The organism is Streptomyces sp. GESEQ-35 (genome assembly GCF_017948485.1).
Lineage (GTDB): Bacteria > Actinomycetota > Actinomycetes > Streptomycetales > Streptomycetaceae > Streptomyces.
In genome coordinates this window covers 285,431-341,922 of record NZ_JAFFSX010000004.1, presented here as the reverse complement: position 1 = coordinate 341,922, position 56,492 = coordinate 285,431, and the positions used below count along the sequence as shown (strand labels likewise).

The window sequence follows — 56,492 nt, the reverse complement described above, 5'->3', positions numbered from 1 at the left end:
CACGGTCGTACGAGTAGGTGGTGAGGATCTGGAACTCGGCCTCGGGATGGCCGTTGCGCATCACGAAGACCTGCGGGAAGACGCCCATGTCCCAGATCACCGACAGGGTGGTCAGCATCACGATGATCGGCTTGAGGATGGGGAGCGTGACATAGCGGAACACGCCCCAGGCGCCCGCGCCGTCCAGCCGGGCCGCTTCCTCCAGCTCCTGCGGGACCTGGGTCAGACCGGCGCTCAGCGTGATGACCACGAAGGGCACGGCCCCCCAGACCACCAGCAGCATGATGACCGCCAGGCCCTCCGGTCCGCTCGCGAACCAGTTGTGGCCGATCATCTCGACGCCGGGCAGCTTGCTGAGCAGCGCGTTGAGGATGCCGTAGTCCGCGTCGAACAGCCACTTGAAGACCGTGGTCGCCACGATGATGGGCATGCCCCAGCTCGCCACCAGCGCGATGTTGACCAGCGTCTTCACCCAGCCGGAGACGCGCTGGAGCAGCAGCGCGATCAGCATGCCGATGACCATCGTGAAGATCACGCAGCCTGCGGCGAAGAAGATCGTCCGTACGACGACCGTCCAGAACTCCCCGTCGCTCAGCACCTTGGTGAAGTTGTCCAGCCCGACCCACTCCGCCGGCATGAAGCCCCACAGCTGGGACTGGCCGAACTGCTGGAAGGAGAGGGTGACCAGACGGACCAGGGGGTAGCCGAGGACGAGCGCGAGGATGAGGAGACAGGGGGCGAGCAGCAGCCAGGGCAGGCCTCGTCCGCCGGTCCTCCGGCTTCTTGGCGGCTTCTTCGCGACCGGCGGTGGTGGGGCCGGCTGCCGCGGCGGCGGCACCTTGGCAGGGGTGGTCGTGTCTGCGGCACTCATCGCGCGCTCCTCAGCGGTCCCTCAGGTCGTACGAAAGCGAAGGCCCGTACCCACACGTGCGTACGGAAAGCAGGGCCCCGCCTGCAACGGGGCCCCGCTTCAGGTCACTTGGTGTTGATGACCTTGTCGATCGCGGCGTCCGCTTCCTTCGCGGCGGCCTCGACCGACTTCTTGCCGGTGCCGATCGACTGGAGCATGGTCTGGAGGACCTGGGCCTTCTCGACCTGGCCCCAGCCCGGCGCCATCGGGACGAACCAGTTGGACTCGGCCGCGGTGGCCGGGACGACCGTCGCCGGGTCGTCCTTCAGGGTGGCGAGGTCCGTCTTGTTGTTGGGCAGGTTGCCCTTCCCCATCAGACCCTTCTGACCGGAGGCGCCGGTGAGCGCGTTGATCCACTCGGCGGCGACGGCCTGCGCGTCGGACTTCACCGGGACGGCGAGGTCGGAGCCGCCCAGGAAGACGGGGATGTTCTTGCCGGACGGGCCGGGCATCACGAAGTTCTCGAGGTTGCCCTTGAGGTCACCGGTCTTGTCGTTCTTCGGGTCCTCGGCGGTCGCGCCCTCCCAGGCCGCGCCGAAGATCATGGCGGACTTGGCCTGGCCGTAGACGATGTAGCGGTCGGACTCGTCCTTGGTCTTGTCGCCGTGCATGTACTTGTCGACGACGTTCTTGAACTCGGTGAGGCCCTTGAGGGATTCGGGCGAGGAGAGGCTGCCCTTCCACTGGCCGCCGGACTCCTCGGCGATGGCGCCACCGGCGTCGTAGACGAAGGACATGGCCGCGTACCAGTCGCGGGTGGGCTGGTACCAGGCGCTGAACTTGTCGCCCTTCTCCTCCTGGATCTTGTCCAGGGCGGCGGTCAGCTCCTCGTACGTCTTCGGGGCCGACTTCACGCCGACCGATTCCGCAACGTCCGTACGCCAGTTGGCGACGCGGCCGCCGGCGTAGTACGGGACGCCGTACGTCTTGTCCTCGTACGTCACCGAGGCCTTGAGGCCGTCCAGCCAGGCGTCCGAGTTCTCGAACTTCGCCGGGTCGACGGGGGCGAAGGCACCCTTGACCATGTAGCTCAGCATCTCGGTGTTGCCCATCTCGACCACGTCGGGGGCCTTGTCGGTGGCGAGGACGGCGTCGAGCTTGGCGTTCTTGTCGGGCCAGCCGTAGTACTCGTGGTTGATCTTGATGCCGGGGTGCTTCTTCTTGATCGCGTCGTCGGCGGCCTTCACCAGTTCGGGCCAGTTGTTCTGGGCGTCGACGGTGAGCCAGACGGTCAGCTCCTTGGCGTCCGCGCCGGTGTTGTCCGAGCCCCCGCTGTCACTGTCACCGCACGCCGCGATGGAGACCATCATGCCCGCGATACCGATCGCGGCTATCAGCTTGCGCTTCACGCCACCCTCCTCAGGGATGCCCCCCCGTACCGCCATTGGGGCCGGGACTGGACCAATGGTGTAGACCAGTACCGGGAGCTTGGACCAGACCAACACGTGTGTCAAGGGTGCTCGAAACGGCTCCGACCAGCCGTTATGCGACCTACATATGCAGGAACCTTTAAGTAAGAAACCAGCGAAATCAGTGGGCCCGGAGTACTCTCGTCCGCTAGACCACTCGCCTCTGTGGACTAGACCAAAAGATGCGGCGGCGGTATACAGAGGGGATCACGATGTGAGCCGCATCCGGACCCGGGAAGGCAGGGCATGAGCACCGACGTCAGCAGTGCGGAGAACGAGAGTGGGGCCACCGTCCGTACCGCACGCGTGCCCAAGTACTACCGCCTGAAAAAGCACCTGCTTGACATGACGGAGACGCAGGCGCCGGGTACTCCGGTCCCGCCCGAGCGAACCCTCGCCGCGGAGTTCGACACCTCGCGCACGACCGTGCGCCAGGCGCTCCAGGAACTGGTCGTCGAGGGACGCCTGGAGCGGATCCAGGGCAAGGGCACGTTCGTCGCCAAGCCCAAGGTCTCGCAGGCCCTCCAACTGACCTCGTACACCGAGGACATGCGCGCCCAGGGCCTCGAACCCACCTCCCAGCTCCTCGACATCGGCTACATCACCGCCGACGACCGCCTCGCCGAGCTCCTCGACATCACGGCCGGCGGCCGGGTGCTCCGCATCGAGCGCCTGCGCATGGCGAACGGCGAGCCGATGGCGATCGAGACGACGCACCTGAGCGCGAAGCGCTTCCCCGCGCTCCGCCGCAGCCTCGTGAAGTACACGTCCCTCTACACCGCCCTCGCCGAGGTCTACGACGTCCATCTCGCCGAGGCCGAGGAGACCATCGAGACCTCGCTCGCCACCCCGCGCGAGGCCGGCCTGCTCGGCACCGACGTCGGCCTGCCGATGCTGATGCTGTCCCGCCACTCCCTGGACCGGGAGGGACAGCCGGTGGAGTGGGTGCGCTCGGTGTACCGGGGAGACCGCTACAAGTTCGTGGCTCGCCTCAAGCGGCCCGCGGAGTAAATCGATCCCCTTGTAAAACAGAGCCCGTTCGTAGAGCGAACACCTGCGCACGGTGTAGCGCAGATCACATTCCTGTTCTACGGTCCTCCCGACATCGCTTGGACGGGAGGACGACCCGGTGCGCACCGCGAACGTTCGAACCATCGTCATCTGGAGCCTCGTCGCGCTGGTCGCGGCCGTCGGCTGGGCGGTGCTCGCGCTGGCCAGGGGCGAGGACGTCTCCGCCGCCTGGATGGTCGCGGCGGCCCTCGGCTCGTACGCGATCGGCTACCGCTTCTACTCCAAGTTCATCGCGTACAAGGTCCTCAAGGTCGACAAGACCCGGGCCACTCCGGCGGAGCGGCTCAACAACGGCATCGACTTCCACCCCACCGACCGCCGGGTCCTGCTCGGCCACCACTTCGCCGCGATCGCCGGCGCCGGACCACTGGTCGGGCCGGTGCTGGCCGCGCAGATGGGGTATCTGCCGGGCACGATCTGGATCATCGTGGGCGTCATCTTCGCCGGCGCGGTCCAGGACATGGTGGTGCTGTTCTTCTCCACCCGGAGGGACGGCAGGTCCCTGGGGCAGATGGCACGTGAGGAGATCGGTCCGTTCGGTGGCGCGGCGGCGCTGCTGGCCGCCTTCGCCATCATGATCATCCTGCTCGGGGTGCTGGCGCTGGTCATCGTCAACGCCCTCGCGCAGTCCCCCTGGGGCACCTTCTCCATCGCGATGACGATCCCCATCGCGCTGCTGATGGGCTTCTATCTGCGGGTGCTGCGCCCGGGCCGGGTCGCCGAGGTCTCCCTCATCGGCGTCGCCCTGCTGCTGTTCGCGCTGATCGCCGGCCGCTGGGTCGCCGAGTCGTCCTGGGCCGACACCTTCACCCTCGCCCCCTCCACGCTGGTCATCTGGCTGGTGGCGTACGGCTTCATCGCCTCGATCCTGCCGGTGTGGATGCTGCTCGCGCCGCGCGACTACCTGTCCACCTTCATGAAGATCGGCACCATCCTGCTGCTGGCGCTCGGCGTCGTGATCGCGTTGCCGACGCTGAAGATGCCCGCGGTCACCGACTTCGCCTCGCGCGGCGACGGGCCGGTGTTCGCGGGTTCGCTCTTCCCGTTCGTCTTCATCACCATCGCCTGCGGCGCCCTGTCCGGCTTCCACTCGCTCATCTCGTCCGGCACGACGCCGAAGATGATCCAGAAGGAGACGCAGATCCGGATGATCGGCTACGGCTCCATGCTGATGGAGTCGTCGGTCGCGATCATGGCGTTGGTGGCGGCGAGCATCATCGACCCGGGGCTGTACTTCGCGATGAACGCGCCGGCCGGCGTGATCGGCACGACCGTGGAGAACGCCTCGCAGGTGGTGGGCAGTTGGGGCTACCAGATCTCCCCCGCCGATCTCGCCCAGGCGGCTCGGGACGTGGAGGAGTCGACCCTGCTGTCCCGGACCGGCGGCGCACCCACCCTCGCCGTCGGGGTCTCGCAGATCTTCTCCGAGGTGACCGGCGGGAGCCTCAAGGCCTTCTGGTACCACTTCGCGATCATGTTCGAGGCACTGTTCATCCTGACCGCGCTGGACGCCGGCACGCGCGTCGGCCGCTTCATGCTCCAGGACACCCTGGGCAACGTCTACCGGCCCTTCAAGAACGTGAGCTGGAAGCCCGGCCTGGTCATCACCAGCGGCATCGTGTGCGGGCTGTGGGGCTACTTCCTGTGGGTCGGCGTGCACGAGCCGCTCGGCGGAATCAACCAGCTCTTCCCGATCTTCGGCATCTCCAACCAGTTGCTGGCCGCGGTCGCGTTGGCCGTCTGCACGACGCTGCTGGTGAAGTCCGGGCGCCTCAAGTGGGCCTGGGTCACCGCGGTTCCGCTGGCCTGGGACGCGACGGTCACGCTGACCGCCAGCTGGCAGAAGGTGTTCTCGTCCGACCCGAAGGTGGGCTTCTTCAAGCAACGCCAGGTGTTCCAGGACGCCATCGACCGGGGCGAGGTACTGGCGCCCGCCAAGTCGATGGACGACATGCGCACCGTGGTCACCAACTCCACGGTGGACGGCGTCCTCACGGCCGTCCTCGCGCTGCTCATCATCATCGTGATCGTCGATGCGACCCGTGTCTGCGTCCGGCATGTCCGCCGCCCGGCGCTGTCCACGCTGAGCGAGACGCCGTACGTCGAGTCGAAGATCGTCGCCCCGGCCGGGCTGATCCCGACCCGGGAGGAGAAGGAAGAGGTGGCGCGCGATGCGGTCGGCAGTGGCACGAGCTCTTAGGGGCGTGCGCTGGTACGTGCGGGAATTGACCGACGAATCGGCATACGAACGCTATGTCGCGCATGTACGGAAAGGCCATCCCCAGGCCGAAGTTCCGTCCCGACGTGACTTCGAGCGGATGCGTACGGACCGGCAGGAGGAGGACCCGCGGCAGGGTTTCCGCTGCTGCTGAGGGCGGACACCCGGCCGCTCGGGCAGACACAGAACCGCCACATACCGATATGCGGACGAGGGCTTCCGCTTTCCTGACACCGTCGCCTAGATTGCCTGCGCGTTAAACAGGTGATCAGTGAGGGGACGGAGCCGCGGTATGTCAGAAGTGCCTGAAGCGAGACCACCGGTGGTGACACCGGTCCGGGTGATCATCGGTCTCTGCCTCTTCGCCCCGTTTGTGGCGATGCTCTGGGTCGGTTCGTACGCCAAGACGGACCCGACCTTCATCGGCATCCCGTTCTTCTACTGGTACCAGATGGCGTGGGTGCTGATCTCCACGGCGCTGACGATGATCGCGTACAAGCTGTGGCAGCGCGACCAGCGTGCCCGCCAGGGGGGTGCCGCCAAGTGAAGGACGGCGTGAACGGCGTCGCACTCGCCGTCTTCATCATCTTCTTCCTGGCCGTCACGGTCATGGGCTTCCTGGCCGCGCGCTGGCGCCGGTCCGACGAGCAGAGCCTGGACGAATGGGGTCTGGGCGGACGGTCGTTCGGCACCTGGGTCACCTGGTTCCTGCTCGGCGGCGACCTCTACACCGCGTACACCTTCGTCGCCGTACCGGCGGCGATCTACGCTGCGGGCGCGGCCGGCTTCTTCGCGGTGCCCTACACGATCCTGATCTACCCGCTGATCTTCACGTTCCTGCCCCGCCTGTGGTCGGTCTCGCACAAGCACGGGTACGTGACGACCTCCGACTTCGTGCGCGGCCGGTTCGGCTCGAAGGGCCTGTCCCTCGCCGTGGCCGTCACCGGCATCCTCGCGACGATGCCGTACATCGCGCTCCAACTGGTCGGCATCCAGGCCGTCCTGGACGTGATGGGCGTCGGTGGCGGTGAGGACACCAACTGGTTCGTCAAGGATCTGCCGCTGCTGATCGCGTTCGGTGTGCTGGCCGCATACACCTATTCGTCGGGGCTGCGCGCACCCGCGCTGATCGCGTTCGTGAAGGACACGCTGATCTACATCGTCATCGCGGTGGCGATCATCTACATCCCGATCAAGCTGGGCGGGTTCGACGACATCTTCGCCAAGGCGGGCGAGGCGTTCAGCCAGACCAACCCGGCGACGGGTGCGCCGCGCGGGGCGCTGGCTCCGGGCGAGGCGGGGCAGTGGACGTACGCCACGCTGGCGTTGGGCTCCGCCCTCGCGCTCTTCATGTACCCGCACTCGATCACGGCGACGCTGTCCTCCAAGAGCCGTGAGGTGATCCGCCGCAACACGACCATCCTGCCGCTGTACTCACTGATGCTCGGTCTGCTGGCGCTGCTGGGCTTCATGGCGATCGCGGCCGGAGTCAAGGTCAGCAACGGGCAGTTGGCGATCCCGCAGCTCTTCGAGGACATGTTCCCGTCCTGGTTCGCGGGCGTGGCCTTCGCGGCGATCGGCATCGGCGCCCTGGTGCCGGCGGCCATCATGTCCATCGCGGCCGCGAATCTCTTCACCCGCAACATCTACAGGGACTTCATCAAGCCGGACGCCACGCCGGAGCAGGAGACCAAGGTCTCCAAGCTGGTGTCCCTGCTGGTGAAGGTGGGTGCGCTGGTCTTCGTCCTGACCATGGACAAGACCGTCGCGATCAACTTCCAGCTGCTGGGCGGCATCTGGATCCTCCAGACGTTCCCGGCCCTGGTCGGCGGCCTCTTCACCCGCTGGTTCCACCGCTGGGCCCTGCTGGCGGGCTGGGCGGTCGGCATGCTCTACGGCACCATCGCCGCCTACGGGGTCGCCTCCCCGACCCAGAAGCACTTCGGCGGCTCCTCGAAGGAGATCCCCGGCATCGGCGAGATCGGCTACATCGGCCTCACCGCGTTCGTGCTGAACGTGCTGGTGACAGTGGTGCTGACCTTCGTACTCAAGGCGGTCAAGGCACCGGAGGGCATCGACGAGACGTCCCCTGCGGACTACACGGCGGACGCGGGAGACCCGGGAGTCAAGACGGAGCTGCCCCCGGCAACAGCTGGCGCAGTGCATTGATGCTGGTGACTGTCCCCACCTAAGGGGCGCGGGGAACTGCGCGACCAGCCACGACGAACCCGCAGCGGGCCGCCGACAGCAAGAAAATCGGCGGCCCGTTGTCGTACCCAACCCGCACACTCGTCCCATGGACATCCTCATCCGGCGAGTACAACCCACCGAATACGAAACTCTCGGCGACATCACCGCCCAGGCCTACCTCCAGGACGGCCTCCTGACCTTCGGCGAGAGCGACTGGTACCTGGGCGAACTGAAGGACGTGGCCAAACGGGCCGCCGCCGCCGAGGTGCTGGTGGCCACGGACCAAGACCAACTCCTCGGCGGAGTCACCTTCGTACCCTCCCCCGGCCCCATGGCCGATCTCGCCCGCCCCGGAGAGGCGGAGATCCGCATGCTCGCCGTCGCCCGGGCGGCCCGCGGCAGAGGCGCCGGAGAGGCCCTCGTGCGAGCCTGCGTCGACCGGGCACGCAGCGCGGAGCGCACCGGCATAGTCCTGTCGACCCAGGACTTGATGCACGCGGCCCACCGCATCTACGAACGTCTCGGCTTCACCCGGGCCCCGGAACGCGACTGGCACCCGATCCCGGAGCACCCCGAGTTCACTCTGCTCACCTATCAGTTGACGCTCTGAAGCCGACACGACACAACATATGGTGGTGCTGTTCTCACCCGGCACAAGATGTATGCTCGTGCTCGCTGTCGCCACAGGGGAATCCGGTGCGAATCCGGAACTGTCCCGCAACGGTGTACTTGTGCATGTCTGTTCCCAGAAGCGGCGTGCACATGGTCAGTCCGAGGACCTGCCGACGGCGCACCCGACCACCCGGTCCGGGTGCGAGACGTCCGGGCCTCGTGGAATGGGCCGGTGGACGCGACGCCGTGTGCGCTCGTGAGCTGCCCCCTGCCCTCCGCAAGGCCCCGTGCCGAGCGAGGGAGAGCCCCAAGTGACCATCGCGCCAGCCGAACCGGCCTCAGCGATCCAGGACCCCGACGGCCCGGGAACCGCATTGCTGCGGACCCTGACCGAGCTGACCGCCGACCTCCCCGACGTCGACCCCGGCCGGGTCGCCGCCGCCACGCTGCGCGGCCGGTCCGCGCGGGCGGACGAGTCGGAGCTGCGCGAGCTGGCCACCGAGGCGGCGGCCGGCCTCATCTCCGAGGACCCCGTCCATTCGCGGCTGGCCGCCCGGCTGCTGACGATCAGCATCGCCGCCGAGGCCGCCTCGCAGGGCGTCATGTCGTTCTCCGAGTCGGTCGCCGTCGGCCACCGCGAGGGTCTGATCGCCGATCGCACCGCCGAGTTCGTACGGCTGCACACGGCCCGCCTCGACGACCTGATCGACCGGAACGCCGACGACCGCTTCGGCTACTTCGGCCTGCGCACGCTGCACAGCCGCTACCTCCTGAGGCACCCCATCACCCGCAAGGTGATCGAGACGCCGCAGCACTTCATGCTCCGCGTCGCCGCCGGTCTCGCCGAGGACGACACGACGAGGTCGGTCGACGAAGTCGCCGCGCTCTACCGGCTCATGAGCCGCCTCGACTACCTCCCGTCCTCCCCCACGCTCTTCAACTCCGGCACCCGGCACCCCCAGATGTCGTCCTGCTACCTCCTCGACTCCCCCAAGGACGAGCTGGACTCCATCTACGACCGCTACCACCAGGTGGCCCGGCTCTCGAAGCACGCCGGCGGCATCGGCATCGCGTACTCCCGCATCCGCTCCCGCGGTTCACTGATCCGCGGCACGAACGGGCACTCCAACGGCATCGTCCCGTTCCTGAAGACCCTCGACGCCTCGGTGGCCGCCGTGAACCAGGGCGGCCGGCGCAAGGGTGCGGCCGCGGTCTACCTGGAGACCTGGCACTCCGACATCGAGGAGTTCCTGGAGCTGCGCGACAACACCGGTGAGGACGCCCGCCGTACGCACAACCTGAACCTCGCGCACTGGATCCCGGACGAGTTCATGCGCCGGGTGAACGCGGACGGTGTGTGGTCCCTCTTCTCCCCCGCGGATGTGCCCGAACTGACGGACCTGTGGGGCGAGGAGTTCGACGCGGCGTATCGCGAGGCCGAAGCGCAGGGCCTCGCGCGCAGGACCATCCCGGCCCGTGACCTGTACGGCCGCATGATGCGCACCCTCGCGCAGACCGGCAACGGCTGGATGACCTTCAAGGACGCCGCCAACCGCACCGCCAACCAGACGGCCGAGCCCGGCCAGGTCGTCCACTCCTCCAACCTCTGCACGGAGATCCTGGAGGTCACGGACGACGGCGAGACGGCCGTGTGCAACCTGGGTTCGGTCAATCTGGGTTCCTTTGTCGACACGACGACCGGCGACATCGACTGGGAGCGCCTGGACGAAACCGTCCGCACCGCCGTCACCTTCCTCGACCGCGTCGTCGACATCAACTTCTACCCGACCGAGCAGGCGGGCCGGTCCAACGCGAAGTGGCGCCCCGTCGGGTTGGGCGCGATGGGCCTCCAGGACGTCTTCTTCAAACTTCGCCTGCCCTTCGACTCGCCCGAGGCCAAAGCCCTCTCCACCCGGATCGCCGAGCGCATCATGCTCGCCTCGTACGAGGCCTCCGCCGACCTCGCCGAGCGCAACGGGCCCCTCCCCGCCTGGCAGAAGACCCGTACCGCCAAGGGTGTTCTGCACCCCGACCACTACGACGTCGAGCTGACCTGGCCGGAGCGCTGGGAGGCCCTGCGCGAACGCATCGCCGCCGTCGGCATGCGCAACTCGCTGCTCCTGGCCATCGCCCCCACCGCCACCATCGCGTCCATCGCCGGCGTGTACGAGTGCATCGAGCCGCAGGTGTCCAACCTCTTCAAGCGGGAGACCCTGTCCGGCGAGTTCCTCCAGGTCAACTCGTACCTGGTGAACGACCTGAAGGCGCTGGGCGTCTGGGACGCGCGCAGCCGTGAGGCGCTGCGTGAGTCGGGTGGCTCGGTGCAGGAGTTCGCCTGGATCCCGGCGGACGTTCGGGCGCTGTACCGCACGGCGTGGGAGATCCCGCAGCGCGGCCTTATCGACATGGCGGCCGCCCGTACCCCGTACCTGGACCAGTCCCAGTCGCTGAACCTCTTCCTGGAGACGCCGACCATCGGAAAGCTCTCCTCGATGTACGCGTACGCCTGGAAGCAGGGCCTGAAGACGACGTACTACCTGCGCTCGCGCCCGGCGACCCGCATCGCCCGCGCGGCCCAGGCCCAAACCACTGTCCCTGCACAGACGACCGCCGAAGACGCCGTCGCCTGCTCCCTGGAAAACCCCGAGTCCTGCGAGGCCTGCCAGTAATGCCCAGCAACAACCAGAACCTGCTCGACCCCGGCTTCGAGCTGACTCTCCGCCCGATGCGCTACCCGGACTTCTACGAGCGCTACCGGGACGCCATCAAGAACACCTGGACCGTGGAGGAGGTCGACCTCCACTCGGACGTCGCCGACCTCGCCAAGCTCACGCCCGCCGAGCAGCACCTGATCGGCCGGCTGGTCGCGTTCTTCGCGACGGGCGACTCGATCGTGGCGAACAACCTCGTGCTGACGCTCTACAAGCACATCAACTCCCCCGAGGCGCGGCTGTACTTGTCCCGCCAGCTCTTCGAGGAGGCCGTCCACGTCCAGTTCTATCTGACGCTGCTGGACACCTACCTCCCCGACCCGGAGGACAGGGCCGCCGCCTTCGACGCCGTGGAGAACATCCCCTCCATCCGCGAGAAGGCCGAGTTCTGCTTCAAGTGGATCAACGAGGTCGAGAAGCTGGACCGCCTGGAGACACAGGCCGACCGCCGCCGCTTCCTGCTCAACCTCATCTGCTTCGCCGCGTGCATCGAGGGCCTGTTCTTCTACGGCGCCTTCGCCTACGTCTACTGGCTCCGCAGCCGGGGTCTGCTGCACGGCCTGGCGACCGGCACCAACTGGGTGTTCCGCGACGAGACGATGCACATGAGCTTCGCGTTCGACGTGGTCGACACCGTCCGCAAGGAGGAGCCGGAGCTCTTCGACGACCGGCTTCAGCAGCAGGTCACCGACATGCTGAGGGAGGCCGTCGAGGCCGAGCTTCAGTTCGCGCGCGACCTCTGTGGTGACGGCCTCCCCGGGATGAACACGGAATCGATGCGGCAGTACCTGGAGTGTGTTGCCGACCAGCGGCTGAGCCGCCTCGGTTTCGCGCCGGTGTACGGCTCCGAGAACCCCTTCTCCTTCATGGAGTTGCAGGGGGTTCAGGAACTCACCAACTTCTTCGAGCGGCGTCCTTCGGCGTACCAGGTGGCGGTGGAGGGCTCCGTCGACCTGGACGAGGACTTCTGAGTCCGAGTCTGAGTCCGAGGCTGGGTCTTCCGTTCCGCCTCCCTCAGCTGACGGTCGATCCGGCGGTCGTGGATCGCACCCACGATCGCCGGACCCCCGAGGAGGGAGAAGAGGATCACGATGGCCATGTACTCGAGGAATGTGTTCATGCGGTAAGTCTCGTACTGGCATGACACTCCTGACAGTGGCAGGACTGTCGCACACCCTCGAATTACTGCCAGATCTGAGGCACACTGGCAGCATGCTGAAGAACGTGGCCGTCGCCCTGCTCGACGGCGTTCATCCCTTCGAACTCGGTGTGGTCTGTGAGGTGTTCGGCCTCGACCGCAGCGACGAGGGGCTGCCGGTGTACGACTTCGCGGTCGTCTCGGCGGAGGGCCCCGAGCTGCGCACCCATGTCCCCGGGTTCACGGTCTCCACGCCGTACGGCCTGGAGCGGCTCGACGAGGCCGACCTGATCGCGGTACCGGCGGGGCGCGACTACACCGCGCGCGAATATCCGCCCGCCCTGCTCGACGCCCTGGTCAGGGCCACGGACCGGGGCGCCCGGGTGCTCAGCGTCTGCTCCGGCGTCTTTGTCCTCGGTGCCGCCGGACTGCTCGACGGGCGGCGGTGCGCGGTGCACTGGCGGCAGGCGGACGAGCTGGCCCGGCGCTTCCCGCGCGCGATCATCGAGCCCGATGTGCTGTACGTGGACGAGGGCCCGGTGATCACCTCGGCGGGCACGGCATCCGGCATCGACGCTTGTCTGCACATCGTGCGCAAGGACGAGGGGCCGGAGGTCGCCAACGCCATCGCCCGCCGCATGGTCGTACCGCCGCACCGGGACGGCGGGCAGGCCCAGTACATCGAGCGGCCGCTGCCCCGGTCGCAGTGCGACACCGTCGGCGAGGTGCTGGTGTGGATGGAGGAGCACCTCGACGAGGAGGTCACCGTCGAACAGCTCGCCATCCGCGCCCATATGTCCCCGCGCACCTTCGCCCGCCGCTTCCAGCAGGAGACCGGCACGACTCCCTACCGCTGGATCCTGCGCCAACGCGTGCTGCTGGCCCAGCGGTTGCTGGAGGCGACGGACGAGACGGTGGACGCGATCGCGGCCCGAACGGGGTTCGGAACCGCGGCCGCGCTGCGCCATCAGTTCGTACGGTCGATCGGGACGACCCCGAACGCCTATCGGCGCACATTCCGGGGCCCCGAAGCGGCCTGACGCATCACCTCGGTACGGGCCTCAGCAGCAGTTTGTGCGGGCGCAGTGTGATGCCCACCCGGGTCCCGTCCTGGGATCCGGACACCTGCTCGAAGCGGTACTTGGTCGCCAGCGCCGCCGTGACCAGCGTCAGCTGGGCCATCGAGAAGTGGTCGCTGGGACACTTGCGGTTGCCCACACTGAAGGGGCTCATGGCGTATTTCGGCACGTCCTTGACCCGATCGGGCAGCCAGCGGTCGGGGTCGAACTCCAGGTTGTGCGCATAGGACTGCGCATCGCGCTGGATCGCGTACGGGCTGTACACGATGTCGGCCCCGGCCGGAATGCGGTAGCCACCGAGTTCCGTGTCGGTCACCGCCCGTCGCGTCAATATCCATACGGCAGGGCGCAAACGCATGGCTTCGACGACGACATTGTTGGTGTGCCTGAGCTTGCGGACGTCATCGAATGCGACGGGCCGGCCGCCGGTCACGGATTCGACCTCCGCCTTCACCTTGTCCGCGTGTTCGGGTTGTTCCGCGAGCATGTGCAGCAGCCACATGATCGTGGACGCCACCGTTTCGCTTCCGGGGGTGAGTATCGCGACGACCTGGTCGTGGATCTCCTGTTCCCCGATGGGGTCGCCATTGTCGTCCTTCGCCTCCAGCAAGGCCGTCAGCAAATCGTCCGGCTTTTGACCGGATGCCCGGCGTTCGGCGACGATCTCGTCGACGAGGAGATGCAAATCGGCCAGCGCCCGGTTGAATTTGCGGTTGGGCGGGAGAGGCAGCCGGTAGAGCGGCCCGAGCGGGACGACCATCCTCCGGTACATACCACGGAAGACGGTCGCGAGCGCGACACACAGCCGCTCCGCCCGCTCGTCCATGTAGTCGCCGCGCAGCAGACAGCGGGCGGCGATCCGCACGGCTATCCGGAACGACTCGGAGGTGCAGTCGACGGTCTCCCCCGGCTGCCAGCGTTCGGTCAGCGCATGCGCCTCCTCCTCCATGATCGGCCCGTACGCCGGGATGGCGTCGAGCCGGAACGCGGGCTGGATGGTGCGCCGCTGACGCCGGTGCCGGGGGCCGTTCGCGGTGGCCACACCCTCCTTGCCGAGCAGCCCTTCGAGCGACTCCCACAGCGGGCCGTCGATCTTGAAGTCGGTGCTCAGTGCCAGCGCTCCGGTGAGGGCCGGGGTGGTGACGGCGTACACCGTCTTCGGGCCGAGCCTCAGCCGGACGACGTCGCCGTGCTCGCGCAGCCGGGCCATGAAGGCCAGCGGGTCACGGACCAGCCTGAAGCCGTGGCCCAGGCCCGGGACCCCGCCGCCCGCGAGGGGCGGCTCACGCAGCTCCGAGGCCTCGAGTTCCGGGGCTTCGGGCTTCACAGACTCGACGGTCATTTCTCACCTGCCGCTTCGTTGTTGACGTACGGGGGCGTGGACCGGTCGTCCCAGGAGTCGACCATGTACCGGCCGGACTCGTGGTGGAACCAATAGACGGTGCTGAACCAGTTCCGCATATTGCAGACACAGGCCCGCACGGTGGCGCTCAGTTCCTTTCCCCGCACCGTTCCGTCGTCGAGTTCGTCGGCGAAGTGCAGGGCCTTCTTTTCGGCGACCAGGAATTCGGATATGCATTCCTCGACGCGTCGCCGTACCTCCCCGATCGCCGCTTCCAGCGTCAGCCCCTCATGCTTGATGAGGCTGATTCCGAGATTGTGCACCTCATCGCCCGCGATTTCCTTGGGCAGCGAACAGAGGTCGTTGTACCAGGCGGCGAATTCCTGGCTCAGCAGAGCCGCCCTGCGGTATGCCGGGTGTTTCCGTACGACGTCCGGCAGTTCGAGTCCTGCGCTCGGCTCCAGCAGATCGGTCCAGATCCAGTGCGCGAACGTGAGGCGGCGCAGCGCGAGATAGTCCTCGACCGTCGGGACGACTCCCTCGGAACGGTTGTGGAATTCCCGGTCGTACGCCTCGATCACCGTGTGGAAGTGCCGGGCGAACCGCGCGTTCCAGGTCTCGGGCAGGAACGAGTACACCCGCACCATGCTGTCCGCGAACCCCGCGACCAGGGGATCCTCGTGGTGCAGATGGTCCTCGGGGGAGTCGAGGGCCGCATGCAACCGGAACCTCAGCCGCCGCCAGGCGGCGGTCCTGCCGTGCACGATGTCACGGTCGTGCCGGTCGTCCCAGACGAAGAACCACGCGCTGTAGTCCGCAATCGCCTGGAGGACCTCCTCGGGGGCACCAATGTAGTAGCCCGCCATGAGGTCGGTGTAGCAAAGGCCGTCGGCATATTCCTCCACCTTGTTCGCCGGCATGAGCCGTTTTTCCAGTAGCCAGGTGCGGGTGTTCTCCTGGAGCCTGGGCCAATACGGATGGAGTTGCCTGGGAAACGCTGTCTCGATCACCTGTAGAGAGAGTGATGGTGGGACCGCGACCGCCGTCGGTGTCGATGTGGTGCTGTGCGAGAAAGCATGCACGAACAAACCCCTCTCAGCCGCCAGTTGACACACACCCCTCCCGCTGTGCCGGGCGTGCGCCGTTGCGTATCCCCGCACTTACATTCAGCACCACAACTGACCGGTCTGGGAACGCATTTGCTCCATTCACTACCCCACGGTGCCGAGAACGTCCCCTTGTGTGACTGAATATGGGTCACCGGATGCACGCATACGATCGAACGTACGACGCACACACGAACGGCGCCTGGTCAGGAAGGGGATCCTGAACAGACGCCGTACGGATGGGACTTGTGGGGCCTCAGTCGACTTCGGCCAACCTCAGTCGGCCTCAGTCGTTCGCGACCACGGGGTAGCGGGGCTCGTTCTCGGCCATCTGCCGCAGCGCGTCCTTGCGTTCGCGCTTGGAGAGCCGGTCGATGTAGAGGTAGCCGTACAGGTGGTCGGTCTCGTGCTGCAAACACCGCGAGAAGTAGCCTTTGCCGCGCACCTTGATCGGGTTGCCCCGCTCGTCCTGCCCGGTCACCTCGGCGTAGTCCGGCCGGGCGAGCGAGGCGTAGGCCGTGGGCACCGACAGACAGCCCTCGCTGCTGTCGTCCAGCCGGCGCTCCTCGGCGGGCAGCTCGACGAGGACCGGGTTGCAGACGACGCCCACGTGCCGGACGCCCTGGTCGTCCTGGCAGTCGTAGACGAAGACCTTCAGGTCGACGCCGATCTGGTTGGCGGCCAGGCCCACACCCTCGGCGGTGTGCTGTGAGGCGAACATGTCCGCGACCAGCTGCTGGAGCTCCTCGCCGAACTCGGTGACGTCCCTGCACTCCTTGTGCAGCACCGGGTTCCCGACGACCGTGATCGGCCGCGAGGTACCACGCTCACGCCAGGCGTTCTCGCGCTCCTCCGCGTCCTCGGTGTCGATGACGAAACCCTCGTCGTCCACGGGGAGCACGCCCACGTGCTGCTGATCGGTGTCCTGCTGCGCCATGACCGACGATGCCTTCCTAAACCAAAACAAGGGTGAAGTTGCGGATACAGGGTACGTGGACGCGCCCCTCCAGGGGCGCGGGGAACTGCGCGACCAGCCACGACGTGCCCGCGGTCGAAAGCCGTCCTCAGCAAACCTCTTCCAGATCCCGCCAGTCCCGCGAGTCCGGACTGTCGGCAACCCACCCGTCCAACAACCCCCGCACCAGCGTGGCCGGCGCCGCAACGCCACACTCCCGCTCCGGCACCCACAACTGCCCGTCGGTCCGATGCCCCAGCGGCCCAGGATGCCCCGGCTCACTGTGATCGTGCGGATCGAGATGCTCCCCGTCACCTTCGTCCGACGGCATCCGCGACTCGGAGCACATCCGACACAGCAACCGCACAGACGACGACCAGTCCTCGGCAGCGAACCCGGCATCGGCAGCGAGCTGCTCCAACGCATCCCGGTCAGCCTCGCTGGCAGCCTCCAGCAACACCACCCACGTCGGCACGGGAGAAGGCGCCCACAGCTCGATCTCGTCGAACACCGGATACGCAGGGCCCGACGCGGTCGTCCGCTCGCCGTGCGGGACGCCGTCGTGCAGCACGACCTCGCCCCAGCGCCGCCCCGACGACGGCAGCGGAATGGACAGCACCTCGATACGCGCGGGATCGAGCCGCCGCCCCCACACGACCTCGGCCTCGCCCTCCGGCGACAGCCGTACGGCCGCACTGCCCAGGTCCATCCCGACGGGCTCCCCGGCGGCACCCGGAGCACCGGGCACCCGCAGCCCGTACGCCTGCCAGGCCCGCCGGGCCAGCGGCCAGTCCTGGAGCGCGGTGGCGGCGATGCCGACGTTCCACCAGTCAGGTGCGCCGGTCTCCCGGTCGAGCAGTGCGACGGCCCTGAGGCCCGCCGCCCGGGCCTGCTCCCAGTCGTGCCGGAACTTGTGCAGCAGGGCGAGGTTGAACCAGGACTCGGAGAGCCAGGGCTCCAGATCGGCGGCCCGTGTGAGCAGCGCGCCCGCGTCCTCGTACCGACCGTCCCCGATCAGTGTGAACGCGCGGTCTGTGGCCTGCCGCCAGGAGGCGGAGGGCCGGTGCCGTCCCTTGCCGAAGATCCTCACGATTCCCGCCTGCCAGTTCCGTGGAGTGGGCTGGCTGTGCCTTTCGCGCCCCCGGACATCCTCTCCTGCGCATCAAACCACGTAGGGCTGGAAGGGCGCTCATTACCCATGGGTTACCCAACCACGGGCAAGGTAAGGCTGTCCCTCGACAGCACCCTGGCCAGCGACTCGACCACTTCGGGCGCGTACTCCCCCGCCTTCGCGAGCCGCAGCTCCTCCAGGGCCTTCAGCGGCCCGCCCGGCCCGGCGTCCCGTGCCTTCTCCTCATAGGCGTTCACCGCCCGTACGATCCGCGCGGCCACCGGCTGTTCCCGGCAGGGGTCGGCCTGCCGTTCCACGACCATGGCGACCTGCGGACTCACCCCGGTCTGCCGTACGACGGCTCCGCCGAGCAGCGCGATCCGCCGCTGCTCGGACAGCGGGAGCACGGCCGTGGCCCCCGCCGGAACCGGATCGACAAGGCTGAGCTGACCGATGTCGTGCATGAGTGCCGCGTACTCCAGGACGGTGAGATCGGGCCCGGACAGTCCCAGGTCGCGTCCGACGGCCGCACTGAGCGCGGCCACCCGCCGGGCGTGCCCGGCGGGTGTGTACCCGGCGATCTCGGTGGCGCGGGCGAGGGAGGCGATGGTCTGCCGGTAGGTCGTACGGACGGCGGCGTACCGCCGGAAGGACAGCTGGGTGAGCAGCAGCGGAAGCGAGAACACGGGCAGCGCCCACAGCCCGACGACGGCCACCGCGAGCGCCATCACCGCGCCCGTCGCACCCACCGCCGACCCGATCCCGAGCATGCCCCGCAGCTCGTCCCGCAGCAGCGGTCCGAAGGGCCAGCCGGTGCGGGACCGGGCGAGGGCCGCGGCGAGGACGGCGTCGCAGAGCGCGGTGAGCGTGAGCAGCGCGACGAGCAGCAGGGCGTAGGCGGGACCGGCGCCCTTGCCGAACGCGCCCTGGCTGTACAGGGGTTGGAAGCAGAAGGCGGCGAACCCGACGGTCAGCACGCGCCGGGCCAGATGATCGGCCGTCGGCCCCTGCCCCCGTGCGATGTGCGGCACGCTCCCGACGAGGGAGGCGGCGAGCACGACGGTGACGACCTGCAGGACGCCGTGCTCCGTGGCCCGTCCCGCGTCCTCCCCAAGCAGCGCGTACGCGAGTGCCCCCGCGGCCCCGAGCGGCGCGGCCTCCCTGACCTCGGCTCCGCTCCACCGGGCGAGCTCGCCGATGGCGACGAGGACGGCGAAGGCGAGGGCTACGGAACGGTCGTCGAGTCCGGTCCAGAGGGTGACGGCGAGGGAGCCGCCTGCCAGGCAGAGCGCGGCCGCGTGGATGAGCAGCATCAGCGGCGGCCGGCGTGGGCTCATCGGTGTGCTCCGGGCCGGCTCTGGGCGGGGCGCGCCGGTGGGACGGTGGGTGGTTCCTCCCCCGCGGTGACCGCAGGGTTCCAGCCGTATCTGCCCAGTGACCGGACCAGCGCCGTGACCATCCGGGGGTCGAACTGCGCCCCCGCACACCGCTGAAGCTCCTCCAGCGCGGTCGCGACCGGCCGGGCCCGGCGGTAGGACCGCGTGGACGTCATCGCGTCGAAGGCGTCGGCGACCGCCACCACCCGCGCACATTCCGGGATCTGGGTTCCCACCAGCCCGTACGGATACCCGCTCCCGTCCAGCCGCTCGTGATGGTGCAGCACCGCCGCCCGTGCCTCCCCCAGAAAGGCGATCCCGCGCACCATCTCGTGCCCGTACTCCGGATGCAGCTCGATGACCCGCCGCTCCTCGGGAGTGAGCGGCCCGTCCTTGCGCAGCAGCCGCGTCGGCACGCCCAGCTTGCCCACGTCGTGCAGGATCCCGGCGAACCGCAGGACCTCGACGCGCTCGTCGTCCATCCCCAGCTCACGCGCGATCATCATCGACGCCTGCCCGACCCGCTCACTGTGCCCGCGCGTGTACCCGTCCTTGATGTCGACGGCCTGCACCAGCGCCCGGATGGTCGCCTGATGCGCGGCCCGCTCCCGGTGATACTGCGCGAACACCCAGGCCGACACACACATCGGCAGCAGCACGAGCAGCGCGGCGAACGGGCCGTACGGGCTGCGCCACAGGACGGCCATCATCAGCCCGGCGAGCCCGTGCACGCCGATCGGCGCAAGGGACCGTAGGAACAGACCGCGCCAGGCCCGCCGTACCGGCACCCTCTCGGCGAGGGCGAGGATCCCGCCGTCCAGCACGCTGAGCACCAGGCAGAACGCCGACACCGCGCCCAGCGCGGGCAGCAGCGCATACGGAAAGTCGGACGCCACGACCGCGTCCCGCCCGCCCAGCGCCCAGTGGACGCCGGCCGCGGCCCGGACGGCGACGACGAGTTCCGCCGCCCGCCAGATCCGCCGCAGTACCCGCGGGCGCCCCGCGACGGGAGACAGCAGCGCTCCGGGCACCGCGACCAGCGCGGCGGCGGGCGGCGGCAGCAGGAAGGCCCCGGCCAGCAGGACGGGATAGAAGGTGCCGAGCAGCCGCCACCGGGTGATCTGCTCGCATCCGGCGTAGAGCGCGGCGAGCAGCGCGACCGCCCACCAGGGCGTCCGTACGGAAGGCAGCGGGAGGAGGCAGAGCAGCGCACCGAGAACGACGCAGGCGACGTACGCGCGTGCCCGCGCTGGTATCGCCTCCATGACGCCCTCCCCGACAGTGCCCGTACAGGCTCAGGAGCCTAGGGCGGCGGGTTGGGCTGCCGCGGGCCGATGACCCGCGGTTAGCACGTTCGAGTGACGACAGCCCGTTCCGGGGCGGGAGTTCAGGACTCCTGCGGTGTCGCGGTGACGTCGTGGTCCGGCACGGTCTGCCCGGAGCGGATCAGATCGAGCCGCCCCAGGACCTTGGCGCGCAGGTCGGTGGGTACGTCGTCATGCCCGCAGCACCGCTTGACCAGCTTCTTCACGGCCTCTTCGAGGCCGTACTTCTCCAGGCACGGCGAGCACTCCGTGAAGTGCTGCTTGAACTTGTCGCGATCGACGTCCGGCATCTCACTGTCGAGGAACTCGTAGAGATGATCGAGTACCTCACTGCAGTCCGTCTCGTGCGGCTCTCCGCAGCTCATGAGCCCGAGCCTTTCGCTTCGTTCGACTCTCCGGCGCCCGCCGGGACCAGTCCGCGCTCGCGGGCGTAGTCCTCGAGCATGCCGCGCAGTTGACGGCGGCCGCGGTGCAGCCGGGACATCACCGTACCGATGGGTGTCCCCATGATGTCCGCGATCTCCTTGTACGCAAAGCCCTCTACGTCCGCGAGATAGACGGCGATGCGGAATTCCTCGGGGATCGCCTGCAACGCTTCCTTCACGTCCGAGTCGGGCAGGTGGTCGAGCGCCTGCGACTCCGCGGAGCGCAAACCCGTCGACATGTGCGACTCGGCGCGGGCGAGCTGCCAGTCCTCGATCTCCTCGGCCGCGGAGCGCTGGGGTTCACGCTGCTTCTTGCGGTACGAGTTGATGAAGGTGTTGGTGAGGATCCGGTACAGCCACGCCTTGAGGTTGGTGCCCTCGCGGAACTGGTGGAAGGACGCGTACGCCTTCGCGTACGTCTCCTGCACCAGGTCCTCGGCGTCGGCCGGGTTGCGCGTCATCCGCAGAGCGGCCGAATACATCTGGTCGAGGAATTCCAGCGCGTCCCGCTCGAAGCGCGCGGTGCGCTCCGCGGTCGACTCCGTGCTCACGTCCGCGCTGACGCCCTGGCCCTCGGGCAGCTCCGCCTGGCCGTTGTCGGTCCCTGCGTCGGTACCGGTGACCGGACCCACCTCCTCAAGATTCCGGGCAGGACGGAAGCCCGTCCCACCAGAATCGGAGGATAGACGACGATCCGGTCCGCCCGCCGCTCGAATAGGAGCGGTCTTGCCCGCATGCAGCACCGTCCAGTCCAGGTCAGCGCGGCTGCTGCCCCTCTGGCAGAAGGTCGAACCCATGCGGCGGACTTCCTCTCCTACGACGTAGGTGCTGGTGACTCAGCACTTCTGTCCCGCACAACAGTGGTCCGCGGTGCAACATTCCCGGCCCTTTACCCGCGTGACGCGCTCCACGTCACCACAGCCCCGGTGATGATCTCCAGCGCCCGCTCCTGAGTGATCTCCGCCCGCTTCGGCACGACGAATCCATGATCGCCGTACGGGACCTCGACCAGCTCATGAGTGCCCTTCGGGAACTCCGCCGGCTTCCCGAACGGGTCGTTGCCACCCTGCACGACGAGCGTCGGCACTCCGGCGCCGAGCAACTCGTCGGCGCGGGACTTCTCGGGCTTGCCGGGCGGGTGGAGCGGGAAGCTCAGAGCGAGGACACCGGAGGCACCGAGCTCCGTCGCCGTACGGCAGGCGACGCGGGCGCCGGCGCTGCGCCCGCCGGCGATCACGGGAAACCCGGGCTTGGCGAGCGCCGGCCACAGGCCCCGCCAGCCCACGTCCAGCGTCTTCGGCGCGGGCGCCAGCTTCTTCCCGGCCACGCGCCAGGGCTGCTCGACGAGGGCGACGGTCACGCCGTGCGCCGGCAGCTCGGCGGCGATCGCCCTGAGGTCGCGCGCCTCGATGCCGCCGCCCGCGCCATGGCTCAGCGCCAGCACGAGCCGCGCCTTCCTCGCCCTGTGCCAGGTGATGCGGGCGTCCCCCGCATCCGTGCTGATGATCTCGGTCGCCACACTCGTCACACTAGAAGAGTGTGCCCTCCTCGGGCCCCTCCAGCTCCTTCAGCAGCTCCGGCCCGTTGTTGCGGACGTTGCTGACCGCGGTGGTCACGGGGTAGGCGCGCATCAGTCCGGGAGGCGGCGGGGCGAGCAGTTCGCGCAGGTCGTCGAGGTCGGTGCGGGCCGGGTCGAGCCAGGTGTCCCAGTGGTCGGGCGTCAGCATCAGCGGCATCCGGGGGTGGATGTCGGACAGCGCGAACGGCCCGTCGGCGGGGGCCACGGCCAGCGGGGTCTGCTCCGCCTCCGTCGTGATCACCGAGCAGGTCACCCACCAGGCCTGCGGATGGTCGTCGGGCAGCGTCTTGTCCCGCCAGAACTCGTACAGCCCCGCCATGGCGAAGACGGAACCGTCAGCGGGGAGCACGAAGTACGGCTGCTTGCGCGGCCGCTTCTTCTTCCCCTCGACCTCCAGGTCCCGCTCCTGCGTGCCGGTGACCCACTCGTAGTAGCCGTCGGCGGGCAGGATGCAGCGCCGGGTGGTGAAGGCACGGCGGTACGACGGCTTCTCGTGCACGGTCTCCGCGCGGGCGTTGATCATCCGGGCGCCGCCCTCGGGGGTCTTCGACCAGGACGGGACGAGCCCCCACTTCAGCTTGCGCAGCTGCCGAACCGGTCGCTTCTCGTCGGCGTCCTTCACAGGACGGTCCAGGACCGCGTAGACCTCTTTGGTCGGGGCCACGTTGTAGTCGGGCTCCAAGGTCTCCTCGGGCTCCCACTTCTCGATCTCAAAGATTCCTGCGAGATCCTCGGGCCTACGACTCGATGCATACCGTCCGCACATACGTGCCACACTGCCAGATTCCGAATGACCAGAGGGAGCACCCCGGACACATGGACAGCAGCACAGCGACCTCTCTGTGGGACGAGCTCGTCGGCACCCAGACCGACCCCGACCTGTGGGTGGTGATCGGGAGCCTCGTCGCCGCGGTCGCGGTGGTCGTCCCGCACGGCCTGTGGCGCATCGCCCGCAACGCCATCACCATCGCCCACGAGGGCGGCCACGGCCTGGTCGCGCTGGTCACCGGCCGGCAGCTCACCGGCATACGCCTGCACTCCGACACCAGCGGCCTCACCGTCAGCCGCGGCAAGCCGTACGGCCTCGGCATGATCCTCACCGCCTCAGCCGGCTACACCGCACCCCCGCTCCTCGGCCTGGGCGGCGCCGCCCTCCTCGGCGCCGGCCGCATCACCCTCCTCCTGTGGCTGGCCACGGCCCTGCTCCTGGCGATGCTGGTCATGATCCGCAACGCCTACGGCGCCCTGACCGTGGTCCTCACCGGCGGCACGTTCGTGGTCGTGTCCTGGCTGGCCGGTCCCCAGGTCCAGGCGGCGTTCGCGTACGCGGTCGTCTGGTTCCTGCTGATCGGCGGGGTGCGCCCGGCCTTCGAGTTGCAGGCGAAGCGGTCGCGGGGCGGTGCGGGCGACTCGGACGCGGACCAGTTGTCGAGGTTGACGCATGTGCCGGCGGGGTTGTGGCTGTTCCTGTTCCATGCGGTGAGCCTGTGCTCGCTGATAGGTGGAGGCCGGTGGCTGCTGGATGCGTGATGCAGCCCCGAAGGGGCGCATCACGCAGGGGCGCGGGGAACTGCGCGACCAGCCACAACGGACCCGCGGCCGACACACGACCTACCCAACCCCCGACTTATAGAGTGGGCCCATGGCCCCGGAACACGCACACACCGCCCTCTGGCCCGCCCCGCACGCAAGCGGAGCCGTCGACGCGACGGTCCACGTACCGGGGTCCAAGTCCGTCACCAACCGAGCCCTGGTCCTGGCCGCCCTCGCAAGCGAGCCCGGCTGGCTCCGCCGCCCGCTGCGCTCACGCGACACCCTGCTGATGGCCGGCGCCCTGCGCGAAATGGGCGTGGGCATCGAGGAGGGCGTCGGCCCCAACGGCACGGGCGAGACCTGGCGCGTCCTGCCGGCAGGCCTCCGCGGCCCGGCCACCGTCGACGTGGGCAACGCCGGCACCGTCATGCGCTTCCTGCCCCCCGTCGCCGCCCTCGCCGACGGCGAAATCCGCTTCGACGGCGACCCGAGGTCCTACGAGCGCCCCCTGAACGGCGTGCTCGACGCCCTGCGCGTCCTCGGCGCCCGTATCGACGACGACGGCCGCGGCACGCTGCCGCTGACCGTGCACGGCGGCGGGGCGCTGGACGGCGGCCCGGTGGAGATCGACGCGTCCTCGTCGTCCCAGTTCGTCAGCGCGCTCCTCCTCTCCGGCCCGCGCTTCAACCAGGGCGTCGAGGTCCGCCACACCGGCTCGGCCCTGCCCTCCCTCCCGCACATCCGCATGACCGTGGACATGCTGCGCGCAGTCGGCGCCCAGGTGGACACCCCGGAGTCGGGCGGCGAGCCGAACGTCTGGCGGGTCACGCCGGGCGCGCTGCTCGGCCGGGACCTGACGGTGGAGCCGGATCTGTCCAACGCCCAGCCGTTCCTGGCGGCGGCGCTGGTGACCGGCGGCAAGGTGCTCGTCCCGGACTGGCCGGCCCGTACCACCCAGCCCGGTGACCGGCTGCGCGAGATCTTCACCGAGATGGGCGGTTCCTGCCAACTGACCGAGTACGGCCTGGAGTTCACCGGTTCCGGTGCGATTCATGGCATCGATGTCGACCTGAGCGACGTAGGCGAACTCACGCCCGGCATCGCGGCCGTGGCCGCCCTCGCCGACTCGCCCTCCACGCTCCGCGGTGTCGCGCACCTGCGTCTGCACGAGACGGACCGACTGGCCGCGCTCACCAAGGAGATCAACGAACTCGGCGGCGATGTCACCGAGACCGCCGACGGTCTGCACATCCGCCCGCGCCGGCTGCACGGCGGGATCTTCCACACGTACGAGGACCACCGCATGGCCACCGCCGGCGCGGTCATCGGCCTCGCCGTGGAGGGCGTGCAGATCGAGAACGTGGCGACGACGGCTAAGACCCTGCCGGACTTCCCCGACCTGTGGACCGGGATGCTCGGGAGCGACGGGGCGTAGGGGCACGCCATGCGCCGCTACGGCAAGCACACCGACGAGGACGACATCCGCAGCCGCCCGAACCGCAAGGGCAACCGGCCGCGTACGAACATCCGCCCCAAGCACGAGGACGCGGCCGAGGGAATGGTCCTCACCGTCGACCGCGGCCGCCTGACCTGCCTCGTCGACGACCGGATCGTGATGGCGGTGAAGGCCCGCGAACTGGGCCGCAAGGCCGCGATCGTCGGCGACCGGGTGGCCATCATCGGCGACATGTCCGGCAAGAAGGACGCGCTCGCCCGCATCGTCCGCATCGAGGAACGCACTTCGGCCCTGCGTCGCACGGCGGACGACGACGATCCGTACGAGCGCGTGGTCGTCGCCAACGCCGACCAACTCGCCATCGTCACCGCCCTCGCCGACCCCGAACCGCGCCCACGCCTCATCGACCGCTGCCTGGTGGCGGCGTACGCCGGCGGCCTGGAACCGCTCCTCGTGCTCACGAAGTCGGACCTCGCCCCGCCCGACGAACTCCTGGAGCTGTACGGCGCCCTGGACATCCCGTACGTCGTCACCAGCCGCGAGGAGCTGGAGAACGGCGACGCGGCGGACCGGGTGCGCGAGCAACTGGACGGCAAGATCACGGCGTTCGTGGGCCACTCCGGCGTCGGCAAGACCACGCTGGTCAACGCACTGGTGCCGAAGGACCGTCGGCGCAGCACCGGACATGTGAACGCGGTGACGGGCCGCGGCCGGCACACGACGACATCGGCGCTCGCGCTGCCACTGCTCGGCGGCGGCTGGGTCATCGACACCCCGGGCGTACGGTCCTTCGGGCTGCACCACGTGGATCCGTCCCGGGTCATTCACGCCTTCCCCGACCTGGAGCCGGGCACCGAGGGCTGTCCGCGCGCGTGCAGTCACGACGAGCCCGACTGCGCGCTGGACGCGTGGGTGGCCGAGGGACATGCGGACCCGGCACGGCTGTACTCCCTGCGTCGGCTGCTGGCCACGAGGGAACGGAAGGAAGGCGACTGACCTCCGCGTTGTTTGTCTGCACGCAAGGTCGGTAAGTGCATAATCGCACCGAGTCCGATCCAAGCCAGACGAAGCAGTCGACGTGTACACACGGGAGGACAAGACATGGCGTGGCTGCTGGTGGTTGTGGCGGGACTTCTCGAAACCGGTTTCGCCGTCTGTCTGAAGCTGTCGCACGGTTTCACCAGGCTGTGGCCGACCGTCGCGTTCTGCATCTTCGCACTCGGCAGCTTCGGCCTGCTGACGCTGTCCCTGAAGAAACTCGACGTGGGCCCGGCCTACGCGGTGTGGACGGGCATCGGCGCGGCGGGCACCGCCATCTACGGCATGATCTTCCTGGGCGACCTCGTGTCGACGCTCAAGCTCATCTCGATCAGCTTCGTGATCGTGGGCGTCATCGGGCTCCAGCTGTCGGGCTCGGCGCACTGAACTCGTTTCACACCAACTGCCGGTACAGCGCGCTCCGTACGAGTTCCGCGACGCCGCCCTCACCGGGCGGGGCCGCCACGCAGGACAGTGCCAGCCGGACGACCAGTTCGCAGGACCGGGCCAGGTCGGCGGTGTCCGACTTGCGGGTGCCGGGTCCGGACAGCGACGCCACGGCGCGGTCACGGACGAGGGCCACCAAGTCACCGGGTGCGGGCAGCGGCCCGTCCGCCCGCCGCTGGGCCGGCACCGCCGAGGAGGACGGCACGGCCGAGAGCGTCGGCGAGGGCAGCCGCTCGCTCCAGCAGCCGGTGAGCATGGCCCGTACGAGCGCGTTCTCCCGGGCCACCGAGGCGGTCCACTCGGCGGTGGCGGTGAGCCGCTCGCGGGCGTCGTTGTGGGTGGCGAGGGCCCGGTCCACACCGGCGAGATAGGCGTCGACCTCTCTCCGTACGAGCGCCCGGGCCAGCCCTTCCTTGCTCCCGAACTCGTTGTAGAGCGTCTGCCGGGACACCCCGGCCGCCGCCGCCACATCCACCATCCGCACCGCGGCCCATGGCCGCCGCGCCAGCGCCGTGTAAGCGGCGTCCAGCAGGGATTCCCGCGCTGCAGGCATCATCGCCTCCCGAGCCCGACCGACTCTGGCCCCAGATTTGACGCGCACGGGGGCACTGTCAAGGGGTCGCGAGGGCAGAAGGAGCGTGCGACGGCGGTCACCGGCACTCGGGTGATCGCGTGGCTGTACACACCTTTCCCCCACCTCACCCTGTAGCCCGGCCCCGACCGCGAAAGATACGGTTCACGCATGCCCGACTACCTCGACGATCTCCGCTTCGCCCACGTCCTCGCGGACGCCGCCGACGCGACGACCATGGCCCGCTTCAAGGCCCTCGACCTGAAGGTCGAGACGAAGCCGGACATGACTCCGGTCAGCGAGGCGGACAAGGCCACGGAGGAACTCATCCGCGGGCAGCTTCAGCGCGCCCGCCCCCGGGACGCGGTCCTCGGCGAGGAGTACGGCGTCGAGGGCACCGGCCCCCGGCGCTGGGTCATCGATCCGATCGACGGCACCAAGAACTACGTACGCGGCGTCCCCGTCTGGGCCACGCTCATCTCCCTGACGGAGGCAGTCGAGGGCGGCTACGAGCCCGTCGTCGGCCTCGTCTCCGCCCCCGCGCTCGGCCGCCGCTGGTGGGCCGCGAAGAGCCACGGCGCCTTCACCGGCCGCAGTCTCTCCTCGGCCTCCCGGCTGCGCGTCTCCCGCGTGTCCAGCCTCACCGACGCCTCGTTCGCGTACTCCTCGCTCACCGGCTGGGAGGACCAGGGCCGGCTGGGCGGCTTCCTCGACCTGACCCGCGAGGTCTGGCGCACGCGCGCGTACGGCGACTTCTGGCCGTACATGTTGGTCGCCGAGGGCGCCGTCGACATCTGCGCCGAGCCCGAGCTGTCGCTGTGGGACATGGCCGCGAACGCGATCATCGTGACGGAGGCCGGCGGCGCCTTCACCGGCCTCGACGGCCGCCCGGGCCCGCACAGCGGCAACGCCGCCGCGTCGAACGGCCTGCTGCACGACGAGCTCCTGGGCTACCTCAACGAGCGGTACTGACCAACACCCTTCCTCTTGTTGACCCCCTCTTTGCCTGTCACTCTGAGAGTCCCGCCCCTTGTGAACTTGTGAAACGGTGAACAAGCGGGGGCGACCCTCAGGAGGTGGCTCCATCCATGCTCGTCCGTGACGCCATGAGCACAGTGGTCCTCACCATCGGCCCGACCCACACCCTTCGCCAGGCCGCCGCGCTGATGTCCGCCCGCCGGGTGGGCGCGGCCGTCGTCCTCGATCCCGACGCCGGCGGTATCGGCATCCTCACCGAACGCGACATCCTGATCTCGGTCGGCCTGGGCCAGGACCAGGCCGCGGAGCCGGCCCACGCCCACACCACCACCGATGTCGTGTTCGCGGCCCCGTCCTGGACGCTGGAGGAGGCCGCCCATGCGATGACACACGGCGGTTTCCGTCACCTGATCGTCCTCGACCACAACGAGCCCGTCGGTATCGTCTCGGTCCGCGACATCATCCGCTGCTGGGCACCGCTACGGCAGCAGGTACCGGCCTGAGCCCACGCGAACGGGCCGGACCCCTGGCTTCAGGGAATCCGGCCCGCTTCGACAAGCGATCCAGTGCTGGTGGGTGTGTCAGCCGCGCAGGGCCTGGACCGCGGCCTCCAGCCGCTTGCCGAAGTCACCGTCCGCCTGACGGAAGTTGTCGATCGCACGCTCGGCGATGTCGCTGCGCGAGACCTTGGCGATAAAGCCCGCCAGGTTGTCGATCAGCCGCTCCTTCTCGTCCTCGGACATGAGCCGGTAGAGGTTGCCCGCCTGTACGAAGTCGTCGTCCTCGGCGTGCACCGGGGCCGGGTGGTTGCCCGTGCCGCCGGTCACCGCGGTGGCGGACCACAGCGGGCGGTCCGTCTGGAACGGGCCCGCGAAGCTGTTCGGCTCGTAGTTCTTCGCACCCTTGTGACGGCCGTCGTACAGGAAACCGTCACGGGAGTTGGTGCGCGCCTCGGTGGCGTGCGGGCGGTTCACCGGCAGGTGGTCGGCGTTGATGCCGACGCGGTAGCGGTGGGCGTCGCCGTACGCGAAGAGGCGGCCCTGGAGCATCTTGTCCGGGGACGGGCCGATGCCCGGCACGAAGTGGGCGGGGCTGAAGATCGACTGCTCCACCTCCGCGAAGACGTTCTCCGGGTTGCGGTTGAGCTCCAGCTTGCCGATCTCGATCGGCGGGTAGTCCTCGTGCGGCCACACCTTGGTGAGGTCGAAGGGGTTGAAGCGGTACGTCGCCGCGTCCGCCGCCGGCATGATCTGCACCTGCACGGTCCACGTCGGGAACTCGCCGCGCTCGATGGACTCGCGCAGGTCGCGCTGGTGGCTGTCCGGGTCCTCACCGGCGAGCCGGCCCGCCTCCGCCTGCGTGAGGTTCCTGATCCCCTGGTCGGTCTTGAAGTGGTACTTGACCCAGAAGACCTCGCCGGCCTCGTTGTTCCACTGGTAGGTGTGCGAGCCGTACCCGTTCATGTGGCGGTACGACGCCGGGATGCCGCGGTCGCCGAACAGCCAGGTCACCTGATGAGTGCTCTCAGGGCTGAGCCCCCAGAAGTCCCAGACGTTGTCCGCCTCCTGGCTGCCCGTGTACGGGTCGCGCTTCTGGGTGTGGATGAAGTCCGGGAACTTGATGGCGTCCTTGATGAAGAACACCGGGGTGTTGTTGCCGACGAGGTCGTAATTGCCCTCCTCGGTATAGAACTTCAGCGCCCAGCCACGGGGGTCACGCACCGCGTCGGCCGCACCGAGGTTGCCCGCGACCGTGGAGAGGCGCAGGAAGGTCTCGGTCTGCCTGCCCACCTCCGAAAGGAACTTGGCGCGCGTGTACTTCGTCACATCGGCCGTCACCGTGAAGGTGCCGTAGGCGCCGGCGCCGCGGGCGTGCACCACACGCTCCGGGATGCGCTCACGGTTGAAGTGGGCCAGCTTCTCCAGCAGGAGCTGGTCCTGGACGAGGACCGGGCCGCCGAGGCCCGCGGTCTCACTGTTCTGGTTGTCGGCGACCGGAGCACCGGCCTCCGTCGTAAGCGGTCCCTGCGTCACGCGTGCCTCCTGCGTCAGTTCTGCCCCCGCACTGTCCATGGGTCGATCCTACATTAGACTTAATCCAAATCAAGTAGAGCTCCAAATTCACACCTATTCGGATTCTGGTCCCTTGCTGTTAAGCTGGTGCGCATGAGCGACCTTCTGGAACGACTGCGCGGCCGCGGATGGCGGATGACCGCACAGCGGCGCGTCGTGGCCGAGGTCCTCGACGGCGAACACGTCCACCTGACGGCCGACGAGGTCCACGCGCGAGCTGTGACCAAGCTGCCCGAGATCTCCCGGGCGACCGTCTACAACACCCTGGGCGAGCTGGTCTCCCTCGGCGAGGTGCTCGAGGTCGCCACCGACAAGCGCGCCAAACGCTACGACCCGAACGCCCACCAGCCACACCACCACCTGGTCTGCGCCCACTGCGGCTCCATCCGGGACGTCCACCCCACCGGCAACCCGCTGGCCGACCTCCCCGACTCGGAGCGCTTCGGCTTCACGGTCTCGGACGTCGAGGTGACGTACCGCGGACTGTGCCCCAACTGCGCGACGGCGTAGCACAACGGCGTAATACGTACTGCTGCGAGCCCCCGGCACTGATCCAGTGCCGGGGGTTTTCTGCTGCGTACGACCTTCCCGTATCTGACGGGTCGTCATATCGTCGGCGGCGCCCACCAGTCCGTTCCGCACTCCGCGAGGAGACACTGTGGGAGAGCCGTATCCGAAACTCAAGTCCAGTGACCTGACCCGAACCTTCGGCCGGGGCCCACGGGCCGTCCACGCCCTCGGCCCCCTCGATCTGGCCGTCGCCCCCGGCGAGTTCGTCTGCCTCGTCGGCCCCTCGGGCTGCGGCAAGTCCACGCTGCTGCGCATCGCCGCGGGCCTGCTCCGCCCCAGCACGGGCCGCCTGGAGATCCGTACATCCAGCCCTCGCCCGGCCGCCATGATCTTCCAGGACTACGGCATCTACGACTGGAAGACCGTCCACGCGAACGTCCGCTTCGGCCTGGACATCCAGCGCGTCCCGCGCCGCGAGGCGAACGCGCGCGCCGGCGCCTGGCTGACCCGCATGGGCCTGGCCGACTTCGCCGACGCCTACCCGGCGGCCCTGTCCGGAGGCATGCGCCAACGCGTCGCGATCGCCCGGGCGCTCGCGGTGGAACCCGAACTCCTCCTCATGGACGAGCCGTTCGCCGCACTAGACGCCCAGCTCCGCATGATCCTTCAGGACGAACTCCTCGGCATCACCCAGTCGCTGAGGACGACGACCCTCTTCATCACCCACAGCCTGGAGGAGGCGATCGTTCTCGGCGACCGCGTCCTGGTGATGTCGGCCCGTCCGGGCCGTCTCATCGCCGAACGCCACCCCCCGTTCCCACGCCCGCGCACCGGCGACATCCGCTCCGCCCCCGAATTCACCACCCTGAAGAGCGAGTTGTGGGACCTGCTGCGAAAGGAGGCGGTGCCGGCATGACGACGATCGCTCCCGAACGGGAATCGCTCCTGGTCCGCGCTCCGGGCCCGCACGAACTCCATCCCGTACGCACCCACCGCCGCCGGCGCGCCCTGGAACTGTCCCTGGCGGTCGCCGTCCCCCTCCTGCTGGTCCTGCTCTGGCAACTGGCCGCCACCCAGGCCTGGATCGACGACCGCGTCTACCCGGCCCCGTCCACGATCCTCGCCGACGGCTGGGACCGGGCCGCGGCCGGCGACCTGTGGCCGGATGTGTGGGCGACCCTGAAACGCGTCCTGGCGGGCTACGCCGTCGGCACGGCGGCGGGCTACGCCCTGGGCCTGCTGATGGGCTCCCTGTCGCTGGTACGGGCGGCCCTGGAGCCGCTCCTGGACGCCCTGTACGTCGTACCGAAGCTGGCCCTGCTGCCCATCTTCCTGAACATGTTCGGCCTGGGCGAGGGACCGCAGGTGGCCCTGGTGGCGGCGACGGTCTTCTTCTTCGTCTGGATCTCGACGATGTCGGCGGTCATGTCGATCCCCTCCGGCCACCGCGACGCGGGCCAGGTCTTCGGGGCCTCCCCCTGGCAGATGTTCCGGCACGTCCTGCTGCCCGCCTCCCTCCCCGCGGTCCTGGTCGGCGCCCGGATCGCGGCGGGCGTGGCGGTCCTCGTCATCGTCGCGTCGGAACAGATCGCGGCCACGAACGGCCTCGGCCACCTCATCTTCGACTCCCGCGCGCTCTTCCAGAACGACGTCATGTTCGTCGGCATCGTCTGCGTGGCCGTCCTGGGAGTGCTCTTCTCCGAACTGGTGCGTGTCGTAGGCCGGTTGCTCACACCGTGGGCGCCGCGGGACCGGGGACGGGGGCAGTCATGAGCGTTCGTTCGTACGGTGTCATGGTCGTCGTCGCGGGTCTGCTGGCGTCGGCGGGCTGCTCGGCGTCCTCCTCGTCCCGCTCGGAACCCCGGGAGGCGGCGTCGCGCACGATCCGCCCGGTGCAGGGCTGTGGGGACACGTCCTGGACGGACCCTGCCGACATGTCTCCGAAGCGACAACCGGCGCGCTGCGAGCCGGGCGCCCCTGGCCCGCGGCGACTGTCCGAGACACGGAAGCTGACGATCGCGACGGGGACACTGAGCGCGGAGTACGTGGCGCCGCTACAGGTCGCCCTCGACAAGGGTGAGTTCAAGCGGGAGGGCCTGGACGTCACCCTGAAGGTGCTGCCGACGCCGGACGCGCTGCCGTTGCTGGCCAAGGGCGAGATCGACGCGCTCTGGGCGGCCCCGGAGGCGGCGGTGATGAACGGGCTGCGGGGCGGCTTCGACATCAAGTGGGTCGCCGGGAACTTCTCACCGGACCCCGAGTCGAAGAGCGGTCTCTGGGTCCGGCTGAAGGACGGCGAGAGCGCGGACCGGGTGGCCATGGCCGGCCGCAAGCTGGGCACGATGATCGGCAAGGGCTCGGTGATCGCGTACCCGATGGAGCAGGCCCTGGAGCAACACGGCGGTGGCCTGGACAAGATCCAGTACCAGCAACTGGGTTCCGCCGACGTCCTCACCGCCCTCCAGAACGGCGGCGTCGACTCCGCCTGGCTCCTCGACCCGGTCTGGCGCAAGGTCGACGGCACGCCCGGGTACGCCTTCCTGGGCGGCCAGCCCCTCGGCGAGCCCCTGGGCGGCATGCTGTACGGCCCGAGCCTCCTGAACGACGACGTGGACGCGGGCGTGGCCCTGATCCGGGCGTACATCCGCACGGTGAACTCGTACTTCGCGTCCGACTACAAGAAGAATGCGAGCTTCGTCACATACTTGGCGAATCTCCTGAAGGCCGACAAGGAGATCCTTGAGTCGACTCCGTCCCTCCGCATGGACTGGGAGATCCGCGCGGGCACAACAGACCGCCTCCAGTCCGCGTACGGCGCCCAGGGCGTCGCGGACGGCGATCCCCTACCGGAGTCCCGGACGGTGAACCGGTCCCTGTACGAGGAGGCAGTGGGCCATCGCCCCTAGTGCGCAACACGCACCTAGGGCCCGGATCGTGATGATCCGGGCCCTAGGCCTTCAGTAGCGGGGACAGGATTTGAACCTGCGACCTCTGGGTTATGAGCCCAGCGAGCTACCGAGCTGCTCCACCCCGCGTCGATGAATGGAACATTACGTCAAGGACGCGGACAGAGGCAAATCGCTTAACCGCAGCTCACGCCGACAGCTCCTCGCGCAGAGCGTCCCGCAGCCGCACCGCCCGCTCCGACACCTCGGCCGGCCCGAGCGTCACCGCACGGTCCGCCCACCGCTGCCCCTCCGCCAACTCCCCACGACGCGCGTAGACAAGGGCAAGCCGCAACGCCGCCCGCCCATGCCCCGCGTCAGCGGCCCGCGTCCACCACACCGCCGCCTCGGGCTCACTTCCCTCCCGGACCAGCAGCAGCCCGAGATTGAACGCCCCGTTGCGCGACCCGGCCTCGGCAGCCTCCCGATACCACCGAGCCGCCTCGACCACATCGCCCCGCGCGGCGGCCAGCATCCCGACCCGCACCTGCGCCCGCCGATGCCCCTGGGACGCCGCCCGCTCGTACCACTCCTCGCACTCGGTCCGCTCCCGCACCGGCTCCCCGAGCTCATGCGCAGGCTCAGGCGGCCGCCGCGCATCCAGCACGGTCGCCAGCCGATACGCGGCCTCGGCGCTGCCGCCGCCCGCCGCGCACCGCAGATGCCGCTCGGCCGCCCGCTCGTCCCCCTCCCGCAGCCGCGCCATCCCGACCTGAAGCGCCGCCTCCGTGTGCCCGGCGGCCGCGGCACGCTCGTAGCACCGCAGCGCGACCGCGTCCTCACCCCGCCCGGCGTACAGGATCCCGAGGTTGAACGCCGCGTCCACGCTCCCGGCCTCCGCGGCCTTGGAGAACCATGGCTCGGCGCCCGCCGTGTCGCCGCCCTGGAGCAGCAGGATCGCGAGCGCGTTCGCCGCCTCGCGGTGTCCGGCGTACGCCGCACGCCGGTACCACTGCTCGGCCTGGGCGGTCCGTCCCTGCTCGGCGCAGAGCAGCCCGAGGTTGTACGCGCCGTTGACGTCTCCGGCGTCCATCGCGGCCCGGTACCACCGCTCGGCGGTCTGGGTCTCGCCGCGCTCGGCGTGCAGCGCACCCAGCGCGTTGGCCGCGTTGCCGTCGCCGTCCTGGGCGGCCCGCAGCCACCACACGGCGGCGCTCTCGGAGTCGCCCGCGTCCCGCAGCAGGAACCCGAGCGCGCAGGCGGCCCGTGCCTCCCCGTCCTTGGCGGACGTCAGGTACCAGCGCCCGGCCTCCTTGAGCTGACCGCGCTTCTCCAGGATCGCCCCGAGGTGCAGCGCGGCCCGCCGGTGTCCGCGCGCGGCGGCCTGGCGGTACCACTGCTCGGCCTCCGCCGCGAGGGAGGCGCCGACGCCGTCGTCCGAGCCGGTCTCGCCCTCGCTCACGGCCTTGCGATCGATCGCCCGCGCCAGCCGGTACGCCGCCTCCCGGTGCCCCCGCTCGGCCGCGGCCCGCATCCAGGCCTCGGCTCCGTCGTCGCCGCGGTGCTCCAGCAGATCGGCGAGCGCGTACGCGCCGAGGGCGTGGCCCTGTTCGGCGGACTGGCGCAGCCAGTACTCGGAGGCGGGCTCGTCGCCGCGCTCCCGGTGGTGACGGCCCAGGGCATGCGCGGCGGCCGCGGACCCGGCGACGGCAGCGATGCGCCACCAGCCGGCGGCCTCGTCGGCGTACCCGCGCTGGTGCAGGAGAACACCCAGGTTGTTGGCGGCGGCCCGGTCGCCTGCGGCGGTGGCGGCACGCAGGTGGGCTTCGGCTCCGTCGAGATCACCGCGGCGCAGCAGCATGGCCCCGAGGACGCTCATCGCCTCGACGTCGCCCGCTTCGGCGGCGAGCCGCTGGCGGGCTTCCTCGGCAGCCTCACCGGTTTCGTCCCGGTCCGCGGACTGAACGAAATCGCTCACGCGACGCTCGAAGTCGGTCGCCTGCTGCTCGAAGTCGCCCACCGGCTGCGCCAGTCCGGTCGCAGGCCGCGGGAATTCGGGCACGGACATTTCGCCCGTCAACTGCGAAATGCCGGCAGGCTCCCCAAACCGCCCTGTCTCCAACAGAGTTGCCTTGTCCCCCATAACGTCCATCGTCGCACCACCTGCAACCTGGGTACACCTGGTATACCGCAGCCAGTGAGGTCACTTCAGCGTTTTGTCGACATGCCCACAGAACGACAAGTCAAACACACATCCCTCAACTCCCCACAGCGGCACGGCCATCCCACAGGTCGGCACATGCGTTCGCACACACGCCGAAGGCCCGGATCCTTTTCAGGATCCGGGCCTTCGTCTTCAGTAGCGGGGACAGGATTTGAACCTGCGACCTCTGGGTTATGAGCCCAGCGAGCTACCGAGCTGCTCCACCCCGCGCCGTTGTTCGGCAACCGTATCACGGCGCGGGACGGTCTCGATCAACTGGTGTCCGGGCTCCCGCTCGGACTCGGACTGCCGCTCGGGCTGCTGCTGGGACTGGGGCTGGAGCCGCCGGTGTTGCCGGCCTCCGTCTGCGCGTCCTCGGCCCGCTGGAGCGCGTCCTGGAGGTCCTCCTGCGCCCGGCCGTACGCCTCCCAGTCACCCTTCTTCAGGGCTTCCTGGCCGGCGTCGAAGGCCTCCTGGGCGTCGTTCAACGCCTCCTGGACCGTCGGGTTGGTGGACGTCGGTGGCGGAGTCGTCGTACCGCCTTCGTCCTCCGGTGGTGGCTCGGTCGTCGCTCCCTCCGCTCCGAAGACCTTGTTGAGGGCCTCGTCGAGGGTGTCCTCGAAGGCCGTGTTACCTCCGTAGGTGACCAACACCTTGCGCAGCAGTGGGTACTTGAGCCCGCCACCACGGACGTAGACGGGTTCGACGTACAGCAGTCCCCCGTCCAGTGGCACCGTCAGCAGATTGCCGTACTCGACTTCGGAGTCGCCGCCCTGCAATAGCCTGATCTGCTCAGCGATGTCCTGTTCGGAGTTGAACTGGCTCTGGACCTGTTTGGGCCCGTTGACGGTCGTACTCGTCGGCAGTTTCAGGACTCTGATCTTGCCGTAGTCACTGGTGCCTGCCTCGGCGTCGACCGACATGAACGCGCTGAGGTTGTCCCGCCCATTGGGCGTGAACGTCGTCGTCAGCGAGAACGCCTGCGCCTGCTGGTCGGGCATCTTCAGGCTCTGGTAGTACGGCGGTACCGCGTTGCCCGACTTGTTGGTCGGGTCGTCCGGCACCTGCCACACCTCGCTGCCGCTGAGGAACGTGTCCGCGTCCTCCACGTGGTAGCGGGCCAGCAGCTCACGCTGGACCTTGAACAGGTCCTGCGGGTACCGGAGATGGGCCATCAGGTCCTTGGAGATGTCGCTCTTGGACTCCACCGTGCCCGGGAACGCCTTCATCCAGGTCTTCAGGACCGGGTCCTCGGTGTCCCACTGGTAGAGCTTGACCTCGCCGGTGTACGCGTCGACGGTCGCCTTCACCGAGTTGCGGATGTAGTTGACCTGGTTCTGCTGGGCCACCACCGCGCGCGAGTTGTTGGTCGCGGTCAGCGAGTCGGCCGTCGAGGAACCGAGCGTCGTACGGGACGCGTACGGATAGCCGTTCGTCGTCGTGTACGCGTCGACGATCCACTGGATCTTGCCGTTCACCACCGCCGGATAGGCGTCGCCGTCGATGGTCAGCCAGGGGGCCACCGCCTCGACGCGCTCCTTGGGCGTGCGGTTGTACAGGATCCGCGAACCCTCGCCGATCGCACCGGAGTAGAGGATCTGCGGCTCGCTGAACGCCACCGCGTACGCCGCCCGGTTGACCGGGTTGGCGAGGTTGACGCCGCTCTTGGCCTCGTAGCTGTACGTCTTCTCGCCGCTGTCGTCGGAGTAGTCGATCTCCTTCTGGGGACCGCCGACGATCGAGTACTCGCTGGTCTTCTCGCCGTAGTAGATCCGCTGCTGATACGTCCCCAGCTCTCCCTTGGAGGGCAGGTCGGACTCCGTGAACACCGGGCGGCCCTCGGCGTCGACCTGGGTGCCCTTGGCCGCGACCACGCCGTACCCGTGGGTGTAGCGGAAGTGGTCGTTGATCCAGTTGTTCTTCGGAATGCCGTTGAGGTTCAGCTCACGCAGACCGATGACCGTGTCCTGGTCCTTGCCGTCCTCGCTGTAGCGGTCGACGTCCAGATTGGTCGGGAACGCGTAGTAGTTCCTGATCTGCTGGAGCTGCTGGAACGTGGGCGAGACGACGTTCGGGTCCATGATGCGGACGCTTGCCGTGGCGTCGACGTCGTCCCGCAGCTTGGTCTTGTCCTCGGTCTTGCTGACGCCGCTGTAGTCGGTGACCTTGGCGTCGTCGATGCCGTACGCCTTGCGCGTCGCCTCGAGGTTCTTCGTGACGTACGGCGCTTCCTTGGCCTGCTCGTTGGGCTGGACCTGGAACTTCTGGACGATCGCCGGGTACAGGCCGCCGATGAGGATCGCCGACAGCACCATCAGACCGAAGCCGATCAGGGGCAGCTGCCAGGTGCGCCGCCACAGGGTGGCGAAGAACAGCAGCGCGCAGATGACGGCGATGCAGAAGAGGATCGTCTTGGCGGGCAGATAGGCGTTCGCGTCGACGTACCTCAGGCCGGTCCAGCTGTCGGTCGCCTTGAAGTCGCTGGACTTCACGGCGAGGCCGTACCGGTCGAGCCAGTACGCGACCGCCTTCAGCGCGACGAAGATACCGATGAGCACCGACAGATGACCCGTGGCCGCGGCGGTGGCGCGCGCGCCCGGGCTGGTGATGCGCAGCCCGCCGTAGAGGTAGTGGGTCAGCGCGGCGGCGATCAGCGAGAGGATCGCGGCGGCGAAGCCGAAGCCGAGCAGGAAGCGGTACCAGGGCAGGTCGAACGCGTAGAAGGCCACGTCGAGGTGGAACTGCGGGTCCTTCTGGTTGAAGGGCACGCCGTTGACCCACATCAGCCAGGTCCGCCACTGACCCGACGCCGACGCGCCCGCGATCAGACCGACCAGGGCGGTGATGCCGAGCAGCAGCCACTTCTTGTACGGCGCGATGCCCATCCGGTAGCGGTCGAGGTTCTGCTGTTCCATCGACATGGCGCTCAGCGGCGGGCGCAGCCGGTGGGCCAGCCAGATGTTGAAGCCGATCGCGAGAGCCATCAACAGACCGAAGACGAAGAACAGCCCGATCTTGGTCCACAACGTGGTCGTGAACACGGACGAGTAGTTCACCGACCGGTACCAGAGCCAGTCGGTCCAGAAGCCCGCGAACATGGTGAACGCCATGCCGAGAACGGCAAGGACGCCCAACGTCATGAGCAGGGTCCGGACACGCCGCGACGGGCGGCCCACTCTGATCCGTGGCCCCGTCGGGCCTCCGCCGCGGTCCGGCATCTGGAAAGCCAAGGTGCGCACCTCGAAGTTCGCTGTTGGTCTGTCGGGCCCCCGAGTTCACGGGCCGTCCGAAGGGCCCCGTGATCGTAGGCCCTCCCCTATGCAACTTACTCACGCTTTACTCGGTTCCCGATTCCGGCCGGGAACGAGGCAGGATTGTGACCATGTCCAACACTCCCATGGCAGCGAGCCCTCTGACCCGGGCCGTACTCGAGATCGACGAGTACGTTTCCGGCCTCGGCTGGGACCAGCCCGCGCGCCTCTTCGCCCTCGTCGACACCGCCCGGCTGCGGGCCGAACAGCCCTCGCTCGCGGACCGGCTCGGCCTACAGGACGAACCCGAGGCCACCGGTCTCACCCCGATCGAGCAGGACGAGATTCCAACGGGCAAGCAGCTCGACGAGTTCCTCGGCACCATCGCCTGGCCCGACGCGGTGGTCGGCTGTGCGCTCACCGTGGAACGCCTGATGCTGCCGCCGTCCGCGGAAGCATCCGTTCCGGAAGGCCTCGGCGAGAAGAAGCTCGCTCAGTGGGTCGCCGACCATCCGGACCGCCAGGAGGTCCGTATGACGGTCGCGGTGCTGCGGGACGGCACCCGCGACGCGGCCCTGCGGCTGCGCGAGAAGGACTCCCCGACGGATGTCCTGACGGGATCCCAACTGGTGCCGGGGCTGGCTCAGGCGCTGGCGGCGACGTTCGAGGAGTAGCTCGGTCGGCTACTTCGTGCTGCACTTCGGCAGGTCGGCGGTGTCGCCGCCGCGGATGTCCTTGAGGGCGCCGAGGGCGTCGTCGATGGTGTTCACCTTGACCAGGGTGAGGCCCTTGGGGGTGTCGTCGGCGGCGGCCGCGCAGTTGTCGGCGGGCGTCAGGAAGTACTGGGCGCCCTTCTCGCGCGCACCGACCGTCTTCATCTCGATGCCGCCGATCGGGCCGACCTTGCCGGCGTCGTCGATGGTGCCGGTGCCGGCGACGAACGACCCGCCGGTCAGGCTGCCCGGCGTGAGCTTGTCGTAGATGCCGAGCGCGAACATCAGACCGGCGCTCGGTCCGCCGACGTCGGCGAGCTTGATGTCGATCGTGAACGGGAACGTGTGGTCGGTCCCGGCGGAGATCCCGACGATGGCACGGTTCTCGCCGGTGTCGTCGGAATTCGTGGTCGTGATCGTGACCTTGTCGGTCTTGGTCGTCGCCCGCTGCTCCTTCTCGGCGGCCGCCTGCTCCGCGGCGGGCACGATGGTGAAGTCGACGTCCTCACCGGCCTTGTGCTTCGTCACCAGTTCGGCGACGTCCTCGGGCTTCTTCACGGTCGTACCGTCGACCGCCTTGATCACATCGCCGGCGTGCAGCTTGCCCTCGGCCGGGGAGTCCTTGAGGACGGTCGAGACGATCACCCAGGACTGCACCGGGACGTCCAGCGCCTTCAGGGCGGCGACCTTGGCGCTCTCCTGGGACTGGCTGAACTCCTCGGCGTTCTCCTGGGTCGACTGCTCCTCGGTCTTGCCGTCCGGGTAGAGCGTGTCGTGCGGCACGATCTTGTTGTCGTGCGCGAGCCAGCCGTAGACGGCCTCGACGAGGTTCATCCGGTAGTCGGCGCTGGTGACCCGGACGGTGGTCATGTTCAGATGCCCGCTTGTCGCGTACGTCTTGCGCCCGTCGATCTGTAGCACGGGCTCACCGTCGTGGTCCCCGAGCGTGTTCACCGTCGGCCCCGGTGACATCTCCGCATACGGCACGGTGATGAAGACTCCCGCGCACAGGAGCGCGATCAGTATCAGGGTGGAGGCGAGCATCGTCGCAGTGCGGCGTGGCATGGAACGACAGTACGGGACGCTCCTGTCAGCGGACCGTCAGGGCCGTCCGTCCGGGCGGCCGCCCCCGTCACGTATGGGTTCGGGGCTTCTCCATGGCCTCGCGGAAACGCGCGTACCCGTCGAGCTCGGGCCCGTCGCTCCGCGCCTTCCGGGTCCGGTTGGCCCAACTGCCCCACAGACCGGCGCCGATCGCAGCCATAAGCGGAATCAGCAACCAGGCGAGCGCCGCCATGCCGTCCTCCCGTCCCCGATGAGCGACCGCAACTGACTGATCAGCAGATTAACCATCTGCCGTGACAACGCTCATGCCGGGGGGCAGGTTACGCAACCGGAAGAAGGCGAGGGATTGGTCGGGTCGGTCAGCAGGCGCCGACCCATTCCTCGGCACCGTCCGAGAACTTCTGGCGCTTCCAGATCGGCACTTCGTGCTTGAGGTCGTCGATGAGCTTCCGGCAGGCCTCGAAAGCCTCACCCCGATGCGGGCAGGACACGGCGACGACGACGGCAAGGTCCCCCACCTTGAGGTCCCCGACTCGATGCACGGCCGCAAGCGCCCGCACCGGATACCCGGCGACGACCTTCTCGGCGATCCGCCGCATCTCGGCCTCGGCACTGGGATGACACGAGTACCCGAGCTCGTCGACATCGGCACCCCCGTCGTGATTCCTCACGGTCCCCACGAACAGGGCGGTGCCACCGGCCGCGTCGTCCCCGACGGCCCGGAACACCTCGTCGAGGGAGAGGGCCGTCTCCCGGATGGCGATCAGCTTGATCGGATCGTGCGCGGCCTGCTCACCAGGGTGATCGTTCGTGGGTGCCATGCCTCTATCGTGCCGCACGCCACCGACAACCCGGAATGGAACTTTCACCAGGCACGCGCGCGTACCGGTTGGGAGCCTCCTACAGGGCTCCCGTTGGGGTTCTCCTCAACGCCGCCGGGCCTTCCGGGCCCGCCGCACCACAGCCGCCGCACCCAGCAGCGCCACCGTCGCCCCCGCGGCCCCCGCCGCGGTCGCGTCCTTCCGGCCCAGCCGCCGCCCGGCAACCGTGTGCCGTCCGGCAGCCTCCTCCAACAGCTCCGCCAGCACCTCCTCGTTCGTCCACTGCGGCCGCCACCCGGCGTCGTGCAGCCGGCTCCCGCTCACCACCCACGGATACATCGTGTACGCCAGATCCCCCGCCGGAGACGGCGTGAGCCCGATCCGGTGCAGCCGGGCGGCCGCCCCCAGCGCGACGGCGGACGGCAGCTCCATCCGCCGGATCCCGCTCAGCTCCTCGACCTCCTCCTGCTCCAGCCATCCGTCACACCCGACGGACAGTTCCCCGTCGACCTTCTCCAGAACGGCGTACTCGAGCGCACTGCACAGATCCTCGACATGACAGAACTGCCAAGCGGGCCGGGAACCGGCCACGACAAGCAGCCGAGGCGACTCGAAATACCTGGTCAGCGCGGTGTCGGTACCCCCGACCAGCACGGCCGGCCGTACGACGGTGACATTGAGTCCCGGATGCGCCCGCGGAGCCCGCCGCGCGAGCCGCTCGATCTCCAGCAGATCCCCGACCCCGGTCGCCTCAGCCGTGGCCCGCAGCTCCGCGTCCTCGGCCAACGGCAGCTCGTTGTCCGGCAGCGCCCCGTAGACCATCGCGGACGTGCACAGCACCACCCGGTGCACACCGGCCGCCGCAGCCGCGGTCAGCACGGTCTGTGTCCCCCGTACGTTGTACGCCGTACGGGCCGCGGCATCGGTCTCCAGATCCAGGTCGAGCGCCAGATGCACCACCACGTCCGCGCCCCGCAACTTGTCCGCGATCGCCGGATCCCGCACGTCGAGGATGTGCCACTGCGCGGCCGCGCACTCGCCGCGCCGCTCGTCGATGGCAATGACCTGCTTGATCTCTCCGGACGCGGCGAGCCGCTCCGTGAGCAGCGCGCCGACGCCGGAAGCGGCGCCGGTGACCGCGACGACGGGCCCGCGCACGGCGGGGGCGGGCGGGGTTGAGTGGTTTCGCGCTGCGCGAACCTGTGGATCTGGGGAACTCACCGGGCGTCTCCAGCGGTTGTCTTCAGTACGAACGCGAGCGACGCGTGCGTACCAGGTGCATCCATCCTGCCGCAGGCCAAGAGTCGGCGGAGCACCGAGGCCCGAACGGCCGCGGGTGTCTACGCTGGGTGGTGTTATCGGGCAGTCGCGCCGCCGGAGCCAACCGGTGGCCTTAACAGCCGAGGAATCCCGTGAGTGACACCCCATTCGGATTCGGCCTTCCGCCGGAGGAGCCGGACGACGGCGACGAGGGCAAGAAGAAGGACCAGCAGAGCGGTGGTGGTCAGGGCCCGGCCAACCCGTTCGGTTTCGGCGGGCTGCCCGGTGCCGCAGGCGCCGGTGCGGACAATCCGTTCGCTGCCATGTTCGGCTCGCTGAACCCCACCGACCTGGGCGCCGCGTTCCAGCAGCTCGGCCAGATGCTCTCGTACGAGGGCGGGCCGGTGAACTGGGACATGGCCAAACAGATCGCCCGCCAGACGGTCTCCCAGGGCACGTCGGACGGCACGAAGGACGCGAGCGTCGGCCCCGCCGAGCGCACCGCGGTCCAGGAGGCCGTCCGCCTGGCCGACCTGTGGCTGGACGACGCGACATCGCTGCCGTCCGGCGCGGGCACCGCCGTGGCGTGGAGCCGCGCGGAGTGGGTCGAGGCGACCCTGCCCGCGTGGACGGAGCTCGTCGACCCGGTCGCCGAGCGCGTCGGCGCGGCCATGGGCGACGTCCTGCCGGAGGAGATGCAGGCCATGGCCGGCCCGCTGATCGGCATGATGCGTTCCATGGGCGGCGCCATGTTCGGCACGCAGATCGGGCAGGCCGTGGGCGTGCTCGCGGGCGAGGTCGTCGGCTCGACGGACATCGGCCTGCCGCTCGGCCCGGCCGGCAAGGCCGCGCTGCTGCCGGTGAACATCGAGGCGTTCGGCAAGGACCTGGGCGTGCCCAAGGAGGAGGTGCGGCTGTATCTCGCTCTGCGCGAGGCCGCCCACCAGCGCCTCTTCGCGCATGTGCCGTGGCTGCGCTCGCACCTGTTCGGCGCGGTCGACGGGTACGCGCGCGGGATCAAGGTCGACACGGCGAAGTTGGAGGACGTGGTCGGTCAGTTCGACCCGCAGAACCCCGAGCAGCTGCAGGACGCCCTCCAGCAGGGCATGTTCCAGCCGGAGGACACGCCCGAGCAGAAGGCAGCCCTGGCCCGTCTGGAGACGGCTCTCGCGCTCGTCGAGGGCTGGGTCGACGCAGTGGTGCACGCGGCCGCGAAACCGCGTCTGTCGTCCGCCGACGCGCTGCGCGAGACCCTGCGCCGCCGCCGTGCCTCGGGTGGTCCGGCCGAGCAGACGTTCGCCACGCTGATCGGCCTCGAGCTGCGCCCCCGGCGCCTGCGCGACGCCTCCCGTCTGTGGGCCTCGCTCACGGACGCGCGCGGTGTCGACGGCCGTGACGGCCTGTGGGCCCACCCGGACATGCTCCCCACCGCCTCCGACCTGGACGACCCGGACGGCTTCGTGCACCGCGAGCAGCTGGACTTCTCCGAGCTGGACAAGATGCTCGGCGAGGCCGCGGACAAGCCCGACCTCAAGAAGCGGGACAAGGGCGAGGACGACGACACCGAGTGAGCCTGTATGACGACGCGGTCCTCGTACTGAAGGGCTACGAGGACCAGGAAGAGCTGCGCCGGACCTATCTGGACCATCTGGAGGCGTATCCGGACGGCATGTGGAAGGCCTGCGAGGACGGGCACATCACGGCGAGCGCCCTGGTGATCGACCCGTCGCGCGAGCGCGTGCTGCTGACGCTCCACAAGAAGATGCGCATGTGGCTGCAGATGGGCGGCCACTGCGAGCCGCAGGACATCTCTCTCCAGGCCGCCGCCCTGCGCGAGGCGACCGAGGAGTCCGGTGTCGCAGGGCTGACGCTGCTGCCGGGCGGCCCGGTGTGCCTGGACCGGCATCCGATCCCGCCGCCGTGCCACTGCCACTTCGACGTCCAGTACGCGGCGCTCGCTCCGGCCGGAGCCGTGGAGGCGATCAGCGACGAGTCGCTCGACCTGCGCTGGTTCGGCTACGACGAGGTGGCGACCGTGGCGGACGAGTCGGTCGTACGGCTGTTGAAAGCGACCCGCGCCAGGCTGTGAGCTGGGGACGCGTAAGGGGCGACCGCCCGGGCGGTCGCCCCTTACGTTTGCTTCCTGGACCGTCAACTCCAGACGTTGCCCTGGTTCTGTCCCCGCGCCCCGTGCTGTCCCATGCCGAACTGAGCGGCGGCGCCCGAGCCGATCTGGGCGTTCTGCGGCGGCAGCAGCTCGCTGGGCTGGACGAGTGCGTAGCCGCTGCCCATGAAGCTGAGCTCCCAGCCCTCACCCGTGTTGCCGCGGCGTCGCCAGATCCCGGAGGAGTGCGTCTGGGACTGCATCTGCACGCGCAGGCCGGTCGACCAGGCGACGATGGCGTCGGCATCGCAGTTGACGTATTTGTCGGGTGTCACCTGCATCATCAGCGGGGCGCCCGAGGTCATCAGGGCGACCCTGCCGCGGCCGGAGATGTTGAGCTGGTACTTCCCGGAGCCGGAGATGCCGTAGAGGCTGTCGACGGCGATGACCTCGTGATGCAGCGTGGAGTCCATGGCGAGGACGTAGCTGCTGTCGACGGTCAGCCCGTCCTGCTCCACGTCCATCACATGGACGTGCTGCTTGAGGTTGGCGAGGTAGACCGTGCCCTGCCCGTGGCAGCGCATCAGGTCCAGGCCCTCGCCCGTGTGCGCACGCGCGCGTCCCTGACCGCGGCTCTGGTACTCGGCGTCGAACTCGACAAGGCCCTGGTAGGCGACCATCGTGCCCTTGCGGGCGAGGAGGTCGTCGTGGCCCTCCAGGGCGACGCGGAGCATCTGCTTGTTCTGGAGGCTCCAGCGTTCCTGGGTCTGCTGGTCGGTGTAGGCGAAAAGCGGACTCTGCATGGTGTGGTGCTCCCCCTCAGCCCCGGACCCGGAGACGGTCGGTGCTGTCCTCGCTGGGCTGGACGACGACGATGCCCTGGCCGGAGAAGGCCATCTGGAAGGCCTCACCGCTGCCCCGGCCGATGAGCGACTGCGCCTTGAAGCTGCGCTTGCCCTTCACCTTGAGGTTCGGGGACCAGGCGACGAGTGCGTCCGGGTCGACGTACGTCTCGTCCTCGCCACCGCCGCAGTCGACGACGATCGGCTTGCCCCGGGAGGTCAGCGCGACCCAGCCCTGCCCGGTGATCCTGGTGTTCCACAGGCCCTGCCCGGCGAACTTCGCCAGCCCCTTGACCCGCTCGACGCCCCAGGTGAGGTGGGCGTCGAAGGCGAGCAGGTTGGTGGCGTTCACGGAGATCCCGTCGCCGTTGAGGTTGATCACGACGACGTTGGCGCCGTAGTCGGCGAGGTAGAGCAGGCCGTCGCCGGAGCACTTCATCAGGGGCGCGCCCTCGCCGGTCGCCCAGTCGCGGGCGATCTGACGGACGGCGGGCGGGTTGGGCTCGTACTGGACGAACCCTTCGTAGGCGACCATCGACCCCACGCGCGCGAGGAGGTCGTTTCCGGTCTGCATGGCGACCTTCAGCATGTGGTTGCCGTGGTTCTCCATGCGGGCGGTGACCGGTGCGGGAGCGTAGCCCGCGAGCGGCTGGTTCATGACGGGCTCCCTCAGATCTCGTACGGCTGGACGACGATGAAGTTGCCGGGAGCGGCCCGGAACTGGAGGTTGACGCTCTCTCCGGTGTCGCCGGGGTAGGCGTTGCGGCGCATCCGCACCTGGCTGGAGACGATCACCTGGGCGGCGGAGGACCAGGCGACCACGGCGTTGGCGTCGGCGAACGTCGTGGGCGTGACCGGGAGGACCACAGGCGTGCCGTGGGTCTTCACGATGATCGTGCCGGTGCCGGTGAACTGCATCGTGAACAGCGCGCCTCCGGGGATGCCGTGCCCCTCGACACGGCGGACCTCGTACTGAAGGCCCTCGTCGAAGGCGAGGACGTTCTCTGCGGAGACGCAGATGCCGTCGCCCTGGAGCTCGATGGGGTGCAGCATCGTGGAGTTCTCGGCGAGGAACACCTGGCCCTGGCCGGTGCAGCGCATCAGCTGCATCTCCTGGCCGGTCGCGTTGCCCGCGATACGGCCGGCGAAGCCCGCGCCCTTGTAGCTGAAGTCGACCTTGCCCTGGTAGAGCACCATGCTGCCCTGCCGGGCCAGCACGGGCTGCCCGCCGACGCCGAGGTCGACGCGGACCATCTTCTTGTTCTGCTGCGTCCAGCGCTGTCCGGTGGGCGTCTCCTTGAACTGCTGGAGCGCGGCGGTCACGCCGGGGGCCTGCGGCGTTCCCTGCGGGGCGCCGCCGTAGGGGGCCGCCTGCTGTCCGGGGACCTGGCCGAACTGCGGTTGCTGACCGTAGCCCGGAGGCGGGGTCGGCTGACCGTAGCCCGGCGGAGGCGTCGGGGCCTGGGGTGCCTGCGGCGCCTGGGGCTGCCCGTAGCCGGGCGGCAGCGGGGCGGTCTGGCCGGGGGCCTGGCCGTACGGCGGCTGCTGCTGGCCGGGGGGCTGGCCGTAGGGCGCGGGGGCGGGGCCCGGGGGTGGCACCTGGCCGCCGCCGGGCGGTGTCATGGGGGCGATGATGGTGGGCGCTGCGTGCACGGAGGGTGCGGGCGCCGGGGGCGGTGGCGGCGTTGCTGCCGGCGGGGTCGTTCCGGGCGGGGGCGCGAAGCCCTGCGCGGGCTGCGGCGCCGGTGGCGCAGGGGCCGGTGCTGGGGCGGACGGTGCGCCGAAGGCGGGCGGCGCGGAGGCCTGCGCGGGCGGGGCGAAACCGGGAGCGGCGCCGGCCTGGGCCTGCTGCGGCGGCTCGGGCGTCTCCTCTTCGAGGACCTCGCCACCGAAGTTCTTCAGCAGCGCATCGAGGCCACCGTCGAAGCCCTGACCGACCGCGGCGAACCGCCAGACGTCCTTCAGGTAGAAGTCGCCCAGCATCACGGCCCGTTCGGTGGAGAACTCCGAGCCGTTGAAGGAGTACCGGGCCACTTCCTCGCCGCCGGCGACGATACGGATGTATCCGGGAGCGATCTGCGACAGCTGCCCGGCGCCGTCGAGCGTCGCTGTGAAGGACAGCTTCTGGATCTGCGGCGGGATCCGGTCGAGCGTGACCCGGAAGGACTCCGTGTCGCCGGCCTGCTCCCCCAGCAGCTGGATGGACTCCTCGGGTGACTTCGGCTGGTTGAAGAAGACGAAGTAGGAGTCGTCCGAGAGCCGTTCCTCGGCGTCGAGGCCGAAGCAGCTGATGTCGAAGGTCAACCCGGGGCCCGAGATCTGCACACCTACGTACAGATCCGTGCCCGCGGTGAGATCACTGATCCTGGCCTTGTGGCCGCGTTGGAATTCCCTGGCCATGCGTAACGACCGTCCCCCATCCCGAATGCAAGTGCGTCGCGTCAGGCTAACTGCAAACTCGGACACCGGACGAAGTCGGTACAGACCCGGTACACAACCATCCCTCGACGGCGCTTCGGGCTCCGCGGTCCGGAGCGGTCACTCGCTGCGCGCGCCGGGGAGATGGGGCAGGCGGTCGGCGGCGACCACGCCTTCGAGGTAGCCGCGGGCCCGCTCGGTCCGCGGATACGCGTCCAGCAGGCGCCAGAACCGGGGCCCGTGTCCGGGCACGAGCAGATGCGCGAGCTCATGGAGCAGGACGTAGTCGATGACGTACTCCGGCATGCCCTGTAGACGGTGCGAGAGCCGGATGCTGCCCTCGGCGGGGGTGCACGAACCCCAGCGCGTGTTCTGGTTGGTGACCCAGCGTACGGAGGTGGGGCGGGCCCGGCCGTCGAAGTACTGCTCCGACAGCCGTTCGGCGCGCTCGGCCAGTTCGGCGTCGCCGAGTTGTCGCTTGCTCTCCTGAGCGGCGAGCTTGTCGAGCATGACGTTCACCCAGCGCTGCTCCTCCGCCTCGGACATCCGGGCAGGGATGAGCACGACGGTGCGATCGCCCTCGCGATACGCGGAGACCGTCCTGCGTCGACGGGCGCTCCGGCGCACCTCGATCGCGCTCGCCCCCGGGCCGCTCGGCGGCGGGCTCGTCGTGCTGCGCTGTGGAGTTCCGGCGCGGTGCAGTGGGTCGGCGGACACGCCCCGACGTTACCCGCTGCACATAGGGGAAGTCCCGACTCCGGGACGGTTCGGTTCCGATCCCCCCACCGCGCGTCTGATTTGTACGACGAATATCCACGACCTGTGGATAACTTTCGGCGCCCGGCGGCGGGGGCGGGCATGCTGGCACTCGTCGGCGGATCACTGACCGTTCCATCGACGAACGGGGACGTACGGGGATCTTTCACGGGGCTACGGGGGCCTGACATGCATCCGAGGGTGAAGCCCGCGCTCAGGCGCGGCTGGCGTGACCTCAACACCGTGCAGTTCGGGATGACCCCCGCGCACGCGATGACGCTGGGGCCGATGGACACGGCGACGGGAAGCTTTCTCGATCTGCTCAACGGCACGCGAGGGCTTCCGCTGCTGCGCGAAGAGGGGCGGCGGATGGATCTTCCGGACGGTCATGTCGACGAGTTGGTGGAGCGGCTGGCGCGGGCCGGCCTCATCGACGACGCAAAGGGCGGCGGCCCGGCCGCCGACGAGCTGCGCGGGAAGAAGGAGGTCGTCGACCGGCTGCGCCCCGATCTGGCCTCCCTGACCCTGACCACCTCCGGACCGGGCGACGCGATACGGCAACTGGCGGCCCGCCGCTCCCTGCGCGTCCAGGTGCGGGGCGCGGGCCGGGTGGGAGCGGTCCTGGCCTCTCTGCTGGCGGGCGCCGGCGTCGGCGAGGTGGACGTGCTCGACGGCGGTCTCGTCGAGCCGTGGGACGTCGCGCCGGGTGGGCTGCCGGCCGAGTCGGTCGGCGAGCGCAGGGCCGATGCGGCGCGCCGGGCCGTACGCCGGGCGGCACCGGACCGCCCGCCACGCCGCGGCCCGCAGTCCCCGCTCGAGGACGGCGACCCGGGCTTCTCACTGGTCGTCCTCGCTCCCCGGGACGACGTCGGCGTGCACGCGCCCGTCCCCGACACCGCCGATCCGCTGATCACCTCCGGTACGCCCCATCTTTACGCCGGAGTCGTGGAGGTAACCGGCGTGGTCGGCCCCCTCGTCGTGCCCGGGGAGACGAGCTGCGCGGGCTGTCTGCACGAGGGGCGCACGGACCGGGATCCGGCCTGGCCGCGCCTGGTGGCCCAGTGGCGCTCGGGGAAACAACGGCAGGTGGGACCCTGTGATCTGGCGCTGGCCTCCACGGTCGCCGGGCTCGCGGCCACACATGCGCTTGCCTTTCTGGACGGCCACCTGCCGTCGAGCGCCGGGGCCCGCTGGGAGGTCTCCCTGCCCGGCCTCCACTGGCATGCGCGCCCGATCTGGGCCCATCCCGCATGCCGGTGCGGCGCCGCGGAGAAAGCTAAAGGGGAACACTCCTCGGAGGACGAGGAGTCACACGAGACAATGGCAGAGCAACGACCGTCGAAGGAGTTACGCCGTACGACACACGCGGCGCGGCTGGCTGGGACCTGGAGGGCGCATGTCTGATCTTCCCCGGAAGGCGGTCACCCGGACCGCCAAGCTCGCCGCGCTCCCGCTCGGCTTCGCCGGGCGGGCCACCTGGGGACTCGGCAAGCGGATCGTCGGCGAGTCCGCGGAGATCGTCGGCCGCGAACTGCAACAGCGCACCGCGGAGCAGTTGTTCAAGGTCCTCGGCGAGCTGAAAGGCGGGGCGATGAAGTTCGGGCAGGCCATGTCCGTCTTCGAGTCCGCGCTGCCCGAGGAAGTCGCCGGCCCCTACCGGGCGGCGCTGACCAAGCTCCAGGACGCGGCCCCGCCGATGCCGACACGCACCGTGCACACCGTGCTCACGGAGCGGCTCGGCGAGGACTGGCACGATCTGTTCCTCGAGTTCGAGGACAAGCCCGCCGCGGCAGCGTCGATCGGTCAGGTGCATCGGGGAGTGTGGCATGACGGCCGCGAGGTGGCGGTCAAGGTGCAGTACCCGGGCGCCGGTGAAGCCCTGCTGTCCGATCTGAACCAACTGAGCCGTTTCGCCCGCCTGTTGGGCCCGCTCATCCCGGGGATGGACATCAAGCCCCTCATCGCGGAGCTGCGCGACCGGGTCTCGGAGGAACTGGACTACGACCTGGAGGCGCAGGCTCAGCAGGCCCACGCCGACGAGTTCGCGGACGACCCGGACTTCGTGGTGCCCGGTGTGGTCCACCAGCGCGAGCAGGTCCTGATCACCGAGTGGATCGACGGCGTCCCGCTGTCGGAGATCATCTCGGACGGCACCCAGGACCAGCGCGACCGCGCCGGCCAGCTGCTGGCCCGTTTCCTCTTCTCCGGCCCCGCCCGCACCGGCCTCCTGCACGCCGACCCGCACCCGGGTAATTTCCGTCTCCTGCCCGGCAGCCCGGACGGCAAGGACGACTGGCGTCTGGGTGTGCTGGACTTCGGCACGGTCGACCGCCTCCCGGGCGGACTGCCGACCCCCATCGGCGACTCGCTGCGCATGACCCTCGACGGCGAGGCGGAGGCGGTCTACGAACTCCTGTGCACGGAGGGCTTCGTCAAGGAAACGATAGAGCTGGACCCCGACGCAGTCCTCGACTATCTCCTCCCGATCATCGAGCCCGCCCGCGTCGATGAATTCACCTTCGCCCGCGGCTGGATGCGCAGCCAGGCAGCCCGGGTCGCCGACCCCCGCTCCCCCGCATACCAGCTGGGCAAGCAGCTCAACCTGCCTCCGGCGTACCTCCTGATACACCGTGTGACCCTCAGCACGATCGGTGTGCTGTGCCAGCTGGGCGCGACGGTACGACTGCGCGAGGAGCTGGAGGAGTGGCTGCCGGGGTTTGTGCCGGAGGAGGTTCTGGACGAGGGGGAGTCGGCTGCGGAGGCGTGAGCCGGCTCACCACCAGGCCGAGTCCAGCCGACCCTCGATCGCCCTGAGGTTCTCCCGGGAACAGGTGTCGCAGAAGTACTGGCGGGTTCCGTTCTCCACGGAGCAGGTCCAGGTCAGCTGCGGCCCCGGGGAAGGAGTGCCGCAGCGGGCGCACACGAGTGAGGTCGGCTCCGTGGCGGGGCCGACGTCGTCACTGCCTCCGGGAAGACTCGTCACCCGGTGACGATATCGCCGTGACCGGCGGATCGGCGGGCGCAACGCACCGCGGGGGCCGGTCCGTTCGGACGGACCGGCCCCCGCGGGAAAGCTCTCGCCTCCTGGTCGGGAGGCCACCGCTTCAGGTGTTCTCGATCACTGCATGACGGCCACGGCAAGGGCACGGCGAGCGCGCAGCGAGGCACGCTCCGCCCTGCGCTGCATCCGGCGGGCAGCCACCAGGCGCACGGCCTGGCGGTCCCGCTCGGCCTCTTGCAGTCGCTCGTGCATATGCGCACGGGCGAGCGCTTCTGGGATGAGTTGCATCTCTCGGGTCCTGTTCTGACGCGAGTCGATCGCGCCGGTGGTGGTGACGTCTTCGGTCGCGGAGCCTGCGGGCTCGTTGGTGGACGGCTTCATCGGGGCCTGCTTCTTGGGGTCGTGCGTATGGGGGCGGTCGATCGTTCCTGCGGTGTTCATGCCATGACCGGGTTCTTGCGCGGGCGACCACGCGGCCGCTTCCGGGCAACGACGACACCCTGGACGAACAGCTCGCCACCCCAGACGCCCCAGGGCTCACGCCGCTCCTTGGCGCCGGCGAGGCAGGCCTCGATCAGCGGGCAGGTGCGGCAGAGGGACTTGGCGTACTCGACGTCCGCCGGCGACTCGGCGAAGAAGACCTCCGGGTCGTAGGAACGGCAGGGGACGGGCACGCCGAGGTTCTCGATGGCGTCGTCAAGCGCGGTGAGCGCGGTGAGCGGAGTCAAGGTGGAGTCCTCCGTGAGGCCGGGCTTGGGGATCGTGTCGGAAGGCGGTACGGACGGGGCGTGCGCTTCGAGTTGCACGGTTCGTCTTCCTCGTCTGGTCGGTCCGGCCCTGTTGGGCCGGTGGTCGGCTGGTACCGGGTTCTGCTCTTGTCCCGAGGCCCCTTCGCTCTGCCGTCCCTGGTCGGGGACAAACAAAAGGGCCGCGGATCCCGGATGGGGTTCCGCGGCCCTGAAGGCGCCGGCCTGATCAATCAGGCTGGATCACTCCAGGGTTCTGGCCCACGGAAGGCCCACATCTGGTGGTGCTGCGTCGTCTGCTTCCGGAATCCGGCACCGGTCGCCGTAGAGGCATAGGCCTTCGCCTGTGCCACTACTGCCGCTTCCAGTGCCTTGGTCGGTCGCTCATTGCGCTCACGGACGGGAAGGCCCGCAGGAGACACGGAGGACGCCGGGCCGGCGGCACGAATGCCGGACAGACCGGTGCCCTGGTTCGAGGCGCCGAGCATGCACAGGGAGGCGACGACCGAGCGATCGGTCATTTTCACGGTGCTGATGGAGCTGGCCTTGATGCTGATCACTGGACTCGCCTCCTCTCGGCGTCTCGGGGGACTGGGGGTGAACCAGTCCTACGGGTATGCAAGTACAACACGGAATTGGGGCCTCCGAGAAGGCCTCCGTCGCCGTGGTTAAGAACCTATGGGGATTGCTGGGGCATGCGCAAACTATTTTTTCGACGAGTTCGTGTCAGTCCCCTTCTTCCTCTTCCGGCCCCTCCCCGCCTGCGCAGATGGCCAGCACATCGGCGCCGTAACGCTTGAGCTTGCGCATGCCGACGCCCGGGATCCGCGCCAGCTCGCCGTCGTCGTCGGGCACGGTCTCGGCGATGGCCATCAGCGTCTTGTCGGTGAAGACGCAGAAGGCGGGTTGCCCGCTGCGCTGCGCCTGTTCCGCGCGCCATTCACGCAACCGCTCGTAGAGACCTTCGTCCATGTCGGAGGGACAGTCCTCGCAGCGCATCAGCTTCATCTCGCCGGCGTCGGTGAGGGTGCGCCCGCAGACCCGGCAGCGGGCGGGGCTGCGCTGCGTGCGTCGCGGCACGACAGCAGTGCCACCGGTGGTGAAGCCGCGCTCGACGCCTCCGGCGCCGCCTGTCGCGGTGCGGCCGGCGACAGTGGCCGAACCGGGGCGCAGCCCGTCGAGGAAGGGGCTCGGCTTGCGGCTCGGGCGGCCGCCGGGCGAGCGGGACAGCGCCCAGGAAACATGTAGCTGTTCTCGAGCGCGGGTCACGCCGACGTAGAGGAGCCGGCGTTCCTCCTCGATCTGCTCGTCGGTCTTCGCATAGGTGATCGGCATCATGCCGTCGGCGACGCCCACCAGAAAGACGACATCCCATTCGAGGCCCTTGGCCGAGTGCAGGGAGGCGAGCGTGACGCCCTGGACGGTCGGGGCGTGCTGGGCGTTCGCCCGCTCGTCGAGTTCCGCGACGAGGTCGCCGAGGGTGGCGCCGGGTCTGGCGACGACGAAGTCCTCCGCCAGGTTCACCAGCGCGGCCAGTGACTCCCACCGCTCTCTGACGGCACCGGACCCGGCCGGGGGCTGCGTCGTCCAGCCCTCGCCGGAGAGCACGGCACGAACCTGGGAGGGGAGGTCGACGGCGTCGTCGAGCAGGGAGTCGTTGCCGCCGAAGCGGGCCGCTCCCCGCAGGGCGATGCCCGCCTTGCGGACCTCGGGCCGGTCGAAGAACCGCTCGGCGCCCCGCAGCTGGTAGGGCACTCCGACGTCCGCGAGGGCCTGTTCGTAGGTCTCGGACTGGGAGTTCGTGCGGAACAGGATCGCGATCTCGCTCGCCGGGGCGCCCGCGTCGATGAGCTCGCGGATGCGGCGGGCGGCGCCCTCGGCCTCGGCGGGCTCGTCGTCGTACTGGGTGTACCCGGGCTCGGGGCCGGGAGCACGCTGGGAGATCAGCTCCAGGCGGTGGTCGGCGGCGCGGCCGCGGGCCTGGGCGAGCAGACCGTTGGCCAGGTGGACGACCTGCGGGGTGGAGCGGTAGTCACGGACCAGCTTGACGACGGTGGCGCCGGGGTGGCGGGTGCGGAAGTCGAGCAGGTGGTCAGGGGTTGCTCCCGTGAACGAATAGATCGTCTGGCTGGCGTCGCCGACCACGCACAGGCTCTCCCGGTCGCCGAGCCACAGCTCCAGCAGGCGCTGCTGGAGCGGGCTGACGTCCTGGTACTCGTCGACCACGAAGTGCTGGTACTGGGCGCGGACCTGTTCGGCGATGTCGTGCCGGTCCTGGAGGACGGCGACGGTCAGCAGCAGGACGTCCTCGAAGTCGATGAGGGCGCGGCCGCGCTTGATGTCTTCGTAGGCGGAGTAGAGCTGGGCGATCTCGGCCGGGTGGCGGGGGATCTCGCGGCCGGCCTTGGCGGCGGCCGGCGCGTAGTCGGCGGGGACGGTCTGGGTGACCTTGGACCACTCGATCTCGGCGGTGACGTCCCGCAGCTCTCCGCGGTCGAGTCGGATGCTGCATGCGGCGGCCGCGTCGGCGACCAGCTGGATCTTGCGGTCGACGAGCCGGGGCATGGAGCCGCCGATCGCCTTCGGCCAGAAGTACTGGAGCTGGCGCAGGGCGGCCGAGTGGAAGGTGCGGGCCTGGACGCCGGCGGCGCCCAGCTGGCGCAGCCGGCCGCGCATCTCCCCGGCGGCACGGTTGGTGAAGGTGACGGCCAGCACGGTGGACGGCTGGAGGATTCCGGCACGCACTCCGTAAGCGATGCGGTGGGTGATGGCCCGTGTCTTGCCCGTGCCGGCGCCCGCCAGCACGCACACCGGGCCGTTCAGGGCGGTGGCGACCTCGCGCTGCTCGGGGTCGAGCCCTTCGAGCACCGCGTCGGCCGTGTCCGGTACCTGCGGGAAGAGGGGGGAGTGCGTTGCTGCTGTCACACGGCCATGCTGCCAGGTCGCCGGAGACGGATGAGCCGGTTGTCCACAGGCAGGCACCCGCAGTCGTACTAATGCGGCAGGCGTCACGTCGGCGGGCATACCCCCGGCGGGAATGGCGGCCCGGTCGCGTACGTTTCCCCTCTGCGACCACCCGTCCCCCGAGCCGCTGAGGAGCGCGAGAGACATGTCGGGCACTGTGACGATGTACAGCACCACGTGGTGCGGCTACTGCCGTCGGCTGAAGAGCCAGCTGGACCGCGAGGGCATCACGTACAACGAGATCAACATCGAGCAGGACCCGGCGTCGGCCGCGTTCGTGGAGAAGGCGAACGGCGGAAAC

54 protein-coding genes, 2 tRNA genes and 1 riboswitch (2 of these 57 running past the window's edge) are annotated in these 56,492 nt (G+C 69.3%); of the genes, 25 read left to right on the top strand and 31 right to left on the bottom strand.

Features of this window, described 5'->3' with window-relative positions; all coding sequences use genetic code 11:
* Positions 1–871: the 5' portion of a carbohydrate ABC transporter permease gene (locus KCH87_RS10910; protein ID WP_210585772.1), read on the bottom strand. It extends 119 nt beyond the left edge of the window; 871 of the gene's 990 nt are visible here — the first part of the coding sequence; it begins with the start codon at positions 869–871; the stop codon falls past the left edge of the window.
* A 104-nt stretch (positions 872–975) separates the two neighbouring features.
* Positions 976–2,259 carry an extracellular solute-binding protein gene (locus tag KCH87_RS10905; protein WP_210585771.1) on the bottom strand — a complete coding sequence of 428 codons (1,284 nt, stop codon included), beginning with the start codon at positions 2,257–2,259 and terminating at the stop codon, positions 976–978.
* Positions 2,260–2,565: 306 nt separating this feature from the next.
* Between KCH87_RS10905 and KCH87_RS10900 the strand changes: the two genes are divergently transcribed.
* The 9 genes from KCH87_RS10900 to KCH87_RS10860 all read left to right on the top strand — a co-directional run bounded on the left by KCH87_RS10900 (position 2,566) and on the right by KCH87_RS10860 (position 13,299).
* Complete coding sequence (locus KCH87_RS10900; RefSeq protein WP_210585770.1) at positions 2,566–3,330, top strand: GntR family transcriptional regulator; 765 nt, start codon at positions 2,566–2,568, stop codon at positions 3,328–3,330.
* A 118-nt stretch (positions 3,331–3,448) separates the two neighbouring features.
* Positions 3,449–5,590, top strand: a complete 2,142-nt coding sequence (locus tag KCH87_RS10895) for a carbon starvation CstA family protein (protein ID WP_210585769.1) — start codon at positions 3,449–3,451, stop codon at positions 5,588–5,590.
* Entirely contained in the window at positions 5,562–5,762 is a 201-nt protein-coding gene (locus KCH87_RS10890; protein ID WP_210585768.1) for a YbdD/YjiX family protein, read from the top strand. Before KCH87_RS10895 ends, KCH87_RS10890 begins: the two co-directional genes overlap by 29 nt.
* Before the next feature lie 138 nt (positions 5,763–5,900).
* On the top strand, positions 5,901–6,155 hold the full coding sequence (locus tag KCH87_RS10885; RefSeq protein WP_210585767.1) for a DUF3311 domain-containing protein: 255 nt from the start codon (positions 5,901–5,903) through the stop codon (positions 6,153–6,155).
* The gene (gene mctP / locus KCH87_RS10880) at positions 6,152–7,777 is read left to right on the top strand and encodes a monocarboxylate uptake permease MctP (protein ID WP_210585766.1); all 1,626 of its coding nucleotides are present in this window, start codon (positions 6,152–6,154) and stop codon (positions 7,775–7,777) included. Before KCH87_RS10885 ends, mctP begins: the two co-directional genes overlap by 4 nt.
* Positions 7,778–7,904: 127 nt before the next feature.
* On the top strand, positions 7,905–8,408 hold the full coding sequence (locus KCH87_RS10875) for a GNAT family N-acetyltransferase (protein ID WP_210585765.1): 504 nt from the start codon (positions 7,905–7,907) through the stop codon (positions 8,406–8,408).
* A gap of 6 nt (positions 8,409–8,414) precedes the next feature.
* Positions 8,415–8,600: riboswitch (cobalamin riboswitch) on the top strand.
* A 121-nt stretch (positions 8,601–8,721) separates the two neighbouring features.
* Positions 8,722–11,079: a ribonucleoside-diphosphate reductase subunit alpha gene (locus KCH87_RS10870; protein ID WP_210585764.1), complete on the top strand. Its 2,358-nt coding sequence runs from the start codon at positions 8,722–8,724 to the stop codon at positions 11,077–11,079.
* Positions 11,079–12,092 (top strand): ribonucleotide-diphosphate reductase subunit beta, encoded by a 1,014-nt coding sequence (locus tag KCH87_RS10865; protein ID WP_210585763.1) that lies wholly within the window; start codon positions 11,079–11,081, stop codon positions 12,090–12,092. The genes KCH87_RS10870 and KCH87_RS10865 overlap by 1 nt, the downstream gene beginning before the upstream one ends.
* Before the next feature lie 241 nt (positions 12,093–12,333).
* Positions 12,334–13,299 (top strand): GlxA family transcriptional regulator, encoded by a 966-nt coding sequence (locus KCH87_RS10860; RefSeq protein WP_210585762.1) that lies wholly within the window; start codon positions 12,334–12,336, stop codon positions 13,297–13,299.
* Between the two features lie 4 nt (positions 13,300–13,303).
* Here the strand turns inward: KCH87_RS10860 and KCH87_RS10855 are convergent, their stop codons facing one another.
* The 10 genes from KCH87_RS10855 to KCH87_RS10810 form a co-directional block, all read right to left on the bottom strand.
* Complete coding sequence (locus KCH87_RS10855; protein ID WP_210585761.1) at positions 13,304–14,680, bottom strand: cytochrome P450; 1,377 nt, start codon at positions 14,678–14,680, stop codon at positions 13,304–13,306.
* A complete protein-coding gene (gene cyc1 / locus KCH87_RS10850) occupies positions 14,677–15,762 on the bottom strand; it encodes an epi-isozizaene synthase (protein WP_210585760.1) in 1,086 nt (361 codons plus the stop codon). Before cyc1 ends, KCH87_RS10855 begins: the two co-directional genes overlap by 4 nt.
* Before the next feature lie 310 nt (positions 15,763–16,072).
* On the bottom strand, positions 16,073–16,723 hold the full coding sequence (def, locus tag KCH87_RS10845) for a peptide deformylase (RefSeq protein ID WP_210585759.1): 651 nt from the start codon (positions 16,721–16,723) through the stop codon (positions 16,073–16,075).
* 127 nt (positions 16,724–16,850) lie between these two features.
* The gene (locus tag KCH87_RS10840; RefSeq protein ID WP_210585758.1) at positions 16,851–17,831 is read right to left on the bottom strand and encodes a hypothetical protein; all 981 of its coding nucleotides are present in this window, start codon (positions 17,829–17,831) and stop codon (positions 16,851–16,853) included.
* A gap of 113 nt (positions 17,832–17,944) precedes the next feature.
* Positions 17,945–19,189 (bottom strand): HD-GYP domain-containing protein, encoded by a 1,245-nt coding sequence (locus KCH87_RS10835; RefSeq protein WP_210585757.1) that lies wholly within the window; start codon positions 19,187–19,189, stop codon positions 17,945–17,947.
* A complete protein-coding gene (locus KCH87_RS10830) occupies positions 19,186–20,493 on the bottom strand; it encodes an HD-GYP domain-containing protein (protein ID WP_210585756.1) in 1,308 nt (435 codons plus the stop codon). Before KCH87_RS10830 ends, KCH87_RS10835 begins: the two co-directional genes overlap by 4 nt.
* A gap of 122 nt (positions 20,494–20,615) precedes the next feature.
* Positions 20,616–20,918, bottom strand: a complete 303-nt coding sequence (rsrA, locus tag KCH87_RS10825; RefSeq protein ID WP_210585755.1) for a mycothiol system anti-sigma-R factor — start codon at positions 20,916–20,918, stop codon at positions 20,616–20,618.
* Positions 20,915–21,610, bottom strand: coding sequence for an RNA polymerase sigma factor SigR (gene sigR, locus KCH87_RS10820; protein WP_210585754.1), 696 nt, complete (start codon positions 21,608–21,610; stop codon positions 20,915–20,917). Before sigR ends, rsrA begins: the two co-directional genes overlap by 4 nt.
* Positions 21,611–21,867: 257 nt before the next feature.
* The gene (locus KCH87_RS10815) at positions 21,868–22,497 is read right to left on the bottom strand and encodes an alpha/beta family hydrolase (RefSeq protein ID WP_210585894.1); all 630 of its coding nucleotides are present in this window, start codon (positions 22,495–22,497) and stop codon (positions 21,868–21,870) included.
* 10 nt (positions 22,498–22,507) lie between these two features.
* A complete protein-coding gene (locus KCH87_RS10810) occupies positions 22,508–23,323 on the bottom strand; it encodes an SOS response-associated peptidase (protein WP_210585753.1) in 816 nt (271 codons plus the stop codon).
* A 50-nt stretch (positions 23,324–23,373) separates the two neighbouring features.
* Here KCH87_RS10810 and KCH87_RS10805 point away from each other — a divergent pair, with 50 nt between their 5' ends.
* The 4 genes from KCH87_RS10805 to KCH87_RS10790 all read left to right on the top strand — a co-directional run bounded on the left by KCH87_RS10805 (position 23,374) and on the right by KCH87_RS10790 (position 26,971).
* The gene (locus KCH87_RS10805) at positions 23,374–24,087 is read left to right on the top strand and encodes a M50 family metallopeptidase (protein WP_210585752.1); all 714 of its coding nucleotides are present in this window, start codon (positions 23,374–23,376) and stop codon (positions 24,085–24,087) included.
* A gap of 112 nt (positions 24,088–24,199) precedes the next feature.
* A complete protein-coding gene (aroA, locus tag KCH87_RS10800) occupies positions 24,200–25,525 on the top strand; it encodes a 3-phosphoshikimate 1-carboxyvinyltransferase (RefSeq protein WP_210585751.1) in 1,326 nt (441 codons plus the stop codon).
* Between the two features lie 9 nt (positions 25,526–25,534).
* Positions 25,535–26,542, top strand: a complete 1,008-nt coding sequence (gene rsgA / locus KCH87_RS10795; protein WP_210585750.1) for a ribosome small subunit-dependent GTPase A — start codon at positions 25,535–25,537, stop codon at positions 26,540–26,542.
* A gap of 105 nt (positions 26,543–26,647) precedes the next feature.
* A complete protein-coding gene (locus KCH87_RS10790) occupies positions 26,648–26,971 on the top strand; it encodes a multidrug efflux SMR transporter (protein WP_210585749.1) in 324 nt (107 codons plus the stop codon).
* A 7-nt stretch (positions 26,972–26,978) separates the two neighbouring features.
* Here KCH87_RS10790 and KCH87_RS10785 read toward each other — a convergent pair whose 3' ends face one another.
* The gene (locus KCH87_RS10785) at positions 26,979–27,587 is read right to left on the bottom strand and encodes a TetR/AcrR family transcriptional regulator (protein WP_210585748.1); all 609 of its coding nucleotides are present in this window, start codon (positions 27,585–27,587) and stop codon (positions 26,979–26,981) included.
* Between the two features lie 186 nt (positions 27,588–27,773).
* Between KCH87_RS10785 and hisN the strand changes: the two genes are divergently transcribed.
* The gene (gene hisN, locus KCH87_RS10780) at positions 27,774–28,574 is read left to right on the top strand and encodes a histidinol-phosphatase (RefSeq protein ID WP_210585747.1); all 801 of its coding nucleotides are present in this window, start codon (positions 27,774–27,776) and stop codon (positions 28,572–28,574) included.
* A 116-nt stretch (positions 28,575–28,690) separates the two neighbouring features.
* Entirely contained in the window at positions 28,691–29,083 is a 393-nt protein-coding gene (locus KCH87_RS10775) for a cyclic nucleotide-binding/CBS domain-containing protein (RefSeq protein ID WP_210585746.1), read from the top strand.
* A gap of 78 nt (positions 29,084–29,161) precedes the next feature.
* Here KCH87_RS10775 and KCH87_RS10770 read toward each other — a convergent pair whose 3' ends face one another.
* Positions 29,162–30,631 carry a catalase gene (locus KCH87_RS10770; RefSeq protein WP_282612933.1) on the bottom strand — a complete coding sequence of 490 codons (1,470 nt, stop codon included), beginning with the start codon at positions 30,629–30,631 and terminating at the stop codon, positions 29,162–29,164.
* Between the two features lie 114 nt (positions 30,632–30,745).
* Here KCH87_RS10770 and KCH87_RS10765 point away from each other — a divergent pair, with 114 nt between their 5' ends.
* The 4 genes from KCH87_RS10765 (at position 30,746) to KCH87_RS10750 (ending at position 34,068) form a co-directional block, all read left to right on the top strand.
* Complete coding sequence (locus KCH87_RS10765) at positions 30,746–31,162, top strand: Fur family transcriptional regulator (protein ID WP_210585744.1); 417 nt, start codon at positions 30,746–30,748, stop codon at positions 31,160–31,162.
* A gap of 148 nt (positions 31,163–31,310) precedes the next feature.
* A complete protein-coding gene (locus KCH87_RS10760) occupies positions 31,311–32,078 on the top strand; it encodes an ABC transporter ATP-binding protein (protein WP_210585743.1) in 768 nt (255 codons plus the stop codon).
* Positions 32,075–32,935 (top strand): ABC transporter permease, encoded by an 861-nt coding sequence (locus tag KCH87_RS10755; RefSeq protein WP_210585742.1) that lies wholly within the window; start codon positions 32,075–32,077, stop codon positions 32,933–32,935. The genes KCH87_RS10760 and KCH87_RS10755 overlap by 4 nt, the downstream gene beginning before the upstream one ends.
* The gene (locus KCH87_RS10750) at positions 32,932–34,068 is read left to right on the top strand and encodes an ABC transporter substrate-binding protein (RefSeq protein WP_210585741.1); all 1,137 of its coding nucleotides are present in this window, start codon (positions 32,932–32,934) and stop codon (positions 34,066–34,068) included. The genes KCH87_RS10755 and KCH87_RS10750 overlap by 4 nt, the downstream gene beginning before the upstream one ends.
* A gap of 55 nt (positions 34,069–34,123) precedes the next feature.
* Here KCH87_RS10750 and KCH87_RS10745 read toward each other — a convergent pair.
* From KCH87_RS10745 to KCH87_RS10730, 4 genes are all read right to left on the bottom strand, one after another.
* Positions 34,124–34,197, bottom strand: a tRNA-Met gene (locus KCH87_RS10745).
* A 58-nt stretch (positions 34,198–34,255) separates the two neighbouring features.
* On the bottom strand, positions 34,256–36,199 hold the full coding sequence (locus KCH87_RS10740) for a tetratricopeptide repeat protein (RefSeq protein ID WP_247196010.1): 1,944 nt from the start codon (positions 36,197–36,199) through the stop codon (positions 34,256–34,258).
* Between the two features lie 208 nt (positions 36,200–36,407).
* Positions 36,408–36,481: transfer RNA gene (locus tag KCH87_RS10735), tRNA-Met, on the bottom strand.
* A 41-nt stretch (positions 36,482–36,522) separates the two neighbouring features.
* The gene (locus KCH87_RS10730; protein ID WP_247196078.1) at positions 36,523–39,468 is read right to left on the bottom strand and encodes a UPF0182 family protein; all 2,946 of its coding nucleotides are present in this window, start codon (positions 39,466–39,468) and stop codon (positions 36,523–36,525) included.
* Positions 39,469–39,632: 164 nt separating this feature from the next.
* Here KCH87_RS10730 and KCH87_RS10725 point away from each other — a divergent pair, with 164 nt between their 5' ends.
* The gene (locus tag KCH87_RS10725; protein WP_210585739.1) at positions 39,633–40,175 is read left to right on the top strand and encodes a PPA1309 family protein; all 543 of its coding nucleotides are present in this window, start codon (positions 39,633–39,635) and stop codon (positions 40,173–40,175) included.
* 9 nt (positions 40,176–40,184) lie between these two features.
* Here KCH87_RS10725 and KCH87_RS10720 read toward each other — a convergent pair whose 3' ends face one another.
* The 4 genes from KCH87_RS10720 to KCH87_RS10705 all read right to left on the bottom strand — a co-directional run bounded on the left by KCH87_RS10720 (position 40,185) and on the right by KCH87_RS10705 (position 43,321).
* Positions 40,185–41,279: a PDZ domain-containing protein gene (locus KCH87_RS10720; protein ID WP_210585738.1), complete on the bottom strand. Its 1,095-nt coding sequence runs from the start codon at positions 41,277–41,279 to the stop codon at positions 40,185–40,187.
* A gap of 67 nt (positions 41,280–41,346) precedes the next feature.
* Positions 41,347–41,511 (bottom strand): hypothetical protein, encoded by a 165-nt coding sequence (locus KCH87_RS10715; RefSeq protein WP_210585737.1) that lies wholly within the window; start codon positions 41,509–41,511, stop codon positions 41,347–41,349.
* Positions 41,512–41,638: 127 nt separating this feature from the next.
* A complete protein-coding gene (locus KCH87_RS10710; protein ID WP_210585736.1) occupies positions 41,639–42,100 on the bottom strand; it encodes a molybdenum cofactor biosynthesis protein MoaE in 462 nt (153 codons plus the stop codon).
* Positions 42,101–42,205: 105 nt separating this feature from the next.
* Positions 42,206–43,321, bottom strand: coding sequence for an SDR family oxidoreductase (locus KCH87_RS10705; protein ID WP_210585735.1), 1,116 nt, complete (start codon positions 43,319–43,321; stop codon positions 42,206–42,208).
* Positions 43,322–43,512: 191 nt separating this feature from the next.
* Here KCH87_RS10705 and KCH87_RS10700 point away from each other — a divergent pair, with 191 nt between their 5' ends.
* The gene (locus tag KCH87_RS10700; RefSeq protein ID WP_210585734.1) at positions 43,513–44,931 is read left to right on the top strand and encodes a zinc-dependent metalloprotease; all 1,419 of its coding nucleotides are present in this window, start codon (positions 43,513–43,515) and stop codon (positions 44,929–44,931) included.
* A complete protein-coding gene (locus KCH87_RS10695) occupies positions 44,928–45,449 on the top strand; it encodes an NUDIX hydrolase (protein WP_210585733.1) in 522 nt (173 codons plus the stop codon). The genes KCH87_RS10700 and KCH87_RS10695 overlap by 4 nt, the downstream gene beginning before the upstream one ends.
* Before the next feature lie 62 nt (positions 45,450–45,511).
* On the opposite strand, the gene KCH87_RS10690 is transcribed toward KCH87_RS10695, so the two are convergent.
* From KCH87_RS10690 to KCH87_RS10675, 4 genes are all read right to left on the bottom strand, one after another.
* Positions 45,512–46,267 (bottom strand): AIM24 family protein, encoded by a 756-nt coding sequence (locus KCH87_RS10690; protein ID WP_210585732.1) that lies wholly within the window; start codon positions 46,265–46,267, stop codon positions 45,512–45,514.
* Between the two features lie 16 nt (positions 46,268–46,283).
* The gene (locus KCH87_RS10685) at positions 46,284–46,964 is read right to left on the bottom strand and encodes an AIM24 family protein (RefSeq protein WP_210585731.1); all 681 of its coding nucleotides are present in this window, start codon (positions 46,962–46,964) and stop codon (positions 46,284–46,286) included.
* A gap of 11 nt (positions 46,965–46,975) precedes the next feature.
* Complete coding sequence (locus KCH87_RS10680; protein ID WP_210585730.1) at positions 46,976–48,706, bottom strand: TerD family protein; 1,731 nt, start codon at positions 48,704–48,706, stop codon at positions 46,976–46,978.
* 138 nt (positions 48,707–48,844) lie between these two features.
* Entirely contained in the window at positions 48,845–49,441 is a 597-nt protein-coding gene (locus tag KCH87_RS10675) for a M48 family metallopeptidase (protein ID WP_210585729.1), read from the bottom strand.
* A 228-nt stretch (positions 49,442–49,669) separates the two neighbouring features.
* Here KCH87_RS10675 and KCH87_RS10670 point away from each other — a divergent pair, with 228 nt between their 5' ends.
* On the top strand, positions 49,670–50,884 hold the full coding sequence (locus tag KCH87_RS10670) for a ThiF family adenylyltransferase (RefSeq protein ID WP_210585728.1): 1,215 nt from the start codon (positions 49,670–49,672) through the stop codon (positions 50,882–50,884).
* Positions 50,877–52,247, top strand: a complete 1,371-nt coding sequence (locus KCH87_RS10665) for an AarF/ABC1/UbiB kinase family protein (RefSeq protein WP_210585727.1) — start codon at positions 50,877–50,879, stop codon at positions 52,245–52,247. The genes KCH87_RS10670 and KCH87_RS10665 overlap by 8 nt, the downstream gene beginning before the upstream one ends.
* Before the next feature lie 6 nt (positions 52,248–52,253).
* Here the strand turns inward: KCH87_RS10665 and KCH87_RS10660 are convergent, their stop codons facing one another.
* From KCH87_RS10660 to KCH87_RS10640, 5 genes are all read right to left on the bottom strand, one after another.
* A complete protein-coding gene (locus KCH87_RS10660) occupies positions 52,254–52,463 on the bottom strand; it encodes a hypothetical protein (protein ID WP_210585726.1) in 210 nt (69 codons plus the stop codon).
* A gap of 135 nt (positions 52,464–52,598) precedes the next feature.
* Complete coding sequence (locus KCH87_RS10655; RefSeq protein ID WP_210585725.1) at positions 52,599–52,922, bottom strand: hypothetical protein; 324 nt, start codon at positions 52,920–52,922, stop codon at positions 52,599–52,601.
* Complete coding sequence (locus KCH87_RS10650; protein WP_210585724.1) at positions 52,919–53,287, bottom strand: WhiB family transcriptional regulator; 369 nt, start codon at positions 53,285–53,287, stop codon at positions 52,919–52,921. The genes KCH87_RS10655 and KCH87_RS10650 overlap by 4 nt, the downstream gene beginning before the upstream one ends.
* A 173-nt stretch (positions 53,288–53,460) precedes the next feature.
* A complete protein-coding gene (locus KCH87_RS10645) occupies positions 53,461–53,787 on the bottom strand; it encodes a hypothetical protein (RefSeq protein ID WP_210585723.1) in 327 nt (108 codons plus the stop codon).
* Positions 53,788–53,953: 166 nt separating this feature from the next.
* Complete coding sequence (locus KCH87_RS10640) at positions 53,954–56,152, bottom strand: ATP-dependent DNA helicase UvrD2 (RefSeq protein WP_210585722.1); 2,199 nt, start codon at positions 56,150–56,152, stop codon at positions 53,954–53,956.
* Positions 56,153–56,336: 184 nt separating this feature from the next.
* Here KCH87_RS10640 and KCH87_RS10635 point away from each other — a divergent pair, with 184 nt between their 5' ends.
* Positions 56,337–56,492, top strand: partial view of a mycoredoxin gene (locus KCH87_RS10635; protein ID WP_210585721.1) — the 5' portion only. 87 nt of this gene lie beyond the right edge of the window; the window shows 156 of its 243 coding nt (coding positions 1–156); the start codon lies at positions 56,337–56,339; the stop codon falls past the right edge of the window.

Coding starts and splice junctions, on each gene's coding strand:
- KCH87_RS10885 (WP_210585767.1), top strand. CDS start 5,901: ATGTCAGAAGTGCCTGAAGCGAGACCACCGGTGGTGACACCGGTCCGG.
- def (WP_210585759.1), bottom strand. CDS start 16,723: ATGGCGCAGCAGGACACCGATCAGCAGCACGTGGGCGTGCTCCCCGTG.
- KCH87_RS10710 (WP_210585736.1), bottom strand. CDS start 42,100: ATGGCACCCACGAACGATCACCCTGGTGAGCAGGCCGCGCACGATCCG.
- rsgA (WP_210585750.1), top strand. CDS start 25,535: ATGCGCCGCTACGGCAAGCACACCGACGAGGACGACATCCGCAGCCGC.
- KCH87_RS10830 (WP_210585756.1), bottom strand. CDS start 20,493: ATGGAGGCGATACCAGCGCGGGCACGCGCGTACGTCGCCTGCGTCGTT.
- KCH87_RS10790 (WP_210585749.1), top strand. CDS start 26,648: ATGGCGTGGCTGCTGGTGGTTGTGGCGGGACTTCTCGAAACCGGTTTC.
- KCH87_RS10655 (WP_210585725.1), bottom strand. CDS start 52,922: ATGAACACCGCAGGAACGATCGACCGCCCCCATACGCACGACCCCAAG.
- KCH87_RS10765 (WP_210585744.1), top strand. CDS start 30,746: ATGAGCGACCTTCTGGAACGACTGCGCGGCCGCGGATGGCGGATGACC.
- KCH87_RS10865 (WP_210585763.1), top strand. CDS start 11,079: ATGCCCAGCAACAACCAGAACCTGCTCGACCCCGGCTTCGAGCTGACT.
- KCH87_RS10900 (WP_210585770.1), top strand. CDS start 2,566: ATGAGCACCGACGTCAGCAGTGCGGAGAACGAGAGTGGGGCCACCGTC.
- KCH87_RS10835 (WP_210585757.1), bottom strand. CDS start 19,189: ATGAGCCCACGCCGGCCGCCGCTGATGCTGCTCATCCACGCGGCCGCG.
- KCH87_RS10775 (WP_210585746.1), top strand. CDS start 28,691: ATGCTCGTCCGTGACGCCATGAGCACAGTGGTCCTCACCATCGGCCCG.
- KCH87_RS10690 (WP_210585732.1), bottom strand. CDS start 46,267: ATGCAGAGTCCGCTTTTCGCCTACACCGACCAGCAGACCCAGGAACGC.
- KCH87_RS10875 (WP_210585765.1), top strand. CDS start 7,905: ATGGACATCCTCATCCGGCGAGTACAACCCACCGAATACGAAACTCTC.
- KCH87_RS10785 (WP_210585748.1), bottom strand. CDS start 27,587: ATGATGCCTGCAGCGCGGGAATCCCTGCTGGACGCCGCTTACACGGCG.
- KCH87_RS10860 (WP_210585762.1), top strand. CDS start 12,334: ATGCTGAAGAACGTGGCCGTCGCCCTGCTCGACGGCGTTCATCCCTTC.
- KCH87_RS10805 (WP_210585752.1), top strand. CDS start 23,374: ATGGACAGCAGCACAGCGACCTCTCTGTGGGACGAGCTCGTCGGCACC.
- KCH87_RS10755 (WP_210585742.1), top strand. CDS start 32,075: ATGACGACGATCGCTCCCGAACGGGAATCGCTCCTGGTCCGCGCTCCG.
- KCH87_RS10715 (WP_210585737.1), bottom strand. CDS start 41,511: ATGGCGGCGCTCGCCTGGTTGCTGATTCCGCTTATGGCTGCGATCGGC.
- KCH87_RS10750 (WP_210585741.1), top strand. CDS start 32,932: ATGAGCGTTCGTTCGTACGGTGTCATGGTCGTCGTCGCGGGTCTGCTG.
- hisN (WP_210585747.1), top strand. CDS start 27,774: ATGCCCGACTACCTCGACGATCTCCGCTTCGCCCACGTCCTCGCGGAC.
- KCH87_RS10890 (WP_210585768.1), top strand. CDS start 5,562: ATGCGGTCGGCAGTGGCACGAGCTCTTAGGGGCGTGCGCTGGTACGTG.
- KCH87_RS10720 (WP_210585738.1), bottom strand. CDS start 41,279: ATGCCACGCCGCACTGCGACGATGCTCGCCTCCACCCTGATACTGATC.
- KCH87_RS10730 (WP_247196078.1), bottom strand. CDS start 39,468: ATGCCGGACCGCGGCGGAGGCCCGACGGGGCCACGGATCAGAGTGGGC.
- KCH87_RS10810 (WP_210585753.1), bottom strand. CDS start 23,323: ATGTGCGGACGGTATGCATCGAGTCGTAGGCCCGAGGATCTCGCAGGA.
- KCH87_RS10685 (WP_210585731.1), bottom strand. CDS start 46,964: ATGAACCAGCCGCTCGCGGGCTACGCTCCCGCACCGGTCACCGCCCGC.
- KCH87_RS10670 (WP_210585728.1), top strand. CDS start 49,670: ATGCATCCGAGGGTGAAGCCCGCGCTCAGGCGCGGCTGGCGTGACCTC.
- KCH87_RS10855 (WP_210585761.1), bottom strand. CDS start 14,680: ATGACCGTCGAGTCTGTGAAGCCCGAAGCCCCGGAACTCGAGGCCTCG.
- rsrA (WP_210585755.1), bottom strand. CDS start 20,918: ATGAGCTGCGGAGAGCCGCACGAGACGGACTGCAGTGAGGTACTCGAT.
- KCH87_RS10740 (WP_247196010.1), bottom strand. CDS start 36,199: ATGGACGTTATGGGGGACAAGGCAACTCTGTTGGAGACAGGGCGGTTT.
- KCH87_RS10665 (WP_210585727.1), top strand. CDS start 50,877: ATGTCTGATCTTCCCCGGAAGGCGGTCACCCGGACCGCCAAGCTCGCC.
- KCH87_RS10680 (WP_210585730.1), bottom strand. CDS start 48,706: ATGGCCAGGGAATTCCAACGCGGCCACAAGGCCAGGATCAGTGATCTC.
- aroA (WP_210585751.1), top strand. CDS start 24,200: ATGGCCCCGGAACACGCACACACCGCCCTCTGGCCCGCCCCGCACGCA.
- KCH87_RS10725 (WP_210585739.1), top strand. CDS start 39,633: ATGTCCAACACTCCCATGGCAGCGAGCCCTCTGACCCGGGCCGTACTC.